Origin of the sequence: Bradyrhizobium sp. GCM10028915 (assembly GCF_042666195.1) — a bacterium.
Lineage (GTDB): Bacteria > Pseudomonadota > Alphaproteobacteria > Rhizobiales > Xanthobacteraceae > Bradyrhizobium > Bradyrhizobium canariense_D.
The window spans coordinates 42,009-95,516 of record NZ_JBHTFN010000008.1 but is presented as its reverse complement, the minus strand read 5'-3'; the positions used below and the strand labels follow the sequence as shown (position 1 = coordinate 95,516).

Annotated in this window: 59 protein-coding genes; 33 read left to right on the top strand and 26 right to left on the bottom strand. The window is 64.2% G+C overall.

Annotated elements, in window-relative coordinates; all coding sequences use genetic code 11:
• Window positions 1-47: 47 nt before the first annotated feature.
• Entirely contained in the window at window positions 48-377 is a 330-nt protein-coding gene (locus ACFQX9_RS06325; protein WP_007611368.1) for a four-helix bundle copper-binding protein, read from the top strand.
• A 10-nt stretch (window positions 378-387) separates the two neighbouring features.
• Window positions 388-576 carry a hypothetical protein gene (locus ACFQX9_RS06320; protein ID WP_018455203.1) on the top strand — a complete coding sequence of 63 codons (189 nt, stop codon included), beginning with the start codon at window positions 388-390 and terminating at the stop codon, window positions 574-576.
• A 21-nt stretch (window positions 577-597) separates the two neighbouring features.
• Here the strand turns inward: ACFQX9_RS06320 and ACFQX9_RS06315 are convergent, their stop codons facing one another.
• Window positions 598-855 carry a hypothetical protein gene (locus ACFQX9_RS06315; protein WP_240543306.1) on the bottom strand — a complete coding sequence of 86 codons (258 nt, stop codon included), beginning with the start codon at window positions 853-855 and terminating at the stop codon, window positions 598-600.
• 282 nt (window positions 856-1,137) lie between these two features.
• Between ACFQX9_RS06315 and ACFQX9_RS06310 the strand changes: the two genes are divergently transcribed.
• On the top strand, window positions 1,138-1,512 hold the full coding sequence (locus tag ACFQX9_RS06310; protein ID WP_018455201.1) for a hypothetical protein: 375 nt from the start codon (window positions 1,138-1,140) through the stop codon (window positions 1,510-1,512).
• A gap of 3 nt (window positions 1,513-1,515) precedes the next feature.
• Here ACFQX9_RS06310 and ACFQX9_RS06305 read toward each other — a convergent pair whose 3' ends face one another.
• Window positions 1,516-2,835 carry a polysaccharide deacetylase family protein gene (locus ACFQX9_RS06305; RefSeq protein WP_377787244.1) on the bottom strand — a complete coding sequence of 440 codons (1,320 nt, stop codon included), beginning with the start codon at window positions 2,833-2,835 and terminating at the stop codon, window positions 1,516-1,518.
• 190 nt (window positions 2,836-3,025) lie between these two features.
• Window positions 3,026-3,799: a polysaccharide deacetylase family protein gene (locus ACFQX9_RS06300; protein WP_162496377.1), complete on the bottom strand. Its 774-nt coding sequence runs from the start codon at window positions 3,797-3,799 to the stop codon at window positions 3,026-3,028.
• Between the two features lie 116 nt (window positions 3,800-3,915).
• Between ACFQX9_RS06300 and mgtE the strand changes: the two genes are divergently transcribed.
• The 4 genes from mgtE (at window position 3,916) to ACFQX9_RS06280 (ending at window position 7,914) form a co-directional block, all read left to right on the top strand.
• The gene (mgtE, locus tag ACFQX9_RS06295) at window positions 3,916-5,337 is read left to right on the top strand and encodes a magnesium transporter (protein ID WP_018455198.1); all 1,422 of its coding nucleotides are present in this window, start codon (window positions 3,916-3,918) and stop codon (window positions 5,335-5,337) included.
• A 222-nt stretch (window positions 5,338-5,559) separates the two neighbouring features.
• On the top strand, window positions 5,560-5,877 hold the full coding sequence (locus ACFQX9_RS06290) for a DNA-binding transcriptional regulator (protein WP_085351361.1): 318 nt from the start codon (window positions 5,560-5,562) through the stop codon (window positions 5,875-5,877).
• A 185-nt stretch (window positions 5,878-6,062) separates the two neighbouring features.
• A complete protein-coding gene (locus ACFQX9_RS06285) occupies window positions 6,063-6,881 on the top strand; it encodes an aldo/keto reductase (RefSeq protein ID WP_018455196.1) in 819 nt (272 codons plus the stop codon).
• A gap of 49 nt (window positions 6,882-6,930) precedes the next feature.
• Window positions 6,931-7,914 carry a hypothetical protein gene (locus tag ACFQX9_RS06280; RefSeq protein ID WP_085384444.1) on the top strand — a complete coding sequence of 328 codons (984 nt, stop codon included), beginning with the start codon at window positions 6,931-6,933 and terminating at the stop codon, window positions 7,912-7,914.
• Window positions 7,915-8,455: 541 nt separating this feature from the next.
• On the opposite strand, the gene ACFQX9_RS06275 is transcribed toward ACFQX9_RS06280, so the two are convergent.
• The 4 genes from ACFQX9_RS06275 to ACFQX9_RS06260 all read right to left on the bottom strand — a co-directional run bounded on the left by ACFQX9_RS06275 (window position 8,456) and on the right by ACFQX9_RS06260 (window position 13,241).
• Complete coding sequence (locus ACFQX9_RS06275) at window positions 8,456-8,620, bottom strand: hypothetical protein (RefSeq protein WP_247336178.1); 165 nt, start codon at window positions 8,618-8,620, stop codon at window positions 8,456-8,458.
• Window positions 8,621-9,101: 481 nt separating this feature from the next.
• A complete protein-coding gene (locus ACFQX9_RS06270) occupies window positions 9,102-10,154 on the bottom strand; it encodes an HlyD family secretion protein (RefSeq protein ID WP_377787238.1) in 1,053 nt (350 codons plus the stop codon).
• On the bottom strand, window positions 10,151-11,416 hold the full coding sequence (locus ACFQX9_RS06265; RefSeq protein ID WP_247371897.1) for a glycosyltransferase: 1,266 nt from the start codon (window positions 11,414-11,416) through the stop codon (window positions 10,151-10,153). The genes ACFQX9_RS06270 and ACFQX9_RS06265 overlap by 4 nt, the downstream gene beginning before the upstream one ends.
• A gap of 1,111 nt (window positions 11,417-12,527) precedes the next feature.
• Complete coding sequence (locus ACFQX9_RS06260) at window positions 12,528-13,241, bottom strand: DUF599 domain-containing protein (RefSeq protein ID WP_018455192.1); 714 nt, start codon at window positions 13,239-13,241, stop codon at window positions 12,528-12,530.
• A 124-nt stretch (window positions 13,242-13,365) separates the two neighbouring features.
• Between ACFQX9_RS06260 and ACFQX9_RS06255 the strand changes: the two genes are divergently transcribed.
• The 4 genes from ACFQX9_RS06255 to ACFQX9_RS06240 all read left to right on the top strand — a co-directional run bounded on the left by ACFQX9_RS06255 (window position 13,366) and on the right by ACFQX9_RS06240 (window position 16,164).
• Window positions 13,366-14,028: a glutathione S-transferase family protein gene (locus tag ACFQX9_RS06255; RefSeq protein WP_018455191.1), complete on the top strand. Its 663-nt coding sequence runs from the start codon at window positions 13,366-13,368 to the stop codon at window positions 14,026-14,028.
• A 324-nt stretch (window positions 14,029-14,352) separates the two neighbouring features.
• Window positions 14,353-14,556 carry a hypothetical protein gene (locus ACFQX9_RS06250; protein WP_007611353.1) on the top strand — a complete coding sequence of 68 codons (204 nt, stop codon included), beginning with the start codon at window positions 14,353-14,355 and terminating at the stop codon, window positions 14,554-14,556.
• Between the two features lie 159 nt (window positions 14,557-14,715).
• Complete coding sequence (locus ACFQX9_RS06245) at window positions 14,716-15,681, top strand: hypothetical protein (RefSeq protein ID WP_377787233.1); 966 nt, start codon at window positions 14,716-14,718, stop codon at window positions 15,679-15,681.
• A 42-nt stretch (window positions 15,682-15,723) separates the two neighbouring features.
• Complete coding sequence (locus ACFQX9_RS06240; protein WP_007603229.1) at window positions 15,724-16,164, top strand: DUF1489 family protein; 441 nt, start codon at window positions 15,724-15,726, stop codon at window positions 16,162-16,164.
• Here ACFQX9_RS06240 and panC read toward each other — a convergent pair.
• A complete protein-coding gene (panC, locus tag ACFQX9_RS06235; RefSeq protein WP_247399096.1) occupies window positions 16,161-17,012 on the bottom strand; it encodes a pantoate--beta-alanine ligase in 852 nt (283 codons plus the stop codon). The two genes, ACFQX9_RS06240 and panC, sit on opposite strands and share 4 nt — an antisense overlap.
• Before the next feature lie 281 nt (window positions 17,013-17,293).
• On the opposite strand from panC, the gene ACFQX9_RS06230 reads away from it, so the two are divergent.
• From ACFQX9_RS06230 to ACFQX9_RS06215, 4 genes are all read left to right on the top strand, one after another.
• Window positions 17,294-18,217, top strand: coding sequence for a division plane positioning ATPase MipZ (locus ACFQX9_RS06230; RefSeq protein WP_247399092.1), 924 nt, complete (start codon window positions 17,294-17,296; stop codon window positions 18,215-18,217).
• Window positions 18,218-18,560: 343 nt separating this feature from the next.
• On the top strand, window positions 18,561-19,421 hold the full coding sequence (locus ACFQX9_RS06225; protein WP_007603233.1) for an alpha/beta fold hydrolase: 861 nt from the start codon (window positions 18,561-18,563) through the stop codon (window positions 19,419-19,421).
• Between the two features lie 121 nt (window positions 19,422-19,542).
• A complete protein-coding gene (locus ACFQX9_RS06220; RefSeq protein ID WP_377787228.1) occupies window positions 19,543-20,292 on the top strand; it encodes a VWA domain-containing protein in 750 nt (249 codons plus the stop codon).
• A 70-nt stretch (window positions 20,293-20,362) separates the two neighbouring features.
• Complete coding sequence (locus tag ACFQX9_RS06215; protein ID WP_018455184.1) at window positions 20,363-21,088, top strand: DnaJ domain-containing protein; 726 nt, start codon at window positions 20,363-20,365, stop codon at window positions 21,086-21,088.
• A 224-nt stretch (window positions 21,089-21,312) separates the two neighbouring features.
• Here ACFQX9_RS06215 and ACFQX9_RS06210 read toward each other — a convergent pair whose 3' ends face one another.
• Window positions 21,313-23,160, bottom strand: a complete 1,848-nt coding sequence (locus ACFQX9_RS06210) for a serine hydrolase (RefSeq protein WP_377787225.1) — start codon at window positions 23,158-23,160, stop codon at window positions 21,313-21,315.
• Between the two features lie 384 nt (window positions 23,161-23,544).
• On the opposite strand from ACFQX9_RS06210, the gene ACFQX9_RS06205 reads away from it, so the two are divergent.
• The 4 genes from ACFQX9_RS06205 (at window position 23,545) to ACFQX9_RS06190 (ending at window position 28,333) form a co-directional block, all read left to right on the top strand.
• Window positions 23,545-23,883, top strand: a complete 339-nt coding sequence (locus ACFQX9_RS06205; protein WP_007603238.1) for a phasin family protein — start codon at window positions 23,545-23,547, stop codon at window positions 23,881-23,883.
• An 800-nt stretch (window positions 23,884-24,683) separates the two neighbouring features.
• Window positions 24,684-25,016, top strand: a complete 333-nt coding sequence (gene clpS / locus ACFQX9_RS06200; protein WP_018455182.1) for an ATP-dependent Clp protease adapter ClpS — start codon at window positions 24,684-24,686, stop codon at window positions 25,014-25,016.
• Window positions 25,017-25,306: 290 nt separating this feature from the next.
• The gene (gene clpA, locus ACFQX9_RS06195; RefSeq protein WP_018455181.1) at window positions 25,307-27,712 is read left to right on the top strand and encodes an ATP-dependent Clp protease ATP-binding subunit ClpA; all 2,406 of its coding nucleotides are present in this window, start codon (window positions 25,307-25,309) and stop codon (window positions 27,710-27,712) included.
• An 81-nt stretch (window positions 27,713-27,793) separates the two neighbouring features.
• Window positions 27,794-28,333 carry a cupin domain-containing protein gene (locus ACFQX9_RS06190; RefSeq protein ID WP_247371903.1) on the top strand — a complete coding sequence of 180 codons (540 nt, stop codon included), beginning with the start codon at window positions 27,794-27,796 and terminating at the stop codon, window positions 28,331-28,333.
• Window positions 28,334-28,379: 46 nt separating this feature from the next.
• Here the strand turns inward: ACFQX9_RS06190 and ACFQX9_RS06185 are convergent, their stop codons facing one another.
• The 5 genes from ACFQX9_RS06185 to ACFQX9_RS06165 form a co-directional block, all read right to left on the bottom strand.
• Window positions 28,380-29,801 (bottom strand): MFS transporter, encoded by a 1,422-nt coding sequence (locus tag ACFQX9_RS06185; protein ID WP_051112982.1) that lies wholly within the window; start codon window positions 29,799-29,801, stop codon window positions 28,380-28,382.
• A 146-nt stretch (window positions 29,802-29,947) separates the two neighbouring features.
• On the bottom strand, window positions 29,948-30,169 hold the full coding sequence (locus ACFQX9_RS06180; RefSeq protein WP_162496372.1) for a hypothetical protein: 222 nt from the start codon (window positions 30,167-30,169) through the stop codon (window positions 29,948-29,950).
• A gap of 26 nt (window positions 30,170-30,195) precedes the next feature.
• Entirely contained in the window at window positions 30,196-31,221 is a 1,026-nt protein-coding gene (locus tag ACFQX9_RS06175) for an aldo/keto reductase (protein ID WP_085351373.1), read from the bottom strand.
• Window positions 31,222-31,335: 114 nt separating this feature from the next.
• Window positions 31,336-31,572, bottom strand: coding sequence for a hypothetical protein (locus ACFQX9_RS06170; RefSeq protein WP_377787219.1), 237 nt, complete (start codon window positions 31,570-31,572; stop codon window positions 31,336-31,338).
• Between the two features lie 98 nt (window positions 31,573-31,670).
• A complete protein-coding gene (locus ACFQX9_RS06165; RefSeq protein WP_085351374.1) occupies window positions 31,671-32,627 on the bottom strand; it encodes a helix-turn-helix domain-containing protein in 957 nt (318 codons plus the stop codon).
• A gap of 196 nt (window positions 32,628-32,823) precedes the next feature.
• Here ACFQX9_RS06165 and ACFQX9_RS06160 point away from each other — a divergent pair, with 196 nt between their 5' ends.
• Window positions 32,824-33,840: a carbon-nitrogen hydrolase family protein gene (locus ACFQX9_RS06160; RefSeq protein ID WP_377787215.1), complete on the top strand. Its 1,017-nt coding sequence runs from the start codon at window positions 32,824-32,826 to the stop codon at window positions 33,838-33,840.
• Between the two features lie 26 nt (window positions 33,841-33,866).
• Window positions 33,867-34,907: a phenylacetaldoxime dehydratase family protein gene (locus ACFQX9_RS06155; RefSeq protein WP_377787213.1), complete on the top strand. Its 1,041-nt coding sequence runs from the start codon at window positions 33,867-33,869 to the stop codon at window positions 34,905-34,907.
• 5 nt (window positions 34,908-34,912) lie between these two features.
• Here the strand turns inward: ACFQX9_RS06155 and ACFQX9_RS06150 are convergent, their stop codons facing one another.
• On the bottom strand, window positions 34,913-35,551 hold the full coding sequence (locus ACFQX9_RS06150) for an HAD family hydrolase (protein ID WP_085351376.1): 639 nt from the start codon (window positions 35,549-35,551) through the stop codon (window positions 34,913-34,915).
• A gap of 233 nt (window positions 35,552-35,784) precedes the next feature.
• Here ACFQX9_RS06150 and ACFQX9_RS06145 point away from each other — a divergent pair, with 233 nt between their 5' ends.
• Together ACFQX9_RS06145 and ACFQX9_RS06140 are read left to right on the top strand one after the other, a co-directional pair.
• The gene (locus ACFQX9_RS06145) at window positions 35,785-36,081 is read left to right on the top strand and encodes a hypothetical protein (protein WP_085351377.1); all 297 of its coding nucleotides are present in this window, start codon (window positions 35,785-35,787) and stop codon (window positions 36,079-36,081) included.
• Between the two features lie 76 nt (window positions 36,082-36,157).
• Window positions 36,158-36,358, top strand: coding sequence for a hypothetical protein (locus ACFQX9_RS06140; protein WP_018455171.1), 201 nt, complete (start codon window positions 36,158-36,160; stop codon window positions 36,356-36,358).
• 42 nt (window positions 36,359-36,400) lie between these two features.
• On the opposite strand, the gene ACFQX9_RS06135 is transcribed toward ACFQX9_RS06140, so the two are convergent.
• The gene (locus ACFQX9_RS06135) at window positions 36,401-37,441 is read right to left on the bottom strand and encodes a TRAP transporter substrate-binding protein (RefSeq protein ID WP_085351442.1); all 1,041 of its coding nucleotides are present in this window, start codon (window positions 37,439-37,441) and stop codon (window positions 36,401-36,403) included.
• A 115-nt stretch (window positions 37,442-37,556) separates the two neighbouring features.
• On the opposite strand from ACFQX9_RS06135, the gene ACFQX9_RS06130 reads away from it, so the two are divergent.
• The 4 genes from ACFQX9_RS06130 (at window position 37,557) to tsaA (ending at window position 40,218) form a co-directional block, all read left to right on the top strand.
• Window positions 37,557-38,501: a lytic transglycosylase domain-containing protein gene (locus ACFQX9_RS06130; protein ID WP_162496378.1), complete on the top strand. Its 945-nt coding sequence runs from the start codon at window positions 37,557-37,559 to the stop codon at window positions 38,499-38,501.
• Between the two features lie 106 nt (window positions 38,502-38,607).
• Window positions 38,608-39,348 carry an AzlC family ABC transporter permease gene (locus ACFQX9_RS06125; RefSeq protein ID WP_085395616.1) on the top strand — a complete coding sequence of 247 codons (741 nt, stop codon included), beginning with the start codon at window positions 38,608-38,610 and terminating at the stop codon, window positions 39,346-39,348.
• A complete protein-coding gene (locus ACFQX9_RS06120; protein WP_085395617.1) occupies window positions 39,345-39,695 on the top strand; it encodes an AzlD domain-containing protein in 351 nt (116 codons plus the stop codon). Before ACFQX9_RS06125 ends, ACFQX9_RS06120 begins: the two co-directional genes overlap by 4 nt.
• Before the next feature lie 31 nt (window positions 39,696-39,726).
• Window positions 39,727-40,218, top strand: a complete 492-nt coding sequence (gene tsaA, locus ACFQX9_RS06115) for a tRNA (N6-threonylcarbamoyladenosine(37)-N6)-methyltransferase TrmO (protein ID WP_018455166.1) — start codon at window positions 39,727-39,729, stop codon at window positions 40,216-40,218.
• A 109-nt stretch (window positions 40,219-40,327) separates the two neighbouring features.
• Here the strand turns inward: tsaA and ACFQX9_RS06110 are convergent, their stop codons facing one another.
• From ACFQX9_RS06110 to ACFQX9_RS06095, 4 genes are read right to left on the bottom strand one after another with little or no spacing between them, the layout of a single operon-like run.
• On the bottom strand, window positions 40,328-40,756 hold the full coding sequence (locus ACFQX9_RS06110) for an HIT family protein (RefSeq protein ID WP_018455165.1): 429 nt from the start codon (window positions 40,754-40,756) through the stop codon (window positions 40,328-40,330).
• A 52-nt stretch (window positions 40,757-40,808) separates the two neighbouring features.
• Window positions 40,809-42,053, bottom strand: a complete 1,245-nt coding sequence (locus ACFQX9_RS06105; RefSeq protein ID WP_085351443.1) for a GNAT family N-acetyltransferase — start codon at window positions 42,051-42,053, stop codon at window positions 40,809-40,811.
• A gap of 54 nt (window positions 42,054-42,107) precedes the next feature.
• Window positions 42,108-42,854, bottom strand: coding sequence for a glycerophosphodiester phosphodiesterase (locus ACFQX9_RS06100; RefSeq protein ID WP_018455163.1), 747 nt, complete (start codon window positions 42,852-42,854; stop codon window positions 42,108-42,110).
• A gap of 5 nt (window positions 42,855-42,859) precedes the next feature.
• Entirely contained in the window at window positions 42,860-43,327 is a 468-nt protein-coding gene (locus tag ACFQX9_RS06095) for a RidA family protein (protein ID WP_007611287.1), read from the bottom strand.
• 234 nt (window positions 43,328-43,561) lie between these two features.
• Between ACFQX9_RS06095 and ACFQX9_RS06090 the strand changes: the two genes are divergently transcribed.
• Both ACFQX9_RS06090 and ACFQX9_RS06085 read left to right on the top strand, forming a co-directional pair.
• The gene (locus ACFQX9_RS06090; protein WP_007611285.1) at window positions 43,562-44,407 is read left to right on the top strand and encodes a cell envelope integrity EipB family protein; all 846 of its coding nucleotides are present in this window, start codon (window positions 43,562-43,564) and stop codon (window positions 44,405-44,407) included.
• Window positions 44,408-44,472: 65 nt separating this feature from the next.
• Window positions 44,473-44,874: a RidA family protein gene (locus ACFQX9_RS06085; RefSeq protein ID WP_085395619.1), complete on the top strand. Its 402-nt coding sequence runs from the start codon at window positions 44,473-44,475 to the stop codon at window positions 44,872-44,874.
• A 9-nt stretch (window positions 44,875-44,883) separates the two neighbouring features.
• Here ACFQX9_RS06085 and ACFQX9_RS06080 read toward each other — a convergent pair whose 3' ends face one another.
• Genes ACFQX9_RS06080 through ACFQX9_RS06070 form a run of 3 tightly spaced genes read right to left on the bottom strand, consistent with a single transcriptional unit; the run spans window position 44,884 to window position 46,888 of the window.
• A complete protein-coding gene (locus ACFQX9_RS06080; protein ID WP_085351383.1) occupies window positions 44,884-45,291 on the bottom strand; it encodes an ACT domain-containing protein in 408 nt (135 codons plus the stop codon).
• Complete coding sequence (locus ACFQX9_RS06075) at window positions 45,291-46,580, bottom strand: DNA polymerase IV (RefSeq protein WP_377787204.1); 1,290 nt, start codon at window positions 46,578-46,580, stop codon at window positions 45,291-45,293. The genes ACFQX9_RS06080 and ACFQX9_RS06075 overlap by 1 nt, the downstream gene beginning before the upstream one ends.
• On the bottom strand, window positions 46,577-46,888 hold the full coding sequence (locus tag ACFQX9_RS06070) for a DUF3572 domain-containing protein (protein WP_027518410.1): 312 nt from the start codon (window positions 46,886-46,888) through the stop codon (window positions 46,577-46,579). Before ACFQX9_RS06070 ends, ACFQX9_RS06075 begins: the two co-directional genes overlap by 4 nt.
• A 266-nt stretch (window positions 46,889-47,154) precedes the next feature.
• On the opposite strand from ACFQX9_RS06070, the gene ACFQX9_RS06065 reads away from it, so the two are divergent.
• Window positions 47,155-47,520, top strand: coding sequence for a response regulator (locus tag ACFQX9_RS06065; protein ID WP_007603272.1), 366 nt, complete (start codon window positions 47,155-47,157; stop codon window positions 47,518-47,520).
• Between the two features lie 14 nt (window positions 47,521-47,534).
• Entirely contained in the window at window positions 47,535-48,908 is a 1,374-nt protein-coding gene (locus ACFQX9_RS06060) for a PleD family two-component system response regulator (RefSeq protein WP_018455158.1), read from the top strand.
• Between the two features lie 241 nt (window positions 48,909-49,149).
• Here the strand turns inward: ACFQX9_RS06060 and ACFQX9_RS06055 are convergent, their stop codons facing one another.
• Window positions 49,150-49,521 (bottom strand): hypothetical protein, encoded by a 372-nt coding sequence (locus ACFQX9_RS06055; RefSeq protein ID WP_085384430.1) that lies wholly within the window; start codon window positions 49,519-49,521, stop codon window positions 49,150-49,152.
• Window positions 49,522-49,803: 282 nt separating this feature from the next.
• Here ACFQX9_RS06055 and ACFQX9_RS06050 point away from each other — a divergent pair, with 282 nt between their 5' ends.
• A complete protein-coding gene (locus ACFQX9_RS06050; RefSeq protein ID WP_085386298.1) occupies window positions 49,804-49,995 on the top strand; it encodes a hypothetical protein in 192 nt (63 codons plus the stop codon).
• 438 nt (window positions 49,996-50,433) lie between these two features.
• Here ACFQX9_RS06050 and ACFQX9_RS06045 read toward each other — a convergent pair whose 3' ends face one another.
• The gene (locus tag ACFQX9_RS06045; protein WP_085384428.1) at window positions 50,434-51,042 is read right to left on the bottom strand and encodes a TetR/AcrR family transcriptional regulator; all 609 of its coding nucleotides are present in this window, start codon (window positions 51,040-51,042) and stop codon (window positions 50,434-50,436) included.
• A 129-nt stretch (window positions 51,043-51,171) separates the two neighbouring features.
• Between ACFQX9_RS06045 and ACFQX9_RS06040 the strand changes: the two genes are divergently transcribed.
• The gene (locus tag ACFQX9_RS06040) at window positions 51,172-52,410 is read left to right on the top strand and encodes an MFS transporter (RefSeq protein WP_377787198.1); all 1,239 of its coding nucleotides are present in this window, start codon (window positions 51,172-51,174) and stop codon (window positions 52,408-52,410) included.
• Between the two features lie 547 nt (window positions 52,411-52,957).
• Here the strand turns inward: ACFQX9_RS06040 and ACFQX9_RS06035 are convergent.
• Window positions 52,958-53,335 (bottom strand): PRC-barrel domain-containing protein, encoded by a 378-nt coding sequence (locus ACFQX9_RS06035; RefSeq protein WP_085395624.1) that lies wholly within the window; start codon window positions 53,333-53,335, stop codon window positions 52,958-52,960.
• Between the last annotated feature and the right edge of the window lie 173 nt (window positions 53,336-53,508).

Genomic DNA, 53,508 nt, shown 5'->3' with positions numbered 1-53,508 from the left:
CATCCCTCTGGTTGACCGGTGCAGGGGGCGAGCAATGGAGACACCGGATGGCTCAATCCGAAGACATGACGCGCTGCATCGCGCTCTGCATGAGCTGCTATCAGACCTGCCTCGGCACCGCGATGAACCATTGCCTCGAGACCGGCGGCAAGCACGTCGAGCCCAAGCATTTCCGCCTGATGATGGCGTGCGCCGAAATGTGCCGGACGGCGGCGCATTTCATGCTGATCAATACGCCGCATCACCGGCACACATGCGGCGAATGCGCCGAAATTTGCAGCGAATGCGCCGAGGATTGCGAGCGGGTCGGCGGCATGGACGAGTGCGTCGCCATGTGCCGCTCCTGCGCGCAATCCTGCCGTGCGATGGCGGCCTGAGGACAAGCCCATGCTGGAAGAGAAACTCACGGAAGCCATCGTCGAGGAGCTGAAGCGGCAGGCGGCGAACCGGCCGCAATCGCTGAAGGTCGAACGGGCGCACGACGCGAAAGCCTCGGAGGAGCTGATCGTCAACGGCAAGATCGACTTGGCCGCGCTGGTCATGGTGATCGCCGGATCGGTCGCCGGCGGGCCTTAGGTCCGGCCGTCAACGGCGCCCTCAGCCATATTCCTCGCCGATGCCGTATTCCCGGTAGATCTCCAGCGGATCGAGGTCGGGAAAAAGCCGGCATTTGGCCTGGGCGAGATGCAGGGTCACCGCCGCCGGCTCCTTGCCGTTCGCGAGCATCTTGCGGATGTCGTCCATATGCGCGCTCGGCTGGTGCTTGGTATCGAGCTGCTCCAGTGCGACCAGCGCAGTCGCCAGCGCCTCGGTCAGTACCCAGTCGTCGTGGCCGGTGATTCCCTTCTTCGGCATCGGCAGACCCCACATGTGGCGGTCCCAGTCTATCGGGACTTCGGCCGAATCTCCAAGGAGCCGTTGCAGCCAGCAGGCCCGCGGACCGGCGGCCGTGCTCCGGCTTGCATTATGGCCGGGCGTGGCTAAAAGGCGGCATTGCCGGGGCAATAGTATCTTTGTTGAAACAAAGTTGGCGTAGACGGGGCTGCATGGCATTCAGGCCGGCTGTTCCGGTCTGGGCTCCTGATCCCCGCATTTGCAACACGGTCGGTTGCGCCACCCTTCAAGGCTTAAGCCCGCATGGTCTTTTTAAGCTTCGTCTATCGCTTCGTGACCAACTTCGCATTCATGGCGATGGTCTATTTCAGCCTGAATTTCATGGAGAAGTACCAGAACCGGGCGATTATCGCGATCCTGGTGCTGGTCTATACCGGCATGCGCGCAGCTTCGACGCTGCGGGCGTTCTACTTTTACCAGAAGATCGAGAAGCTGGAAGCCGAGACCAAGCGCCTTCAGGCTCCGCTCAATGACGGCACTGGCGGAACGAGTGTGCGCAAGCAGGTCGTGGTTGACGTCGCCCGGCTGCGGCGCGACGGCGAGGTCAAGTCCTATATGGACCTGTTCTTCCTGGCGCTGATCGTATTGCTCTGCGTCGCCAACATCATGCGACAGTAAGCTCTACTGCGCGCGCTTCTTCAGGCTTGCCACCCGGGTCGGGCGCGGCGCTGTGCTCTTGGGCGCGGCGCTCTTGGGGGCAGTGCTCTTGGCTGCAGTGCCCTCGGTCTCTGCGGCGTGGTTCGGTGTGCCATGAGCAGCGTGCGCGGTGCGGGGAGCGTGCCACTTGCCGGCTTTGACCTTGGCCGCAGGAGGCGTCTCGGCCGCCATTGCCAGGCGCGTCGCGGCGCGCCGCGACAAGGTCGTCGACAGCAGCACCTCGACCGAGCCTTCCGGGATCGCAAAGAGATCGCGGCCAGGCACGGGCAGGGTGGCCGCGACATTGGCGAGCGCCATGGTCTTGCGCGGCAGCAGCGGTTGGTGCGCGGCCTGTGCGTTGAGGTCGGCCAGCGAGGGTGCCGGAAGCGTCTTGGTCTGCGCGAACACGAAGTTCGGCACGGCCGGCCAGCGCGCGATCGGTGTGGTCTCGGTCGGCGGATGCAGCAGCCATTCCACCGGCGTTGTCGGCGTCGCCAGCTGCTCGGCGGTCGCGGGCACCACGTGCACGATGCGATAGCCGCGCGCCTTGAGGTCGCGGATGATCTTCGGCAGCGCCGCCACCGTGCGGGCCTGGATGTCGTGCAGCAGCAGGATGCCCTTGCCCTTGGCCTCAAGCCGCTGGATTGCGAGCTGATAGACGCGATCGGGCGACACATGGCGCCAGTCGTCCGCCGGGAAATCGGCGCTCCAGACCTGGATGCCGCGCGAGATCAGAACGTTCTCGACGCCGTCGGCGCGCATCAGGCCGGGAATGCGGAAGAACGGCGCGAGCTTGGACGGATCGGTCATTGCGGCCGATGTCCACTCGATGCCGCCATTGATCTGCGCCTCGGCCTTGTCGAGCGGCATCCGGTCCATTGTGAGCGGATGCGTCATGCTGTGGGTGCCGACGGTATGGCCCGCTGCGACCAGCTTGCGCACGCCTTCCGGGTTCGCCTTGGCCTGTTCGCCAATGATGAAGAAGGTCGCCTTGATGCACTCGTCGGCGAGGATCTGCAGCACCTGGTTGGAATATTTCGGCAACGGACCGTCGTCGAAGGTCAGGACGACTTCATGGTCCTTCAGCGGCAGCGTCTCGCGGTACTGCATGGTGCCGATGCGGGGATGCTCGTGCGGATCGACCACGAGCGTGCGGGAGGTCCCGAGCGCGTCCGGATGGCCGGGGCAGTCGGCCGCAATGGCCGGCGAGCCGATGGTCAGGACACCAAGGAATCCGCCAAGAAAGCTGCCAAGGCAAAGGACGATCCACGATCGCGTCCGAGCAACAACGCTACTTCCGATCATGAACCCGGTCTGCCCTCTTACGCGATTGCCGCCATAGTAGGTCGGAGACATCAGCAAACGGTTCAGGCGCAAGAACCCCGACCCAGAACCCTGCCGCGACAAGTCCCCTTGATACTTGCATGGCGTAGCATGAACGGACTGTTAATAGGGCCCAAATCACCCCATTTTGCACCGGCGTGACATTCCGGCATCAATGCGCGTCGGCACTCTTCTGTGATGCACCCGCCGGCACGACGTGAACCACCCGATAGCGGTTCTCCCTCAGATACCGCAGGAAGGCCGGCATGATCGCAGCCGTACGCGCCTTGGGATCGTGGAACAGGATGATACCCTTGCCGGCGGCGGCGAGCCGCTCGGTGACGAGCTTCATTTCCTGCTCCGGCGTCATCTCGTTCCAGTCGCTGGCCCACAGGTCGGCCCCGAACACCACGATGCCGCGGGACTGGAGCAGGTCAAGCTCGGCTGGCGTCGCCTCGAAATAGGGGAAGCGGAAGAACGGGGTCGCGGGCGTCGTTGTCGAGGTGCCGTGCAGAGCCAGCTCGACGGCCGCGATGCCGCGGTCGATTTCGCTCTTCGCTTTGTCGAACGGAATGCGCGCCATGAACGGGTGCGAGAAGGTGTGGTGACCGATGCTGTGGCCCTCGCGCGCGATGCGCTTGACCATGTCAGGGTGTTCGGAGGCGTGCAGGCCGATCAGGAAGAAGGTCGCGCGCACGCATTCCTGCGCCAGTGCCACCAATACCTTCGACGTCGTCGGCGGATGCGGCCCGTCGTCGAAGGTCAGCACGACCTCGTGATCGGCAAGCTCCAGCGTCTGCGGAAAGCTCTTCAGGCCCACGCGCGGCGCGGTCTTGGCGTCGACGCTCAGAATGCGGGAGGTGCCGAGCGCGTCCTTGCGCGGGCACTCGGCGGCTTCACTCGAGGCGATGCCGGTGAGGGCGGCGAGGGCTGCGCCTGCCGACATCGAGGTCCACCTCAGTCGAAGCATCTTTGTCATTGCGCTCAGAGTTGCCTTGTGGGTATTGCCTGAACCGTCAGCTCAGACCATTCGTTCCAACCTGTCGAACGGCGAGGCGCGCCATGGATGAACATCTGGACGGTGCCGCATCTGCCGCGGAATCGGTACTCGACCACGTGCCGATGCGCAATGAAGACGGCGAAATTCGTCACGAATTCGTCGCGGAAATTACCCATGCGATCGAGGCCGGCGACAGCGCCGCGCTGCGCGCTTGCGTTGCCGAGCTGCACGAGGCCGATCTCGGCGATCTCATTGGGGCTCTCGAGCCCGACGATCGGGTCCGCCTGGTTGAGCTGACGGGGCGCGATTTCGACTTCTCCGCGCTGAACGAGCTCGACGAGGGCGTGCGCGAGGAGATCCTCGAGGAACTGCCGCCGCAGACGGTCGCGGAAGGTGTGCGCGAGCTCGAATCCGACGACGCGGTCGAGCTGCTGGAAACGCTCGATCAGGCCGATCAGGAGGAGATCCTCGAGAAGCTGCCGCTCAAGGAGCGCGTCGTGCTCGAGCGCAGCCTGCTTTATCCGGAGAACTCCGCCGGCCGCCGGATGCAGACCGAGTTCATCGCCGTGCCGCAGGATTTCACCGTGGGGCAGGCGATCGACTACATGCGCGAGACGCCGGATCTGCCAGACCGCTTCTACGAGATCTACGTCGTCGACAAGGAGCAGCACTGGCAGGGCGCGGTCTCGCTCGACGTGCTGCTGCGCGCCCGCCGCCCGGTGGCGCTTGCCGAACTGACCGACGAGGATCGCCGCCGCGTCTCCGTCCTGGAGGACCAGGAGGAGGTGGCGCGCATGTTCGGCAAGTACAATCTCGTCGCAGCCCCGGTGCTCGACACCCAGGACCGCCTCGTCGGCGTCATCACCGTCGACGACGTCGTCGACGTCATCGAGGAAGAGGCGGACGAGGACCTCAAGGCGCTCGGCGGCGTCAACAGCGACGAAGAGCTGTCCGACACCGTGTTCACCATTGCACGCGCGCGGTTCAACTGGCTGCTGGTCAATCTCGCCACCGCCTTTCTGGCGTCGTCCGTGCTCGGCCTGTTCGAGGGGCAGCTCGAGAAGATGGTGGCGCTCGCCGTGCTGGCGCCGATCGTCGCAAGCCAGGGCGGCAATGCCGCGACCCAGACCATGACGGTCGCGGTGCGGGCGCTGGCGACGCGCGAGCTCGGCTCCTCCAATGCCTGGCGCGTGGTGGTGCGCGAGGGCCTGGTCGGCCTCGTCAACGGTCTCGCCTTTGCCGTGATCACGGGCGTCGCTGCGGTGGCCTGGTTCAGGATCCCGGGCCTCGGCCTGGTCATCGGGCTCGCCATCATCGTGAACCTCTTCGCCGGCGCACTCGGAGGCATCCTGATCCCGATGGCGCTCGAACGTGTCAGGGCCGATCCGGCCGTGGCCTCCGGCACGTTCGTGACAACGGTCACTGACGTCGTCGGCTTCTTCTCCTTCCTCGGCATCGCGACGTTGTGGTTCGGGTTGAGGTAGGGCTACACGCACTCTCGTCTCCCCGGCGCGCTGCAACGCCCTTGGCGTTGCTGCGCAACCGGGACCCAGAAGCGGCACAGTATTGCAGCGACATGGGCCCCGGCTCTGCAGCGCACCGCTGAAGAAGCGCTGCGCTGCGTCCGGGGCACGAGACCGTATACGCAGCCATCATCTTTAATCCGAACTTAAGCGAGCTGCCGCATCATCGCCTTGCTTGGGGGAATGAGCATGCGTGTGCGGTTGAAGGCGGACGGACGGATTGTCGAGTTGCGGGATGGGCGGGAGTTTCCGGTCCAGCCGTTTCCAATCCAGCCCGTACCTAACGCAGCGCCGCCCGACACCAGCTCGCTCGCCGTGCGCGATTTGCGCCGCCGTGCCTGCCTGACCCAGATGGAGTTCGCGGCCAAGCTCGGCGTTCCCGTCGAGACCATCCGCAATTGGGAGCAGGGCAAGCGGGCCCCGCGGGGACCCGCCCGCGCGCTGCTCGCTGTGATCGCGCATGCGCCTGACACCGTATTCCAGGCGCTTGCCAAAGCCTGAGCTCGAGGCCTGACCTCAAGGCCTGACGTCAAGGCCTGACGTCAAGGCCTGGCACGAACCTCCCGTTAGCATTGCGCGCAAGATCCGACCCGGCGGCCGGTGTCGCCCGTTGGCAGTGTTGCCAGCCGGGTTCATAATGACGCCTGGATCATGATTTGGGGCGACCGCGACAGAGAGGATTCCTCATGCTGTTCGTCGAGACCAATGGCGCAAGGATACCGGCGATCGGGCTGGGGACCTGGGAGCTGAGCGGGCGCATGTGCACCCGTGTGGTCGAGCAGGCGCTGCGGCTCGGCTATCGCCACATCGATACCGCACAGGTCTACGAGAATGAGCGCGAGGTCGGCGACGGCTTGCGCGCCTCCGGCGTGCGCCGCGACGACATCTTCCTGACGACAAAGGTCTGGACCAATCATTTCGCGCCCCACGATCTCGAGCGCTCGGTCAAGGAGAGCCTGGCGCGCATGCGACTTCCCTCCGTCGATCTCCTGCTGCTGCACTGGCCCAATTCGCACGTGCCGCTGGAGGAGACGCTGGGCGCGCTGTCGCATGCCAAGCGCATGGGCCTGACCCGCCACATCGGCGTTTCCAATTTCACCGTGGCGCTGATCGAGCAGGCGGTGGCGTTGTCGCCGGAGCCGCTGGCCTGCAACCAGGTCGAATACCACCCTTATCTCGACCAGGCGAAGGTGAGGGCGGCCTGCGATCAGCACGGGCTCGCGCTGGTCGCCTACAGCCCGATCGCCAAGGGGCGGATCAAGACCGACCGGACGCTCGCCGAGATCGGGCGTCTGCATCACAAGACGCCGGCGCAGGTCTGCCTGCGCTGGCTGGTGCAACAGAATGTCGCTGCGATCCCGCGCACCTCGCGCGTCGAACGCCTGTCGGAAAACATCGAGATCTTCGATTTCGAGCTTTCGGACGACGAGATGGCCCAGATCGCCGCGCTGGCCAGTCCCAGGGGCCGCCTGACCGATTTCGCCTTCGCGCCAAAATGGGATTGAGAGGGGCCTGCCGTATGCTAGGACCAGCTTGGCAACCTGAAGTCAGGCGATGGAACTGCGGAAGATCATACGGACGGACATTGCAGCGTCGGCGATCGCCCATCTGACGCTGGTCGCGCTGATCATCGTGATCAGCGAAGTCCATCCGTTTCACGCCAGCCCGCCCGAATCGGTTTCCGTCAGCATCGTGACGCCGGAGCAGGTGAAGCAGGAGGAGGCCAAAGCCGAGGAGAAGACCGGGGAAAAACTCAAGGCGAAGCCGCCGGAGCCGACCCCTGACCTGAAACTGCCGAAGTTCGATTTGAACGATAAGGACAAGGCGGCGGCCGCGCCGAAGCCCGAGGCGAAGCAGCAGGCTGCGGCACAGTCCTCGAAGCAGCAGGCCTCGCCTGAACCGCCGCAGCAGAAACAGCCGCAGCCACAGCCTTCACAGACGCCGCAGCAGCGCGAGGCAAATGCGCAGCCGCAACCGCAGCCTCCACAGCCACAGCCTCAGCCATCGCAGTCGCCGCCGCCTCAGGCGACGCCGCAGCCCCCGGCGCCACAGCTACTGCCACAAGCGATGCAGCACCCGGAGGCCGCGCCGCCGCCGTCCTATCAGGCGCCGGAGCCCGACGTCACTGTCAAATACGGCGTCATGCTGGGCCTGCCGCCGGAATTGCCGACGGAGCTGCCGAAAGACGCCCCCAAAGACGATGGCGGCGATGCCAAGGATTCAATCGCGGCGAAGCTGCCGGTCGAAATCATCGCCGAGCTGCGTCGTCATTTGCGAAGCTGCGCCAAGCTGCCGGCTGGGGTCGCGCCGACCGACAACGTCAACATCAAGCTGCGCACCGTGCTCGCGACCGACGGCACGCTGGCGCGCGAGCCGATCCTGATCGAAGCCCCGCCGTCCGCAAAGGGCGTCGCGCTCGTGAAGTCCGCCATGAGCGCGCTTCAGGCCTGCCAGCCCTACAAGATGTTGCCGGCCGACAAATACGGGGAATGGAAGGTGATGGACCTGCCGTTCAGCCCGCGGGATTTCGGCGGCTAAACTCTCGCTTGGGCTACGGCCTTGCTTTGTCGCTCTGCTGTCAATCCATCTTCGCAAATATATTCCACTTTGCCGAAATTCGGACACGGCGTATGTGTTGGCCATCCCGGCTCATCCTTGAGGGGCGATCTTGTGGTCGTCATGTTCGCGAGCCGGCTTGCGGTGGACGCGGCAGCGTTCGGGTGCGAGAGGCCAAGGGCAGGGCGGATTGCTCTCTGTGAGCCCAAAGCTTCGTGCCGACGAGCGGCGCTGCAAAGCTTCGTCACGGCGCCGCCTGTCAAACCGCCACAGACGAGACGCCGGCAGCGAATACAACCTCAGCCTGAGTCGGGCGGCGAAATTGAAGCGCAGCCGCCGCGCGTGCACGGCGATTGCCGCGTCGGCGGGAGCATCAAAATGCAAAGATAATCAATGCCACCAGCAAGACGTTGAACATGCCCAACGTGAGTACGGCGATATCGAAAACGCGGATCAAGCTGATCATGGTGTCCTCCGATACACGCCAACCGGGTGCTATGATGCCTCCGCTACGACCGGGTGTCTATGCAGTTTGTGCCTGCTCGGCGACCATCGCCACAATGTCGGCCAACCGCGTTGGGTCCAGAACGCCGTGTGTGGGAGCGCGGGCGCGCTTGGGAAAAGTGGTGAAAATTCCGCCTTCGTCAACTCGCGCGGCATTGTTGACCGATGCGCTGTTGAGTTGCAACCATTTGTCTCAAACTTCACTCGCCCTGTGGAGACAGGCGAGACCGTTGAAACTATCGTAGTTACAGTCGGGCATCGTGCTACCGACCAAGGCAGCTCTACCTGGCTGCTGAAGCTACCCTATGCTTATTCTCTGTCCAACTCTGCTCGCCGCAGTCGCACTTGAGCGACGGATAAGCCGAGATCGCCGCTAATCCTTACAAGCCAGCCGGAGCACACGCTGGGGACACCACCATCTCGACCCAACACCTTGTGCACCGCGCGCTAGTGCCCACGATCTCGCAAGCTGGGTCGGCCGACACAATGTCGCGGCAGCACTTCGGGCACGTATATCCCGCGATGTTTGGCGTGAAGTCATACTCCGGACCAACATAGGCGCAGATCATGTGGTGGAATACTGGAAACAACATCAGCGCGGAGGAGCCGCAAGCCGGGCAACCCGTTTGGTTCGCTTCGATCTGCATGCTGCACCTCGCTCCCTCTCACAGCTCGTCGAGCCCGAATAGTTTCACCAGCATGGAAGCGATGCGCGCGCTGAGTTGTGTGTAGTGCATGTGAACGTCGACGGCCGAGTTCAGCGCCGGGGGATGCGCGCCTGGGCTGAACTGAATTCGCGCGATTTGCGAGGCGGTACGCTCGCGCGCCGCCGATGAGCCCGCTCCGGGGTACACGTCTGACACCGGCAGAATTTCCACGATCTCGCCCAGAATTCGCCGGTTGCCGAACAGGACAAAGACTTCGTTGCCGACTTTCGGGTCGGACAGGCGTTCGTTGGGAACGTACCAGTCGACGAAGACATCGGTGGGGTCGAGAATTTCTGCGATCGGAGTGCCCGCCACCAGTGACTGGCCGGCACGCGCTGGATTGTTCGCGACGATGCCAGCTATGGGTGAAAAGATTCTTCCGTCGGCAAAGCTGCTTTCAACCTTTTCGAGGCGATCAGAAAGTTGCCGGCTGAATTCGTCGAGAGCGGCCAATTGAGTGCTGGCCTCGGCGGCTTCCGCCTCCTGCGAGACCACGGCTTTGTTCGCCAGGGCGCGCTCCCGCGACATGTCAATGCGGTAATTCAGGCTCGCGGCCGATGAGGTTGCGATAAGTTGGACAGCTTCCTCAGCAAGCTGCAGATGTGAGCGCGCCGCGTCGAGAGATTCGCGCGCAACCCGGGCTTTGACACGCAGTTCCGCTTTGCGGCCGGCGATGCCCGCGAGCGAGCGCATATAAGTAGCGACGATTTCATCGTGCTGCGGAGACCGCACCCTTCCGATTTCTTCGCCTGCCTTGACCGATCCACCTCTCACCACGGTGATGCTGTTGATCTGCACGATGTAGGGCAGTGAAACCAAATATCTTGGCGAGGACACGCTGCCCGGGCCGCCGAGATAGAGAATTGGCCTCCCGAAATAGACGACAAAGAATGCGAGTATGCCGAATACGATTGTCGCATAGGCGGCGCGGACGGTCCGTCCGGCCGCGCGCCGACGGCTCTCGATAGGATCGGGAATATGCGGATCGAGTCGCGTCAGGGCCACCGTCATTTGGCCACCTCTTTTGTCCGATCTCCGAATAGTGCACGGCGAACGCGCGGTGGCACGAAATCATCGTTCCGCGACGAGGCAAAGATGATTTCCGAAGAGTAGGAAAAAAACCGCGCGCACTTCAGATAGACGCCCTGGTACAAGGGAAAGATCAGCGCCATCTTCCAGCCAAAGTTTCCGACGGATCGTTGGAATAGGGCGAACACAAGTGCCATAGTGAATACCGAGATCCAGAGCAGCAGCAGGTAGATCGCCGAGAGAAACAACACGGCATCCGGGCCGAACAACAGCACAATGTAGGCCAAGTAGAACGGCAGGCTGAGCGTCGGAACGAGATCGAAGACGATGAAGTCCAGCCTTTGGATCGTGTCCGGTAAACGCTCTAGCGGATGGCGAAAACTCAGCTCGCCATACATCATGAAACGGATGCGCAGAGCATCGCGATCCCAGCGCGCGCGCTGGCGCAACAGACTGATGCCGCTTGCGGGGCCGGCTGTTTCCGCCCAGGCGTCGGACACGAACCGAATGACATAGCCGAGCCTGCGGAGCCGTAAGGTGTACTCCATATCTTCGCCAGGGCCGACGTCGAGCCCGCCCTGCTGCGTGAAGATATCCCGCCGATACATGGAACAGGCGCCGGACAGACACGCGATCGCATCCACCACGTCGAGGATCGACCGCCCCGCAGTGATCGACATCAGGTATTCGACGCTTTGAAGTCCTGTCCATATCGAATCGCGCTCATTGCTGATCGCGATGTTGCAACTTGCGCCGGCGACGAGCGGATCGCCGAACGCAGCCGCGAGGCGCTCAACCGCGTTCGGTTCGAAGACAGTGTCGGCATCTACGGTCAGAAGAAGATCGCCGCGGGCAAACCGTGCTGCAGCGTTGATGGCAGCGCTGCGGCCGCAGCGGGTCCCATGGCAGATGACCATATCAACTAGCCCCTGCGCTCTCGCCCGCTCCGCGACCGCGCGTGTTTGGTCGGTGGAGCCGTCGTCGACGACGATGATTTCGACAGGTCGCAGGGTTTGCCGGCGCAGCGAGCTGATCGAAGGAGCAAGCCCGGAGCCGCCGTTGAAGGTCGGGATAATCACGCTTACCGTCGCCTCGCAAACCGTCCCACTGGCGCTTCGCCGCTTCGAGCTGAACAGAGCAAGAGACACCAGCGATAAGGTGTAGCGGGGTATGTCGAATATCAGCAGCGAGAAGGCGAGCAGAAACAAACTCGTTCCGGCGAGCACTTCTACCATTTCGGACATGCCGGCCACCTCCGCTGCGAAAGGACCATTCCGAGCATCCGACCAAACAAGGCGTGCAAGGCAATTATCAGATGGGAAAATGAAGACCATCGCGTTGATGGTCGAGTGGTAAATTGCGTAAACATTTGCTTTGTGTGTCTGCGCTATTCACCTCCAGCATCGGCTTGGCCAATTGACGATGGAAGCGTGCTCTCGAGTTTTGATTTTGTTGGCCTGCTGGCATCAGCATTGCGGTTTCATGCTGTTGCCGGGTCGATAAATCCGACAAGGTGACCGGTCCGGCCAACCTTTCAGGCGCAAGACGGCCTCAGTCTGGAGGGCTGAGGCCGGGGGCCGTTGATGTACCGTTGGGGTCGGTACTCTTCTATTTTAATCATGGCGAGACCACTTTGCGGTATTGTCCTGAAGGACAAGCAATCAGCACGTAGTTCCTCTCACACATCTGCGGACCGCCCGACGGGTATGACGGACCGTCGTCCGTGCTACGCACACGCCGTTGATACGTGTCCTACCGACGCCGCAGGCAGCAGCAACTTCCGTAACGAGGCTTTCGGGCTGTGCAATCGGGGCAGGTGTCATCGCCTGAGCCGATACTGCGAAGCAGAAGGCGAATGTGGCAATTCCGAGCGACTTGATCATATCGAGCTCCCTGGAAGCGCCCAACCGCCCGGCCGGCGCGGCGGAGCGATGACGCGACTCTCTCAAGTTGATGCCCGCGTCTGTAAGAGAATTGAGATAGATCAAAGCGACTTTAGGGAGTTCCACGCGGCAATCGCTGCACATAGCAGATCGAGACGCCGGCTTAGGACTATGACCGCAGACTTCCCTGTGCCTCTTGGGACAAGAGGGTGAAGTGGCCAGACTCGGGCAAAATGCGCCGCGAAGGTGCGAAGCTATAGTCGCAATTCAAGATGCGAGCTGGAAAAGTGGCGCTGCCGCCTCATGCTCCGTCATTGCGAGCGCAGCGAAGCAATCCAGTCTGCCGCCGCGGGGGGATTCTGGATTGCTTCGCTGCGCTCGCAATGACGATGTGGAGAGAGGGTGCGCCACATTCGCTCTTGTGGACGCACCGCTACTCAGCGGTGCACTGCAGAGCCGCAACACGAGCGCGTCAGGGACCGCGCCGCGTCTCCTCGCCATTCACCACCTCCGGCGCCATCGCTTCCCACGCGCTCGAGGCGAACTGCCGCCGCCAAGTCACGATCACCACGGTTGCCGTGGTCACGAACAACACCCAGGGGCTGACGAACCAGCCGAGATAGCCGAGTGCGAAGAAGAAGGCGCGCTGGCCGCGGTTGAAATGGCGGCCGGCGGATTCGAACAGGCGCGAGGTGCGGATCACATGAGCTTCGGCCTCCGGCGTGTCACGCTGCGCGGCTGCCGGCATGCCGCCGAACAGGATCGCGACATAGTTGAACAGGCGGTACGACCAGGCGAATTTGAAGAAGGCATAGACGCAGATCAGGACGAGGCCGACGCATTTCAGCTCCCACATCGCCGGCGAGGTACTGAGATCGATCGGCAGCTTGCTCAAGATCGTGATCGCGTCGTTGGTCGCGTGCAGCAGCGCCAGCGCGCCGCCGAGCGCGATCAGGCTGGTGGAGGCGAAGAAGGCGGTGCCGTTCTGCAATGAGGCCATGATCTGCATGTCGACCATGCGCGCGTCGCGGTCGAGTAGCCGGCGCACCCACACCTCGCGGTAGCGGTTCATGCGCGCCGACAGGCTGTCGCGGCCATAGGCCGATTGCTCCAGCGTCAGGGCGTAGACCAGCCATTCGATGATGAAGAAGCCGACGGCTGTGATGTCGACCCAATGCCTGCTCATGTCAGTCTCCCGGAGAGGATCGCAACGCTTGCCACGCATGGCGAGGTGCAGCAACGATTGATTGGCGGCAGGCGATGGCGTTAAAAGCGGCTCGCTTCAAGGCGTATCGAGAAGGACTGATGACATGGCTGCGCTGAAACTCGCAATCGGCAACAAGAATTACTCGTCATGGTCGATGCGGCCCTGGCTCGCGCTCCGCGCCAACGACATTCCGTTCGTGGAGACCCTCATCCCGCTCTACACCGACAATCCCGCGGACAAGGAGCAGATCATCTCGTTCAGCCGCGCCGGCAAGGTGCCGGTGCTGGTCGATGGCGACATCACGGTGTGGGATTCGCTCAGCATCATCGAATACATCGCCGAGCGCTATCCGGAAGTGAAGTTGTGGCCGGACGAGGCCGCCGCGCGCGCCCATGCCCGTTCGGTGTGCGCCGAGATGCATTCCGGCTTCATGGCCCTTCGCAACGAATGCGGCATGAACCTGCACCGCCCGGTGCGCCCCGTGACGCTGTCGGCGGACGCCGAGGCCAATATCGCGCGCGTGCAGGAGATCTGGCGCGAATGCCGGGCCCGGTATGGCGCCAATGGACCGTTCCTGTTCGGGCGCTTCGGCGCGGCGGATGCGATGTATGCTCCGGTCGTGCACCGCTTCCGCACCTACGCGATCGAGGTCACGCCGGAGACCAAGGCCTACATGGACACGATGCTGGCGCTTCCGGCGTTCCAGGAATGGACCCGGGACGCGCTCGCCGAAACGCTTGTCATCGAAAAGTTCGAGAACGTGTAATCTGCGGTGATCGGCCTCGCTCGACGCCGAGCAAGCCGGCGGCGCTCAATCGCCAGAGTCGTCGGCAGAGGGACCTCACGGCCCAGGAACCTCCCAAGGTGGTGGATCACGCCAGCCCCGACGACCGTTTGCCCCATACCCCCGAAAGAACCGGTTCCAGCGGTATCGTCGGCTGACGGCATCACTCTGAAATAACTGCAAAATTCGCACGTTTGCCATGTCGCATACTGCTGGCCAAAAACGCTCGTCGCATGCTATACAGCGGCCGGGTTTTCGGCCGGCCGACGCAGTGGGACCATGGGCGTGGCAGGCGTTGTTTGAGTGATGGAGAGGGTGTTGAAGCACAAATTCCCTATTGGCGCGCGCGTATTGTTCACCGCCAGCAATGTCGCACGCCCCGCTGCCAGCGGTTCGTATGAGGTCATCCGCCTCCTGCCGACCGATGGTGACGACTGTCAGTACCGGATCAAGAGCTCGACCGAAGCCTTCGAACGTGTCGCCAAGGAAAGCCAGCTCGCGCTGTCCTGAAGGCCGACGCTATCCGCGCATTGGCGCGTCCCCGGGAATTTGTATTCTGCCGCCGTCAAAAGGCCCGCTTCACCTTCAAAAGGTGGGCCGGGGGCAGTTGCCGACTCTCGGTACTCGCTTTGACCATTCGCTCTCTGCTCGCGTGAGGGGACGTCGCGCATGAACTGGGCATGGGCCTCGTCGCTCGACCAAATTTGGCGCTCGCCGGCCTTTCCAATGTGGATGATGTTGGCGGCTGCCGGCTTCTTCGGGCTGATCCTCCTGGTCACGCTGCTGCGCGCCGAACGATCGGTCGCCAACGGCGCGCTGACCGTCCTTGCGCTGCTCGCCATTGCCATCGCGCTGGCTGCTGTTGTGCGCGTCGATGGACCGGCGGGGCAGACCACGCCGACGGAGGCGCGCGCACAGGCGGCGATGACCGCGAGCCTGCCGGCGCTGTCCTGTCTCGACGATCTCGCCGGCGATGCCGTGGCCATGGGCTGCGAGAAGGCGCTGTTCGGCGCGCCGGACGTGGCCGCTGCGGCCGTCTCCACGACCGCGGCCAGGATCGACCGTCTGACGGCGCTCGGCGATGCCGCGACCGCCGAGAAGAGCCTGACGCCCGACATCAAGGTGCTGCGCAAATCGCTGGAGCGTGATCGCTATGGCTTGGTCGCGCAGGTACTGGTCGTGCGCGACGGCTGCACGCAGTTCGACTGTGCGGCCTTCCGCTCGCTGACCGACCAGCAGCAGGTCGCCGCCAACATGGATTCCCATCTCTACGACACGCTGGTCGCGCGCTACGCCCCGACCTGGAATGCGCCTGCAGCAGCGCAATCGTTGCCGGCCACTGCCGCACTTGCGGGACTGCCGCCGTCGATGCCGACGGGCAAGCCGACCAATGCCGAGTTCCCGAGTGCCTCGTCGACGCCGCCGGTCAGCATCATGAATCCCGAGCCGCCGACGCGTCAGTCGGCGCCCACCGCAAACGCGGCGGCTCCGCGCGCCCCCGCAGCGGCCTCGGCGCAGGCCGCAGCTCCCGCCGCGAAGAAGCCGCCTGCGCCGAAGGCTGCGCGGGCGCCGGCGGCAGCACCGGTTCCGCTCACGCCGCCGGCCGCGGCTGCCCCGGCTGCGGATAACAAGTAGATCGGCATTCCAAATGCGTGGCTGTCCGGCTAATGCTGGGGCATGCCACTACATCTGATCAAGCTCGCCGTCGGCTGCGAATCCGTCAAGGAATTGAAGGAGTGGACCGCCGAACGGATGCAGACCGCCAAGAAGAAGGGTCTGCCGCAACATCACATCCACATCACCCGCATGGTGCCCAAGCGCGACGCCGAGATCCTGTCGGGTGGGTCGCTCTATTGGGTGATCAAGGGCGAGGTCGCCGCGCGCGAAAAGATCATCGGCATCGAGCCGTTCCGCGACAAGGACGGCATCGGGCGCTGCCGGATCGTGATGCAGCCGAAGGTGATTCCGGTGTCGCCGCGGCCGATGCGCCCGTTCCAGGGCTGGCGCTATCTCGCCGACGATTCGGTGCCGCCCGATCTCGGCAAGTCCGCCGCCGGCTCGATCGCGGCGATGCCGGAGCCGATGCGGCGCGAACTGCGCGATCTCGGGCTGCTCTAAACCGCGATATTGTCGATCAGCCGGGTGGTGCCGAGCTTGGCCGCGACCAGGATGCGCAACGGTCCGTCGTTGCGCGAGCTGACCTGTGCCAGGGTCGCTGCATGGCGCACTTCGAAATAGTCGAGCTCAAAGCCGGCCGCCGTGATCATCGCGGCACCGCGCGCCATTGCGGGCGCGACCGCTTCGCCGGCGCGAATGCGCCCGGCGCTTACCTTCATGGCGCGGTATAGCGTGGTTGCGGTCTGCCGCTCCTGTGGCGACAAATAGACGTTGCGCGAGGACATCGCGAGCCCGTCGCGCTCGCGCACGGTGCGGGAGCCGATCACCTTGACGCCGAGCTCGAGGTCGCGGGCCATCTGCGCCACCACCCGCAACTGCTGAAAATCCTTCTCGCCGAAGATCGCGACATCCGGCCGGCACTGGGTGAACAGCTTGCCGACGACGGTGGCGACGCCGCCGAAGAAATGCGGGCGGAAGCGGTCCTCGAGGCCAGCCAGCGCCGGTCCCTCCGGCACGATGCGGGTGGCAAAGCCCTCCGGGTACATGGCCTCGGCGCCGGGATGCCAGACGATATCGACGTCCTCGGCGGCGAGCTTGGCGAGATCGGCCTTCCAGGTTCGCGGATAGGCGCCAAAATCCTCGGTCGGAGCGAACTGGGTCGGGTTGACGAAGATCGACACCACGACGCGGCTCGCGCGCCGCTTGGCCAGGCGCACCAGCGACATATGGCCGTCATGGAGCGCTCCCATGGTCGGGACCAGCGCGATCGTCGCCTTTCGCTTGCGAAGATTGTCGACGGCGCGTCGCAAGGTGGGGACCGTGCGGGCGATCAAGGGGCTGCGTGACATCAGAACTCGACGGGATTGGGAATCGACGGGCGCGTTCCGGCGCCCGGCAGGCTAACCTTAACAAGCGGCGACCATGGACGCCATGCATCCGGATGCGGCACAGCATCCCGCGCAAAGCCGCGCAAGCGTCGCGGCATTGTGGGCTGGATCACAGACGCGAAGCGGCGCCGCGATTCATGATGAAGGTCAGCGCGCCGCGATTTGTCTTGCCTGTCACGCATTTCACTTGACCGCAGACGCGGCCAACTCGAAGATATTCGTTAGGGGTGTTGAGGATCGCGATGCTTGTGCAAGCTAGCCAAGGCCAGTCCGGCTCGGCGCATGTGGTCGTGCTCGGCAACGAGAAAGGCGGCTCCGGCAAGTCGACTACCGCCCTGCACATTGCAGTCGCGCTTCTCAAAGCCGGCCAGCGCGTCGCCACCATCGACCTCGACTGCCGTCAGCAGAGCTTTACTCACTACATCGACAACCGTTCCGCCTGGGCGCGCCGAACCAAGCTCGACCTCGAACTGCCGTTGCATCGCTGCATCAAGCTTGGCGAAACGATGCAGGTTGCCGAGAACGAGAATTCGGAGTTCCTTCAGTTCATGGAGGCGGTCTCGGCGGTCGAGAGCAGCTTCGACTTCATCGTCATCGATACGCCCGGCACCGACAGCTACCTGATGCGGCTTGCGCACTCGATGGCCGACACGCTGGTGACCCCGATCAATGACAGCTTCCTCGATTTCGATGTGCTCGGCACTGTCGATCCCGCCAATTACGCGGTGACAGGCGAGAGCCACTACGCGGAGATGGTGCGGGATGTCAGGCGCAAGCGCCGCCAGCTCGACGGTGCGACCACCGACTGGATCGTGGTGCGCAACCGCCTGTCGATGCTCGGCTCCCGCAACAAGCAGCTCGTTGCCGATGGGTTGAAGGATTTGTCGCTGCGGCTCGGCTTCCGCTACGTCGACGGCTTCGCCGAACGGGTCGTCTATCGCGAGTTCTTCCCGCGCGGTCTGACCGCGCTGGACGAGATCGACGAGGCCACGCTCGGCATGCGGCCAAATCTCGGCCATCTCACCGCACGGGAGGAGGTGACGAGCCTGCTCCGCCAGCTCAAGCTTCCGCTCGACGAGCGCGGACGTCGCCGCGCGGCCAATCGCGCCGAGTGGTTCAACCAGGTCGACAAGCCGCTCGAGGTCCACGACATCCTCGGCGCTTGAGGCGGCGGTACATCGCTACTTCCAGTCGATCAAGAGGCCGGTCTCCCCGGGGAACCGAGCCCGCGCTCAACCGTTTTCACCCCGTGTTTACTGCAAAACGGAACCGATCGAGACAGGTTGCGTCGGATGGTGACGTGCACCCTGACGTAGCCGTGTGAGAGCGAGATGCCCAAGAAACGTGTGCGCCGCACAATGAAAGGGCTGCCGGTTCACAATATTTGGCCTTCCTGTCACGCGGCTGTGACATATATTAGGGAATAGGCGACCAGGGGCCGAAGAGCTCCGGAAGAACACGATTTTCAACAGGGATTCAGGCCGCAAGAGCCTGAGGCTGAGGACGAAAATGAAGCGTGGAATTGCCGTTCTGGTTTCGGTCAGTGCCCTCTGTGGCGTCGCCTATTTCACGGCGAGCAAGTGGGCAATCAGGCACGAGACCATCACCTTCTACGATGCCTCGCGCGACAACCGTGCGGTGCCCGTCGATATCGCGATCCGTCGTGACAAGGAAATGCAGGCCAATGCCGGCATGATCACGATGCCGGTCGCCGTGATCAACCACGGCAACACCGTCAAGAACACCGAGTACGGCTTCCTCGCCAACATTTTCGCCGCGCGCGGCTACCTCGTCGTCAGCCCGCAGCATGATTTGCCGACCGATCCACCGATGGTGACCAAGCCCGGCGAGATCTATGTCGGCCGGCTGCCGCAGATCCTGCGCGGCGTCGCCAACATCCATCTCGCCATGCAGGAGATGAAGAAGGTTCAGCCCAACGCCGACTACGAAAAGGTGACGATGGTCGGCCACTCCATGGGCGGCGACATCACGATGTATTTCGCCAAGCAGTATCCGGATGAGGTCAAGAAGGTCGTCACACTCGACAATCTTCGCGTGCCCTTCGTCACCGCCGGGAAGTTCAAGATCCTGTCGTTCCGCTCCACCGATCCGCAGTTCAAGGCCGATGCGGGTGTGATCCCGACCGACGAAGAATGCGAGAAGGCCGGCATCCAGGTCGTGAAGACCGAATTCCAGCACAACGACATGCGCGACACCGGTCCGGATGCTGCCAAGAACTCGATCCAGGGCATGCTCGACAAGTTCCTGAGCGCGACCGACAGTGAAGTGGCGCCGGTCGACACGCAATCGTCCCCGCCCAAGATTCTAGAGCCCGGGCCGGTCGCTTTGATGGCGCCCGCCAAGAGCTGACGCCTTCCTCGTCGTCGATACCGATTTCAAAGCCTCCGCCGGCTGCCGCCTGCGGGGGCTTTGCGCATTGACCGGGCTGCATGTGCTGACCACATTAGCCGCTCACGCAAGGGTCAAGGAAATGTCCGGCGAACCCATCAAACCGCGCGGCCGCGATGCCGTCTCGGCGCAACCAGGCGACGCTGTGCCGCAGGCGGGGACCTCGACCTCGGAGGACATCGCCGCCTTCGTCGCCAACGCGCGCGCGCTGTCACCGCATGCGCCCCGTGCAAAAGGGCGGCTGATCTTCGCGCTGGATGCGACGATGAGCCGGCAGCCGACCTGGGACATGGCTTGCGCGCTTCAGGCCGACATGTTCCGTGAGACCGCCGCGCTCGGCAGTCTCGACATCCGGCTCGTCTACTATCGCGGCTTCAACGAGTGCCGCGCCACGGGATGGATCTCCGACAGCGCCAGGCTGGCGGCGCTGATGAGCAAGATCGATTGCCGTGGCGGCGACACCCAGATCGGCAAGGTGCTGAGCGAGGCGCGGCGCGAGGCCGTCGCAACCGGCGTGCGCGCCGTCGTCTTCGTCGGCGACGCCATGGAGGAGAACGTCGACCAGCTCTGCGCCAAGGCAGGCGAGCTCGGCATGCTCAAAGTGCCTGTGTTCGTCTTTCAGGAAGGCCATGACGCGGTGGCCGAGAAGGCCTTTCGCGAGATCGCGCGCCTGACCGGCGGCGCTTGGTGCCGGTTCGATCCGGGCGCGGCGGCGCAGTTGCGCGAGCTGTTGCGCGCAGCCGCCGCCTACGCGGCCGGCGGACGCGAGGCGCTGTTGCAATTGGCGAAGACCGCCAGTGGCGCGGCCAGGCTGATCGGCCAGATGAAGTAGCGCTGGCGCGCGGTCGGCGGGGGCGCAAGGACTCGATGCTTTTTGGCGGTAGGCCGACTATATTCCGGCCATGACCCTGATCGCCGGCGCTATCGCCATTATCACCCTTTATTTGCTGCTCCAGATGTTCCGTTCGGCCAATCCGGCCGTGCTGGCACGCGCGATCAGGTTCGGTGGCGGCGTGGTGGCGCTGGCTGTCGCAGCGTTCACGGGCTTGAAGGGCGAACTGGTGGTGGCGATCCCGCTCGGGATATTCGGCGCCGGGCTCTTGGGCTGGACACCGATGGCAAACGCCGGCTTCGGCAATATCGGCGGGCTGTTCGGCGGGGGCGCGACGCGCCCGGCCGGTCAGGCCTCGCGCGTGCGCTCGCAATTCCTGGATATGCGGCTCGATCACGATTCCGGCCAGCTCGGAGGCCAGATCGTCGCCGGGCCTCACGCCGGGCGCGATCTCGATGAGTTTGATCTCGCGGCCCTGCTGGCAATGGTCCCGGCGTTCGACGCCGAGAGCGTGGCCCTACTTGAAAGCTATCTGGACCGCCGGTTTCCCGCTTGGCGTCAGAACGCGCAGGGCGACGCGGCAGGGGGGCAGCGCCGCACGGTGGCGAGCGGTAAAATGACGACGGAGGAGGCCTATCAGATCCTTGGCCTGCAGCCGGGGGCGGGGCGTGACGACATCAGCCGGGCTCACAAGTCCCTGATGAAGAAACTGCATCCCGACCAGGGGGGCTCGACGTATCTCGCTGCCCGTGTAAACGAGGCCAAGGATACTCTGCTTCGCACGCATAACGGCTAACTCCGGCACCACGCTACAAACGCTCGTCCCGTGTGAGCTCTGCTTGCTCTGTTTGCCGTCGCCCCGATGCCCGCCATTGTCGGCGTGGTCGATCCCTTGCGTAAAGTTTTAACCGTAAATCCTTGACGAGAGGTTGTCGTGGAACAGCCTCGTCGGTCACCGCATCCCGAAAATGAAAATGCCCGCGCAAGGCGCGGGCATTTTCATTGGAGCGGTGCGAAAGTTCAGTTGCGGACGGTCATGCAGGAGATATCGGCGCGCTTCAGGGTGCGGCAGACGGCTTCGGCCTGGTCGCGGTCGAGCCCGGCGAAGCGGGCGCGGTAGAGCTTGCGATTATCTTTCGCGACGACCGGCTCGGTGAACGGGTCGGCCTTGCTGAGCAGGCCGCGAGCCGAGCTGCGCGCCGCGCCGATGCGCTGCTGGGCTTCGTTCTCGCTCTCGAGCGCGCCGACCTGAACGATCCAGCCGCTGTGGGTAGCGACCGGCTTCGTGGTGGCGCTCATCTGGATCGGCTGCAGCGCCGGGTCGGCTGATGCGAGCTTCGCAGCAGCCGGGGCGGGTGCGGCGGCGGTGGCGGCCGGCAAGACGCCGAGGATGCCGTTGCCGGTGCCGAAGCCCGCCGGCTGCCGCGGCAGCTCGGCACGGGTGATCTCGGCCCTCGGAGCTTCCGGTTGGCTGGCCTCGGGCTTGTTGATGAGGTCTGCGCGGGCGACGACGGCACCGGAGGTTTCGGCGACGTCGGAGCGGGATGCGATCGTGCTCGTGACCTGCGGTGCGATCTGAGCCGGGGCGGCGGAGGCGACCTTCACCGCGCCGGCCTTGACCTGGACGGTCTTGACCCGGACCGGCTTCATCGGTTCGGACGAACCGGGGATGATCGAGAGCGGCTGGCTCGAGATCACGCCATTGGTGAGCGGCGCAGGCTCGATCTTGGATTCTGTCGGCCGAACTTCAGGCCTATTGGCTTCAGATCTGGGCTGAGCCGGCGGCACCGCGGCAGTCGCAGCCGCAAGCGTCGAGAGGCGCGCGGCGAGACGCGACGGGGCTGCTTCGGGAGCAGGGGCAGCCGCAGCCTGAACCTGCGGAGCGGAGCGGGCCGGGATATCCGACGCATCCGCAACCTCGGCAGCGGCGTCGGAACCGTTGCGTTCGGTGACCGCGGCGACGGTGTGGGTGGTCGCGGCCTTATCGAGGTTCTCCGCGAGCAGGTTGCGCATGATGGCGTCGCGCGAGCCGCCGCTGCGGCCGCCCAGCACCACGCCGATCAGGTGGCGGTTGCCACGGCGCATCGAGGTCACGAGATTGAAGCCGGAGGCGCGAGTATAGCCGGTCTTGATGCCGTCCACGCCCTCGACATTCCCGAGCAGATGATTGTGGTTCCGGATCGACTGTCCGCGCCAGTTGAACGTCGAGGTCGCGAAATAGCGATAGTAGCGCGGGAAGCGCTCCTGGATGGCGCGGCCGAGCGTGGCCTGGTCGCGCGCGGTCGTGACCTGCTCGTCGTTGGGAAGACCGTTGGCGTTGCGGTAAACCGTCCTGGACATGCCGAGCGAACGCGCCTTGCGCGTCATCATCTGGGCGAAGTCGTCCTCGTCGCCGCCAATCGCTTCCGCGATCACAACGGCTGCGTCGTTGGCGGAGCGGGTGACGAGACCTTTGATCGCGTCCTCGACGCGGATCGTCTGGCCGGCACGCAGGTTCAGCTTGGTGGGATCCTGATCGGCGGCGTGCTGCGACACCGGCATCTCGGTGTCGAGCTTCATCTTCCCGGACTCGAGGCGCTCGAACAGGAGATAGAGCGTCATGATCTTGGTCAGCGAGGCCGGATGGCGGATCCCGTCGGGACTCGTGGCCTGAAGCACGGAGCCGGAGTTGCCGTCGACGATGATCGACGCGAATTTCGGGCTGGAACTCTCGGACACATCGCGCTGCACGCGGTGTTGCGCGTAGTGACGCCGGTGGCGCCGCGCCTCGGCAGCATCGGTGGTGAAGATGACTGCACTCGTGACCGCAAGAAGCCCAAAAACGCCAACCCGCGCCAAGCGCGAGGAAGACAAGTTTTTACGAAGCATGAAACCCCGTCCCCGTTTCTGACTTGATCACCGGCTCGTGAGGCGAAATTGTGCCCAAGGGACCCGGGATCATTACCTGCTCAGGCTGTCCTCCGCAGATGTTCGCCGCGGGGGACGTTGGACCTGAGCCGCTGTTCTGGCTAAGGTGATGTTCTCCAACGGCTTTTGGCCGCTTGTGGAAGTTGAACACGTCCAGGGAATCAAGGTAGGGGGCCGCGGTTTCCAAAAGCTTAAGGAACCATTGCGGGAAACCCCGGGAATCTTGGCAAATTTGCCCGCAATTTTGTGCGGCGCACAAAATTCTTGACTTTTTTGTGCGTTGCACTAATCGTGAGCAGAGTCAGGGAGCCGGGGCTTCCGACAGGCTAGGGAAAAGGATTCCGAATGTTCAAGGTTGAAGACTTTCAGGGCTACGGGAAAGAGCACTTCGAGCAGTACGTCGCCTCCGCGACGTCGATGCAGCACGGCCTTCAGGCGATCGCCAGCGCTTATGGCGACTACACCAAGAAGTCGTTCGAAGACACCAAGTCCTTCGTCGAGAAGCTTTCCGGCGTGAAGTCGCTGGACAAGGCCGTCGAAGCGCAGACCGAATTCGCCCGTTCCGCCTACGAGTCCTTCGTCGCGGAATCGCAGAAGATCGCCGGCCTTTACAGCGACCTCGCCAAGCAGGCGTTCAAGCCGGTCGAGACCATCGTGTCGAAGTTCACCCCGGCCGCCAGCTAACGTTTCCTGACGTCCTGGAATCAAAGGCCCGGCTGCAGTAGCCGGGCTTTTTTTGTTTGTCTCGAAGTGTAGGTCTCAGCGCGCCATCGCAGCTTCCACACCGTGCCGGTTTCCTTGAACATCGAGACGTCTGATCTGCCTTCGTCATCAGATAGAACTTGTCGGTGCGGCTCGCGCAATACTGCAGCACGCGGGAGGTCGGGTCGCTCCGGTGTTCACCTGCACCGTATGGATCCTGATGTTCGCCGCCTTGGCGTTATCGCACAGCTTCTTCTGCCGCGCGTCGATCTGCGAGGCGTGACGATCCCCGGAAATCTGTGCCTTTGCCCGTTTTCGCGTCACGCCATTGTTTTCGCGTCACGCCATTGAGGGTAAATTGGTCCGTAGATAACCGGAGATAGCCCGCGCGAAACCGCCGCAGCCGCGTTGCTGGCCGGGTTCCTGGTGAACATCTTCTAAACCGGCGGGGCGGAAGCTTTTGTCAAATCAGTCCGGATTGATTAACCTTGGTGAGGATCGCCCGGACCGGGAATCGGGACCGCCATGGCCGCATCGGCCGAGCTGCCGCACGCTTGCGGCGAGCCGGGGGCAGGCCCATATTCGGTGAGGCCGATCCGGTTTGGACCGGACCGGCTGGAAGCGGCGATCCAAAAAGGCGGTGCGCCTGTGCGAAGCTCCGAAGGCCGGGGCTGCGCGGCGAACCGTCATACGCTTCCGTGGGGAATTTGAACGCCTGAGCCATGCCGCAACTGTCTTCCAGACCAGATCCCTCCGCGGCCGCCGCCGCCCACGCTGCCCTGATGAGCAACGACGAGAACCGTTCCGGCGGTCCTTCCGCGCCAAACACGTCCGTCATCACCAAGGTCAAGCCGAAGACCAAACGGCCGAACCTGTACCGTGTGCTGATCCTGAACGACGATTACACGCCGATGGAATTCGTCGTTCATGTGCTGGAGAAATTCTTCCAGAAGGACGCCGAGGCCGCAACCAAGATCATGCTGCACGTTCATCATCACGGGATCGGGGAGTGCGGCGTGTTCACCTACGAGATCGCCGAGACCAAGGTAACGCAGGTGATGGATTTCGCTCGCAAGCACCAGCATCCGCTGCAATGCGTGATGGAAAAGAAGTAAGACACGTCACGGCGCATTCGAAGCCGGTTCTTGTGCATGTCGCAGTGTGATTGCCGCGTGATGTCTGCGCGCGATGTTCGTTGCAGAGGGCAAAACTACGGAATTTCGGACCGGTGCTGATCGTGCCCAAACCGGAACGGGTTTTGCATCAAAAAATACCGTAGCTGTGCAGCCGCCTGAGTCGCGGAACCGGTCTTTCGCCGCGATCTTGTATAACTATATGTGACAAAGGTTGTTGTTGCCTGACCGGGCGATGGCGATCATGATGGTGGGGGCCATAGAGGACGCGAATGCCGACTTTTTCCCAAAGCCTTGAACAATCCCTGCATCGTGCACTGGCGATCGCAAACGAGCGTCATCACCAATACGCGACGCTCGAGCATCTTTTGCTCTCCCTGATCGACGACTCCGATGCAGCCGCCGTCATGCGCGCCTGTAGCGTCGACCTCGACAAGCTCCGTACGAGCCTCGTCAATTATCTTGAGACCGAATTCGAGAACCTGGTGACGGACGGCGCCGATGACGCCAAGCCGACCGCAGGCTTCCAGCGCGTGATCCAGCGCGCGGTGATCCACGTGCAGTCGTCCGGTCGCGAAGAGGTGACCGGCGCCAACGTGCTGATCGCGATCTTTGCCGAGCGCGAGAGTCATGCCGCGTATTTCCTGCAGGAGCAGGACATGACGCGCTACGACGCCGTCAATTATATCAGCCACGGTATTGCCAAGCGGCCAGGCGTCTCCGAGGCGCGGCCGGTGCGCGGTGTCGACGAGGAGACCGAGACCAAGGGCAGCGAGGACGCCAAGAAGAAGGGCGAGGCGCTCGAGACCTATTGCGTCAACCTCAACAAGAAGGCGCGCGACGGCAAGATCGATCCGGTGATCGGACGCAATTCCGAGATCAACCGCGCGATCCAGGTGCTGTGTCGCCGGCAGAAGAACAATCCGCTGTTCGTGGGCGAGGCCGGCGTCGGCAAGACCGCGATCGCGGAGGGCCTGGCCAAGCGCATCGTCGACAGCGAGGTGCCGGAGGTGCTGGCGGCTGCGACCGTGTTCTCGCTCGACATGGGCACGCTGCTCGCCGGTACGCGCTATCGCGGCGACTTCGAGGAACGCCTGAAGCAGGTGCTGAAGGAGCTCGAGGCGCATCCCAACGCCATCCTGTTCATCGACGAGATCCACACCGTGATCGGTGCGGGCGCGACGTCGGGCGGGGCGATGGATGCCTCGAACCTGCTCAAGCCCGCGCTCGCTTCCGGCACCATTCGCTGCATGGGCTCGACCACCTACAAGGAATACCGGCAGCACTTCGAGAAGGACCGCGCGCTGGTGCGGCGCTTCCAGAAGATCGACGTCAACGAGCCGACGGTCGAGGACGCGATCGCAATCCTCAAGGGCCTCAAGCCGTACTTCGAAGACTACCACCGGCTGAAATACACCAACGAGGCGATCGAGGCTGCGGTACAGCTCTCTTCGCGCTACATCCACGACCGCAAGCTGCCGGATAAGGCGATCGACGTGATCGACGAATCCGGCGCGGCGCAGATGCTGGTCGCCGAGAACAAGCGCAAGAAGACCATCGGCATCAAGGAGATCGAGACCACGATCGCCTCGATGGCGCGGATCCCGCCGAAGAGCGTGTCAAAGGACGATGCCGAGGTGCTCAAGCATCTCGAGCAGACCCTGAAGCGCACGGTGTTCGGTCAGGACAAGGCGATCGAATCGCTCGCCGCTTCGATCAAGCTGGCGCGTGCCGGCCTGCGCGAGCCGGAGAAGCCGATCGGCTGCTACCTGTTTTCGGGTCCGACCGGCGTCGGCAAGACCGAGGTCGCAAAACAGCTGGCGGCGTCGCTCGGCGTCGAGCTGTTGCGCTTCGACATGTCCGAATACATGGAGCGGCACACCGTGTCGCGCCTGATCGGCGCGCCTCCCGGCTATGTCGGTTTCGATCAGGGCGGCCTGCTCACCGACGGTGTCGACCAGCATCCGCATTGCGTGGTGCTGCTCGACGAGATCGAGAAGGCGCATCCCGATCTCTACAACGTCCTGCTCCAGATCATGGATCACGGCCGGCTCACCGACCACAACGGCAAGCAGGTCAACTTCCGCAACGTGATCCTGATCATGACCACGAACGCGGGCGCGTCCGATCTCGCCAAGCAGGCGTTCGGCTTTACGCGCTCGAAGCGCGAAGGCGACGACCACGAGGCGATCAACCGGCAGTTCGCGCCGGAATTCCGCAACCGTCTCGATGCCGTCGTGTCGTTCGGCCATCTCAGCGTCGAGGTGATCGGTACGGTGGTCGAGAAGTTCGTGCTTCAGCTCGAAGCGCAACTCGGCGATCGCGATGTCACCATCGAACTGTCCGACCCCGCCAAGACCTGGCTGGTGAAGCATGGTTACGACGAGCAGATGGGCGCACGTCCGATGGCTCGGGTGATCCAGGAGCACATCAAGAAGCCGCTGGCCGACGAGGTGCTGTTCGGCAAGCTCAAGGGTGGCGGCCATGTCCGCGTCGTTCTGGTCAAGGACGAGGCCGACGAGACCAAGGACAAGATCGGCTTCGAGTTCGTCGAGGGTCCGGTCACGCCGAAGCAGGAGAAGCTCCCGGGTGCCCGCAAGCGCCCGCCGGGCAAGTCCAAGCCCGGTGGCCCCGGCGGCTCGAAGGGGCCGACCAAGAGCCCGCTGGTCAAGGCTTGATCTGCGCGCGATGAATTGAAAAGGCCGGCTGAGAAGCCGGCCTTTCTCGTTGGCAGCCAAATATAAGCAAGAAGATCCGATATGACCAACACGCCTTCTGCAAACTCGTCGTCAGCTTCCTCGATCCCCGCCGACGATCCCGGCCGCGCCCTGACGGTCGCCGATCCCGACGGCGCTGACGTGCCGCATATCTCTGTGGCCGGCGGCACCTACACGGTTCTGGTGTCGGGCGCGCAGACCGCAGGACGCTATTGCCTGGTCGACATGCTGGTGCCCGCCGGCGGCGGGCCCCCGCCGCACCGCCACGACTTCGAGGAGATGTTCACGCTGCTCGAAGGCGAACTTGAATTCACCTTTCGCGGTAATACCGTAAGTGCGGGGTCGACCGTCAACGTCCCGGCCAACGCGCCGCACGCGTTCAAGAACGTGTCCGGCAAGACGGCCCGTATGCTCTGCATGTGCGCGCCAGCGGGACAGGACGAATTCTTCCTGGCGGTTGGCTTTCCCGTCGAAGGCCGCACATCGCCACCGCCGAAGCCGACCCCGGAAGAGATGGCCGAGAAAGGCAAGCTGATCGCAGCACTGCTGCCGAAATATCGCACCGAGATGGTGAAGATGTGAGGCGCGGCGGACGCAGCCGAAATCGGCCTTCCCAAATGGTCGCGCGCTATTCGCCGCGCAGGCGCTGGTCGTCCTGCACGCGAACATGCTCGGCGCCGCGCGCACCCGCGGACGACAGCCGCAACATGCTCAGCGCTGCGCCGCAGAGCGCGAAGCCGACGCCGGTCAGCAACGCGATCCTGGTTCCCTCGATCGGATAGCGGCCGAGGAAGAGTGCCACCAGCGCTGCGCCGGTGGTCTGCCCAAGCAGCCGCGCCGTCCCCAGCATGCCGCTGGCGCCGCCGGCACGCTCGCGCGGGGCGGCCGCGATCATGGTGCGGTTATTGGGGGTCTGGAACAGGCCGAAGCCGGCGCCGGCCAGCGCCATCCGCCAGACCACGTCGAGCGGCGTGGGCGCAGCCGGCAGCAAGGCGAGCGCAGCGAGGCCGCAGGCGAACAGCGTAAGGCCGATGCCGCCGAGCAGGCCGGCCGGATAATGCTCCACCAGGCGGCCGGCGAGGGGGGCTGCGAACGCCACCGCGATCGGCCACGGCGTGATCAAGAGGCCCATATGCACCGCCGAATAGCCGAAGCGGCTCTGGAGATAGAAGGGGATCGCGACGAAGGCCAGCATCTGCCCGCAGAACGAGGCGATCGAAGTCGCAATCGACAATGCGAACACGGGGATGCGCAACAGGTCGATCGGCAGCAGCGGCGAGGCCATGTGGGTCTCGCGGTAGATCAGCAGCGCGCCGGCGACGAGCGCGATGGCGAACTGCACGAGGCAGGTGATCGCGGCTTCGCCATGACCGACGCTATCGACGGCCGCGATGCCGACGCCGAAGGTGATCGCGGACAGCCCCGCGCTCTGCCAGTCGAAGGAATGGCTCGCAGGCCTGGTGTGCGGCAGGCTGCGCAGGCCCAGCACCAATGTCACCACGCCGAGCGGAACGTTGATGGCGAACAGCCAGGGCCAGCTGCCGAACGCCAGGATACCGGCGGCGAGCGTCGGGCCGACCGCGGCTGAGAAGGCGACGACGAGAGCGTTGAGCCCGATGCCGCGGCCGAGCTGGCTGCGTGGGTAAGTGAAACGCACCAGCGCTGCGTTGACGCTCATGATGCCGGCCGCGCCGAACCCCTGCACGATGCGTGCAATCGTGAGGAGCGGCAGCGTGTGCGCCAGCGCGCAGAGTGCGGAGGCAAATGTGAACAGCACCAGGCCGACCAGATAGACGCGGCGATAGCCGACGATCTCGCCGAGCGAAGCCAGCGGCAGCAGCGAGATCGTGATCGCGAGCTGGTAGCCGTTGACGATCCAGATCGAGAACGCCGGGCTGGCGTCGAGGTCGGCCGCGATCGTCGGCAGCGCGACGTTGGCGATGGCGCTGTCGACCACTGCCATGATAATGCCGAGCGCAATGGTCAGGACCGCCTGGCCACGCTGCGGCTGCGGCAGGCCGTCGGCGTGCTCCATGGAGGCTGGCAACATGATGGCGGCGTGCTTGATTCGAGCCGTGGTTCGTCTCCGGATTAGGAAATTGCGAGATGCATCGCAACCCGGCAGGATACGGGCGGTTCCTGCGCCGGGAGCAGGTCTCCCGGCACCGCGGGCATGGGTCGGCACGGCCTCGCGGCTCACCAGCGGGAGGTCGACTTCCCGAACACATAGAGCGCGCCGAGCCCAACCGTCACCGCGGTCGAGACGATCAGGATGGTGCGCTCCCAATCGATCCGCTCCGCTCGGCGCGGTTGAGATTGAGAGCGGTGAACAGGGCCTTCATGGCAAATCGGCGCATCGGCTGCCTCGCGTGAGCGCACGATGCCACTGTCGGCGCGGGCCGGCTTGATGCAGCTCAAGCCGGACTGCGCCGGCGTGCCGGTCTCTACACCGCCGGCGGATTGCGGTCGGTGAAAGTTGTGCGCTGGTGCCAGTAAGGATAGGGCAGCGTCACCTTGCTCGCCGCATCGAGCTTGGCGATCTGGTCCTTGGTCAATGACCAGCCGACCGCGCCGAGATTTTCGCGCAGCTGCGTCTCGTTGCGCGCGCCGATGATCAGCGTCGAGACGGTCGGACGCTGCAGCAGCCAGTTCAGCGCGATCTGCGAGACGCTCTTGCCCGTTTCCCTGGCGACCTCGTCGATCGCATCGACGACGCGATAGACGTGCTCGTCCGGCACGGGCGGGCCGAACTCGGCCGTCTTGGGCAAGCGGCTTACGTCAGGCTTTGGCTGGCCGCGGCGGATCTTTCCGGTGAGGCGTCCCCATCCGAGCGGCGACCAGACCACCGCGCCGAGGCCCTGGTCGAGGCCGAGCGGCATCAGCTCCCATTCGTAGTCGCGCCCGATCAGTGAATAATAGGTCTGGTTGGCGACGTAACGCGGGAAGCCATGCTTGTCGGCAACGCCAAGCGATTTCATCAGGTGCCAGCCCGAAAAGTTCGACACGCCCACGTAGCGGATCTTGCCGGCGCGCACGAGCACATCGAGAGTCGCGAGCACCTCTTCAGGCGGGGTGAAGGCGTCGAAGCCGTGAAGCTGGAACAGGTCGATGTAATCGGTGCCGAGCCGGCTCAGCGAAGCGTCGATGGCTGTAAGCAGATGCTGCCGCGACGACCCGATGTCGTTGGGGCCGTCGCCGAAGCGGAACGTCGCCTTGGTCGAAACCAAAACCTTGTCGCGGCGGCCCTTGATGGCTTCGCCGAGAACGCGCTCGGACTCGCCGAGCGAATAGACGTTCGCGGTGTCGAACATCGACACGCCGGCATCGAGGCAGATATCCAGAAGGCGCCGGGCTTCGGTCGCGTCGGTGGTGCCCCACGCAGCGAGGCGGCCCACGCCGCCGAAGGTGCCGGTCCCAAGACTCAAGGCGGGCACCATGAGGCCCGAGCGGCCCAAGCGTCGGTATTCCATCGATTTGCTCCTCGGCTGGCCGCTGATTGATCCCCGCGACCTCTGCCGGATCGTAATGCAAGGCTGCGCCGTGTCCTACCTCGCGCTCACATACCGGCCTTGCTTGGAAACGGCCTAGTCGTGCAGACGCATGTCATCGAATGCCGCGTCAGTCACGCGCGGGCTGGCCGTCGTCGCCGGAAGCCGAGCCGCGCCCCTCGTTACTGGTGATTGAAGGCAGGTGGCCTCGCTCTCGCGCGCCGGCCGCGGCAGGAGCGTCAGGCTCCAGCCCAACGCAACAAGCACCGCGAGCCGGATCGCGATCACGCCGAGCAAGACTTCCGATCCGCTTATCGTGGCGTTGGTTCTCATGTGCAGAGCCTGATCCCGGCTGCAGCACCTGACAATCTGGAATTCACGAGCACGGCCTTCGCCTGAAGCGAAGGCTCGGGCCATTGGCTGCCCGGACGTCAATGCCGCGACTGGCTCTGCCGGAAGTCGCGCGGTGACATCCCGAAATGCTCGCGGAAGACGCGGCCGAAATGCGAGAGGTCGTTGAAGCCCCAGGCGAAGGCGATCTCGCTGATGTGGCGGTGAGCGAGCACGGGGGAGGCGAGGTCGCGCCTGCATTGAGCGAGGCGCTCACCGAGGACGTAGCGCTGGAACGAGGTGTCCTCGTCAGCCAGGAGATCGTTGACATAGCGGGACGAGATGCCGAGCGCCGCTGCGGTCTCGGACAGCGAGAGGTCGGGATCGGCAAGATGAGCCCGGATATGCGCCTTCAATCGGTAGAGCAGGGCGGAGCGATGCGTCGAGGACGGCAGCGGCGTCTTGCCCAGCCGCTCGCCCAGCGCCATCGCCAGGACATCGACGGCCTGTTCCGACAGAGCGGCGGCGTGGTGCAGATCGATCTGATCCGCGCTCTGGCAGAGCCGGTAGATGAAATCGTAGGCGATCCTCTGCAGTGGCGAGTCCGGCCCGAAAGAGGTGGCAGTAAGAGTTTCGGTCGCGCCGAGCCGGCGCTGCAGCATCTCGCGCGGCACCTTGAAGATGGTCTGCGTGAAGATGCCGTCGAATTTCAGCTCGTAGGGACGGGTGGTGTCATAGAGCGCAAACTCTCCCGGACTGACCACGGCCTCGCGGCCGTCCTGCACCACGCCGCCGGCGCCGCGATTGCCGAGCGCGATCAGGATGAAGTCCTGATCCGAGCGCGCGATGCGCGACGGCGTGCGCAACACGTGTTGACGGTCGGAGCAGACCTCGGAGCATTCCGCCTTGCCCAGTGGCGCCCGGGTGACCGTGCCCCGAAAGGCGCTGCCAAGATCGGACCTGCAGTCGAGCCCGACGAAGACGTCGCAAACGATATCCTGCCAGAGCGCAAGCCGGCGGTGGCCTGGGCTGTCGTCCGTGGTGAACTGGATTGGCATCTGCAGAGCCTCCTTTCACATCCCGCAAAATCGCGTGTCGGCGCTGGTCCCGACTGACGAAGGCAAATCCCGTACCGGGTCGGTGAATCCCGTCCGGTCGAGTTTTTGTTCCGCCGCGGTCGAGCGCCCGCCGCCCGGCTTGGTCAAATAGACTGCATCGGACCTGGCTTCCGATCAACCGGCAAGGGAGGCGGGAATGGGCATCGAACATCCGAAATACAAGGTCGCGGTGGTGCAGGCGGCGCCCGCCTGGCTCGATCTCGACGCCTCGATCGACAAGTCAATCGCCCTGATCAGGGACGCCGCCGAGAAGGGCGCCAAGCTGATCGCTTTTCCGGAAGCCTTCATCCCCGGCTACCCCTGGCACATCTGGATGGATTCGCCGGCCTGGGCGATCGGTCGTGGCTTCGTGCAACGCTATTTCGACAATTCGCTGTCCTATGACAGTCTGCAGGCCGAGCGGCTGCGCGACACCGTGCGCAAGGCCAAGCTCACTGCCGTGCTCGGTCTGTCCGAGCGCGACGGCGGCAGTCTCTATCTGGCGCAATGGCTGATCGGGCCCGATGGCGAGACCATTGCAAAGCGCCGCAAGTTGCGGCCGACCCATGCCGAGCGCACGGTCTATGGCGAGGGCGACGGCAGCGATCTCGCCGTGCACGCGCGGTCCGACATCGGCCGCATCGGCGCCCTGTGCTGCTGGGAGCATCTCCAGCCGCTGTCGAAATACGCCATGTATGCCCAGAATGAGCAGGTCCATGTCGCGGCCTGGCCGAGCTTTTCGCTCTACGATCCTTTCGCGCCGGCGCTCGGCGCCGAGGTGAACAACGCCGCCTCGCGCGTCTATGCGGTCGAGGGCTCCTGCTTCGTGCTCGCGCCTTGCGCGACGGTCTCGCAAGCCATGATCGACGAGCTCTGTGATCGGCCGGACAAGCACGCGCTGCTGCATGCCGGCGGCGGCTTCGCTGCGATCTACGGCCCCGATGGCAGCCAGATCGGCGATAAGCTCGCGCCGGACCAGGAGGGCCTCTTGATCGCCGAGATCGATCTTGGCGCCATCGGCGTCGCCAAGAACGCCGCTGATCCAGCCGGGCACTATTCGCGCCCCGACGTGACCCGGCTCCTGCTCAACAAGAAGCGATACCAGCGCGTCGAGCAGTTTGCGCTGCCGGTCGACACCGTCGAGCCCACGGACATTGCCGCGGCGGCGAGCTGATCGCCGCAATCGAGGGAGGCACGATCATGGAATCCGCAATTCCTCTGCATCTCGAGACGCCGCGCACGCGCCACAAGCGCGTGCCGGACGATTACGAGCCGCCATACCCGTCCTTCGTGGCGCGCTATAAGCCTTCCGTGAACCGGGTCGTGATAGCCTATTTCGGCCTTCAGTATCGCGGCACGGCGGCAGCTGCCGCAACGGACGCTCTCGCCGAAATCGCGGCGCGGTTTGCCGCGGAAGGCGGTCCTTCGCATTGGGACCGGGCGCAATATGTTGATCAGGCAGGCTACGAGAACGTCGTCTCGGTGGCCTATTGGGACGACATTGCGCGGTTCGACAAATGGTTTGCATCGGCGCGCGAGGCCTGGACCGGAGCGCAGCCCGAGGGCATCGGCACGTTCATCGAGGTGCTGCGCCCCACGGTGGCGCGGCACGAGACGCTGTTTTCCTCGCTCGGCCGGCCCGAGGGCGTCGCCGCAATCTCCGGCGGCATGAGCGGCGAGGTGCAGGAGCACGCCTATTGGGGCGGCATGCGCGACCGCATCCCGCTGTCACAGACCGATCCGATGTCGCCGGGCGGCAATCCCGAGCTGATCCGCGACGGCGCGCGGCTGCGCGTGAAGGCGCACGACAATCTCTGTCTGATCCGATCAGGCCAGGATTGGAGCGATACCGAGACCTCGGAACGAAAGCTCTATCTCGACGACGTCGAACCGGTGTTGCGCGAGGGCATGGATTTCTTGCGCGATGACGGCCTTGGCATCGGCTGTTACGCCAACCGTTACATGCGCGTGCTTGCAGCCGGCGGGGACGCGAGTGAAAAGTCCTACGGTCAAAGCTGGTGGAAGAGCCTGGCGGCGCTGGAGCGGTGGGCGGAATCGCATCCGACCCACGTCAGGATATTCGGCGCCGCGATGAAGTACCTGTCGACGCTCGGCCCCTCGGCAAAACTGCGGCTCTACCACGAGGTCACCGTGGCTGCTGCCGACGAGCAGTTCTTCGAGTACCTGAACTGTCACGCCAAGACCGGCATGCTGGCGGCGGTGGAGACCGTCGCCGCTTGATAGAGTTAGATCACGCAATGGCCGAGCAGCTCGGGATGCGCGGCGCAGATGTGATGCGCGCCGGCGTCCCGCAGCTCGGTCTCGCTGCCGTAGCCATAGAGCACGCCGATCGCGGTCATGCCGTTGGTGCGGGCGCCGACCACGTCATGGCTGCGGTCGCCGATCATGATCGCGCTGGCGGGATCGACCCTGGCTTCGTCGAGCGCGTAGCGCAGCAGGTCGCGCTTGTCGACGCGCGTGCCGTCGAGTTCGGAGCCGAACACCCGCTCGAAATACGGTTTCAGGCCAAAATGCTCGACGATACGGGTGGCGTAGACCGCGGGCTTGCTGGTCGCCACGAACATGCGCGGTGTTGTCGCGGCAAGCGTTGTCAGCGTGTCCACGATACCGGCATAGGCTTCGTTCTCGAACAGGCCGACGTCGCTGAAGCGCTCGCGATAGAGCAGCAGCGCCCGGTCGGCGAGTTCCGCGCTGCCCGTGAGCTTTTGCAGGCTGGCATGCAGCGGCGGCCCGATGCACCAGGTCAGCTCGTCCTCGCTCGGAACCGCAACGTTGAGCCGCTCCAGGGCGTACTGGATCGAGCGCGTGATCCCGGGCTTCGGGTCGGTCAGCGTGCCGTCGAGATCGAAATAAATGGTCACCATATTGTCGCGCCTGTGTTGATACCGCCGCCTATTGCCAGACCTAAACGAGGCCGGGGGCCAAGGCAAACGCGCAACCATTGTCACGCCGAAAATCGCCTTCCCGATACCGCGTATCCCTTAAAGCTCGCTATTCGCGGGAGGGAAGCGTAGAGTCGCGCCATCACCGCCTTTCCATTGGCATCGACCGGTGACTGAGGGTCACCAGCGCTCCCGCCGACTGAGCAGGAGCGTGCATGACTCGATTTCGTCTGGTCGACTGGATCCGCCGGAGAGCGCTTCTCGTCGCATTGATGCTTGGCACATTGATACTTGGCACACTGTCGCAAGGCGCTGTCGCGGCAGGACCGGACTGCCGGGCGATCGAAAGCACGAGCGGACGTCTCGCCTGCTACGATGCTGCGTTTCCTCCGAAGGAAAAAAAGCCCGCTGCTGCGGAAGGCGATGGGTCCCGTGCTGCCTACAAGGACCCGTTCGTGGCGGAAGAGGCCAGAACCGCGGCGAAGCTGAAGAACATCTGCCGCGGCTGTTGAGGGTTGCTCGTTCGCCGCGCTCGTCGATCAACGAGTCCGGACGAGGGATCGAGACGATTTTTTCAGGAGAGGCCGGATGAGCGAGCGACTTGAAACCCTGAAGAAGGCCCGTGAGCGCATGATCGAGGACAGGGACGCGCATGCGAAAGTGCTGGCCGCCCCCTTTGTGCGCGACACGGCCGAGCGAGCGCGCAACAAGTTTATCGAGATCCAGGCGCTGATTGATGCCCTCGACCGCGCCATCCGGGGCGAAATCCCGGTTGCGGTCAAAAACTAAGGCGGTAGGCAGCGAGACCAGCGGAGCGCCGCTACCGCTCCCTCATTGCTGTCTCGTCCATTCAACGATGGCGGTCGCCTCCGCGCCTGCCCGGGTTTCCCAGGCGGTGATCGCGCCCGTTGCTGCCTTCCGCAGCTCCGTGACAAGGGACGCAGGCGCCGGCTCGGCGATATGGACGCCATTGTCGCGCATGCGCGCATAGTTCTCGATGGTGCGGTGGCTCAATAGCGCCAGCTGGCTCTGCTCAGTCTCGGCCGCCGCCGCCAGCACCTCGCGCTGCATCGGTTCGGACAGTTCGGCAAAGGCGTCGCTGCGGACGAAGGCGATCGAGATTGGCATCGCGTAGTTGATGGCCGTGAAATGCGGCAGGAAGTCCCACAATTTGCGTCCCGCGCCGCCGTCGCCGGAGGTGAGGAAGGCATTCAGCCGGTGTTCCCTCAGTCCGGCGAGCGCCGCATCCATCGGCAGGAATTGCGCGTTCGCGCCGGCTGCGCGCATGACCTCGGTGGAATTGGCATCGTAGGTTCGCAGATTCAGTTTCGGCAGGTCGTCAGCACCGTCGAGCGACTGCTCCGACCAGAGGCCCGTGGCCGGCCAGATCGTCACATAGAGCAGCTTGAGGCCGCGCGCAGCCAGCGCCTTCTCATAGAGCGGTCGCGCCCGCAGATTGGTGGCCCGGGCGAGATCCACCGATTGCACGAGAAAAGGCAGGGTGGACAATCCGAGCACAGGGTCGAGGCTCGAGAGCGCGCCCGCGAAGGCATCGCCGCCCGCGATCCGGCCGTCCAGCGCCGCGCGCGGCATCTCGCCCGAGTTGATCTTGAGCTGGTTGTCGAAGGCGTTAGTCACGGTCACGAAGCCGTGGGTACGGTCGGAGACGCGGCTGGCGAAAGTCGCCAGCCCAATCCCGGAGATGTTATTCTCAGGGTATTCCGTGGTCATCCGCCAATTGACTTGAGACGCGACTTGAGACGTCACCTGCGCGGCGGCTGGCGCGACGCTCAGGATGAGCGCTGCGAGGACAAGGATCGCGCGGATCCGTTTGGCGGGGTAACGCATTGGGAGAAGCAGGTCAGGCAGCATGATATTGGCGACCCGTCGAACCATGGCACGATGCCACAACATTGTTGATCACACTGTCGCATGCCGCGCCGAGGCGCGCCACCGCCGTGCCTGCGCGCGATGGGTGCAGATTGCGATGTGCATCATCTCCGCGCTGCTTGTCTCGTCGACCCAGGCCGCGGCATGGGACAGTTCGCCCGCCAAGACCGACGTTGCCATCCCCAGCGTCGAAGAACTCGCTGTGCAGCCGGAGAAGCCCGGTGCGCGGGAGAGCGACACGCGGGAGTCGATCTGCCTGATCATCGAGGCCGCGGCGCGCGATGCCAATCTTCCGCTGGAGTTCTTCGCCCGCGTGATCTGGCAGGAAAGCCGCTTCCAGACCGATGCGGTCGGGCCGGTGACGCGCAGCGGCGAGCGGGCGCAGGGGATCGCGCAATTCATGCCGGGCACCGCGAGCGAGCGCGGGCTGCTCAATCCCTTCAATCCGGTGCAGGCGCTGCCGAAGTCGGCGGAATTCCTGAACGAGCTGCGCAACCAGTTCGGCAATCTCGGGCTGGCGGCGGCCGCCTACAATGCCGGGCCGCGCCGGGTGCAGGAATGGCTCGCCGGCACCGGCGGCATGCCCGAGCAGACCCGCAATTACGTTCTTGCGATCACCGGCACGAGCGTCGATGCGTGGGCCAAGGCAGGCGCGACCGGCAAGGGGCCGCCCAGCGTGCCGCCGACGAGCTGCCGCGATCTGATGGCGCTTTTGAAGCGCGCGCCGAATGCCTTCGTCGCCGAGCTCGAGCAGCATGTGGAGCTTGCGGCTGCAAAGGTCTGGGGCGTGCAGCTCGCCGCGGGCTTTGACCGCAACCGCGCGCTGGCGATGTACTCCCGCGCGGTCACGCGGCTGAGCGCCGTGATCGGCGAACGTGATCCGAGCCTGCTCAGCTCGGTGATGCGCAGCCGCGGCACGCGCGCCTTCTACCAGGTGCGCATCGGCGCCGATACGCGGAGCGAGGCGGATGAACTCTGCGGTCGCATTCGCAAGGCCGGCGGGGCGTGCTTCGTGCTGAAGAATCGCGGTGTGAGCGGGTAGGGCATCTGTCCCAGCGTGCATGCCAGCCCCGCCGTGCGCTTTCTTGACGCGAGGCGCCGCATTGCCCGTTATGCGGGCACGATTCCTCATCCGGCCAAGACTCCCCGTGGCGCTTCCTCCGCTCGATTCACCTCAATGGCGAAGTCCCTGGCGCGCCTTTGCGTGGGGGCTGCGCTCGATCACGCAGACCATCCTCACGCTCGTGCTGTTCGTGACCTATCTCGGCATCGGCGCGCTCGCCCACGACACACATTTCAGCCTGCTCTGGGCGCTCTGCTCGACGCTGTTCGTCTGGGCAGGTCCGGCGCAGATCATCCTGATCACCACGCTTGGCTCCGGCGCGACGATCGTCCAGTCCGCGATCGCGGTCACCGTCAGTGCGATCCGGCTGTTTCCGATGGTGGTCTCGGTGCTGCCGTTGATGCGCACGCCGACGACGAAACGGCGCGAGCTGTTTTTCGCGGCGCATCTCACCGCGGTGACACTGTGGGTCGAATGCCATCGCTTCCTGCCGCAGGTACCGCGTGAACGCCGGATCGCCTTCGTCAACGGACTTGGCTTCGGTCTTGTCTCGGTTTGTCTCACCGCCAACACGGTCGGCTATTTCCTTGCCGCGAATCTGACCCAGACGCTTGGCGCGGCGATCCTTTTGCTGACGCCGCTGTCCTTCCTGTTCTCGACCGCACGCAACAGCCGCGAGGTCGCCGATGTCGTCGCCCTCGCGCTGGGCATATTGCTGTATCCGCTGGCCGCGAAGATGAACTCCGGCCTCGACATCCTCGTCAGCGGCCTCGCGGCTGGCACGATTGCCTATGGCGTGCATTGGTGGCGGGAGGTGCGCGCATGAGCTTTGCGCAGCTCATCGGCGACTGGCACGCGCTGGCGGTGCTGTTCGTCGCCGGCGTTGTTCCCAACCAGATATGGCGCATGCTGGGCCTGTGGTTCGGCGGCGGCATCGACGAGGGCTCCGAGCTTCTGGTCTGGGTACGGGCGGTCGCCACGGCGATCCTGGCCGGCGTCATCGCCCAGATCGTGGTCGAGCCCCCCGGGGCGCTTGCGAGCGTGCCGGACGCCCTGCGCTACGGTGCGGTCGGCGCCGGCCTCGTCGTCTTCCTGCTGGCCCGCCGCTCGATCTTCGCGGGCGTGGTCGCGGGCGAAGTCTTCATGCTGGCCGGCAAGTGGTGGTTGGGCTAAAACCGCCGGCGAACAGCAGGGAATTGGACATATGGTTCGCGAAAACCAGCTCCGCGAGGGTGAAGTCTCCATCGAGCTGCCGCCGACGCAAGATGCCGGCCTCGTCTTCATCGGCCGCATCCGCACGCCCTGGAGCTCGCGGATGGAGACCCCGCGGCAGGGCCGGACAGACGGCCCGATATGTCGGCTCGAGATCTTCGAGCCGTTCGTGCCGGCGATCAAGGGCGTCGATTTCTACAGCAATCTCGAAGTGCTTTACTGGCTCGACAAGTCGCGCCGCGACATCGTCCTGCAAAGCCCTAAGAACAACGAGAAGACCCGCGGCACGTTTTCGCTGCGCTCGCCGGTGCGCCCTAATCCGATCGGCACGTCGATCGTGAAGCTGGTCGGCATCGAAGGCAACGCGATTCTGGTGCGCGGGCTCGATTGCCTCGACAACACGCCGCTGATCGACATCAAACCAGATCGTTGCGAGTTCACGCCGCTGGCCGCCCCGCAGCCGGGAGATTTTCAGACGGAGTGAAGTGTCTCCTCCGTCATTTCGAGGAGCTCTTGCGACGAAGCAATCCAGACTGTAGCCGCGGAGGCAGTCTGGATTGCTTCGCTGCGCTCGGAATGACGAGTGGAGAGCGTCAGCCCGCCTTCAACGCCGCGATCAGCTTGGTCGCGTTCTCTTCCAGCACCTTGACGTCTTCCTTGCGGCTGGCGGGCGGAAGCATCGCCACGCCGTCGTGGCGCGGCATCACGTGCATGTGGAGATGAAACACCACCTGTCCGCCGGCCGCCTCGTTGAACTGCTGCACGGTGATGCCGTCGGCCTTGAACGCCGTCATCGCTGCGGCAGCGATTTTGTGTGCGCCGCGGGCGACGTGGGCGTAGTCGTCCGGCTTGATGTCGAGGATGTTGCGGGCAGGAGCTTTTGGAATCACCAGCGTGTGGCCCGGTACCCGCGGCATGATGTCGAGAAAGGCGAGCACGTGCTCATCCTCGTAAACCTTGTGGCAGGGGAATTCACCGCGGAGGATCTTCGCGAAGATGTTGTCGGGGTCGTAGGCGGTCATGGCGGCGGCTCCCTGGAATTTTGCGCTTACTGTCACCAGCCGCAACGAACCGTCAAGGCGCCTCGTCGGCGCCTTTGCGGAACGGGCCGAGCTCGGCCAGCTCCCGTCCGGCTTCTGCAACATAGGCGCGCTCGCGCTTGAGGTAATCGTCGATGGCGCGGCGCAAGCCCGGATCAGCGATGAAGTGAGCGGAGTGGGTGGTCCGCGGCAGGTAGCCGCGTGCGATCTTGTGCTCGCCCTGCGCGCCGGCTTCGACATTCGCCAAACCGCGTTTGATGGCGAAGTCGATCGCCTGGTAATAGCAGACCTCGAAATGCAGGAAGGGATGATGCTCGACCGCACCCCAGTTGCGGCCGAACAGCGTGTCCGAGCCGATGAAGTTGATCGCGCCCGCGATCCAGCGATCGTTGCGGCGTGCCATGACCAGCAGCACGTCCTGGCTCATGGTTTCGCCGATCAGCGAGAAGAATTCCCGCGTCAGATAAGGGCGGCCCCATTTGCGCGAGCCGGTCTCCATGTAGAACATGAAAAACGCATCCCAGGCATCCTCGGTGATCTCCTTGCCCGTGAGGCAGTGGATGGTGACCCCGGCAGCCAGCGCATCGCGCCGTTCGCGCTTGATCGATTTGCGGTGGCGGGAGTTCAGCGTCGCCAGGAAATCGTCGAAACTCGCAAAGCCTTCGTTGTGCCAATGGAACTGCTGGTCGGTGCGCTGGAGGAAGCCGTGCTCGGCGAGCAGCTTCCACTCCGCCTCGCGGGCGAAAGTGACGTGCACCGAGGAAGCCTTGCTGACACCGCACAGCGCCACCAACCCGCTCGCCAGCGCTTCCATGATGTGCTCGCGGTCAACGCCGTCGCGGACCAGCAGCCGCGGTCCCGTCGCCGGCGTGAACGGAACCGATACCTGCAGCTTCGGATAGTACCGCCCGCCGGCGCGCTCATAGGCATCGGCCCAGCCGCGGTCGAAGACATATTCGCCTTGCGAGTGCGATTTCAGATAGCAGGGCACGACGCCGGCGACGCGACCGTCGACCTTGGCCACGAGATGCCGCGGTCCCCAGCCGGTGCGGATCGTGGCCGAACCCGATTTCTCAACGGCCGATAAAAACGCGTGGGAGACGAAGGGGTTATAGCCGGACTTTGAGAGGCCGAGGGAATCCCCTGGAAGTCCGGATGAGGTTCCCTTGCCATGCCCATTACAAGACCTGCCGCCGGGATTGGCGCAGGCGTCCCAGTCGTCCGGCGATACTTCGCCAATGGAAGGTACGGCCTCAAGGGTGATTTCGGATGGTGCCATCGTGCCCAAGATCGTGCATTGCAGCAGCGACTTCAAGAGTGGGAAACATCAAGCCTAGGGTACGAAGCCCTCGAAGATCATCTGATCCGCATATTGCGCGACCCGCGTCCGCTGCTCGGTCGTACGCACGGTCCAGCCCAGTAGAGCGCAGCCGAACACATTGCGGGCGATCCAGAGGGCGGGGGCGGGCAGGTCGTCGACCCTAAAGGCGACGAACTGCGGCTGGGTCTGAAAACCATGGCGCAGGTACAGCATGCTGTCGCGCTGCTGCTGCGTCAGGTGAGCCCAGTAGTCGTCCTGATAGCTCCGTTGCGCGACGATGCCGCGGGGGCGGGATGGCAGCAGCTCGCGCAGCGCCAGCACCTGGTCCGGGTCGAACGACATGCCGACCGCTGGGCCATCATAGGACGCGAGCACCTCGGCCATCCGCTTCACCAGCTTGCGGTCGCGGTCAAAACGGCTCTTAACCTCGATCACCAGCGGCACGCGGCCGCCAACAAGGGCGCAGAGGTCGCTGAGCGACATCATCCGCTCGGCCGTGTCCTTGAACGTGAGCGCCTTCAGTTCAGTGGCGGTTTTCTCGACCAGCGGGCCGGTGGCCTCGGTCAGGCGGCCGAGCGCATGGTCGTGATGCACCATGGCCTCGCCGTCGGCGGAGAGCTGGATGTCGACCTCGATGGAGAAATTGCCCGCAATTGCAGCCTGCACCGCGCCCGGCATGTTCTCGACGATGCCGCGGGAAATGTCGTGCAGGCCGCGATGGGCGACCGGGCGGGCTGTCAGCCAATCAGGAGCGCGCATTCGCCTCAGGCGACCTCAAACACGCCTTCGACCTCGACCGCCGCATCCGCGGGCAGGGAGGCGACGCCGACAGTGGTGCGGGCATGACGGCCCTTGTCACCGAAGGCGGCGACCATCAGGTCGGAGGCGCCGTTGAGGACCTTCGGCCCGTCCAGGAAGTCCGGCGCCGAGTTGATGAAGCCGCCGAGGCGCACCACGCGCACGACCTTGTCGAGGTCGCCCAGCGCCGCCTTGACCTGGGCCAGCAGATTGACGGCGCAGCCGCGGGCGGCCGCGGCGCCGTCTTCGATGGTCACGCCGGCGCCGAGCTTGCCCTTGGCGATCAGCTTGCCGGCGGGATCGAAGCAAACCTGGCCGGAGACGAACAGCAGATTACCGGTGCGCACGAACGGCACGTAGTTTGCCACGGGGGTGGGGGCCTCGTGCAGCTTGATGCCCTGTTCCGCCAGCTTCTGCTCGACCGTGCCCGCCATGTCCGACCTCGTTGTCCAAAAATCCATCCGCCCCGGCGCATCCCTTGCAGGCCGGGCGGGCCCTGTTTCGCCCATCGTGCCGCCACATGCAAGCAACCGTCGGGGGTGGCATTTTGTTGAGGCGGGGCAGGAGGTTCAACGCAAAGGCCGCAACTTTACGTGAAACGGCCTCAGTTGCGACGCAATGGAACGGTCATTAAAATGTCGAATCTGCGCTTTCCTCAGGAACCAGACATGCTGCACCTTTTCCGGACTTCGCTCGGTGTGACGGCGCTCGCGGCGGCCGCTCTCGGCCCCGGAGGCGGGGCGTTGGCCGCGAACGGTCCGTTTCTCGCGCATCAGGCGCTCTATGATCTGAGCCTGGTGAAATCGCGCTCGAATTCGATCAACAGCGCGCGCGGCCGCATCCTCTACAATTTCACCGGAAGTTCGTGCGAGGGCTACACCTCCGAATTCCGCCAGGTTTCCGAGCTCGACAGCGGCGAGGGCAAGGTCACGCTCAGCGACCTCCGCTCCAATTCCTGGGAGGACGCCGGCGGCAAAAGCTACCGCTTCAAGATCGAGACGCGGATGAACGAGGCGGATGCCGGCCGGGTCGACGGCTCGGCTGAGCGCGACGGCGACCACATCAACGTCAAGCTGAAGCTGCCGGCCCCGAAGAGCTTTACGCTCGACGGCAAGATCGTATTCCCGACCGAACAGATCCAGCGCATCATTGCCGCCGCCAAGGACGGCAAGTCGCTGCTCGAACTCTCCGTCTATGACGGCTCCGACGATGGCCAAAAGGTCTACAACACGCTGACCGTGATCGGCCAGCCGATCCCCGCCGAACGCGAAGGCTCGCCCGATCCCTCGACGTCCGACGAGCACATGAAGTCGCTCAAGCGCTGGCCCGTCACCGTCAGCTATTTCGACCGCGAGGCCCAGCAGAAAGAAGGCGAGCAGACGCCGGTCTATGCGATGGCGTTCGAGCTCTACGAGAACGGCGTCTCGCGCCAGCTCGTGTTGGACTACAACGATTTTGTGATTTCGGGCGCGATGGGCAAGTTCGACGCGAAGGACAGCAAGCCCTGCAATTGAGGGCTGGCCTGCAACGCGGTCTCTGGCTACGCTCCTCCCAACCACAAACATCCGGGAGGCTCGTCATGCCCAAGCTCGATCATCTCCGTCCCAGCGGCCTGCATCACAATCCCGCCTATTCGCATGTCGTCACCGCCACGGGGGCGCGGACGATCTACATCTCCGGCCAGGTGTCGGTGGACGAGGAGGGGCGGATTGTCGGCGAGGGCGAACTCGCGGCGCAGACCACGCAGGTGATGCAGAATCTCGGGCATGCGCTGAAGGCGGCCGGCGCGAGCTACGCCAACATCGTGAAGATCACGACCTTCGTCGTGAACTACAAGCCGGAGCTGCGCCCGATCATCGGCAAGGCCCGCTCGGCCTTCTTCGAAGGTATGGAGCCGCCGGCGAGCACGCTGGTCGGCGTCTCGGCGCTCGCCGCGCCGGAATGGATGATCGAGATCGAAGCGGTGGCTGTCGCGGATTGAGATCTTTCGCTACAAGTGTGTTGCGTTGGACATCTCTCGCAGAAGAACCATCGCGTCGTCGGCCCTGTCTGCCGGCACAAACAAATGATCGTGGTGAAACGCCGACACGGCGTTCACGCTGATGCCGGCTGCGGCGAGACGTGCCGTGATCGCCGCCAGGAAGCCGACCGCATCGAGTGCGGAGTGAACCGTCAGGGTGATCAGGCACGATGCAAATGCGTGGCGTAGTCCTGCCGCTTCGGCCTCTTCGCGCAGGAGCACCAGCGTCGTTCCTTCCTGCTCGCAAAACGTCAGCAGTGGACTGAGCGCTGCGGGAACTGGCTCGTTCGTCGGGATCGTGCAGAACACGAAGATGCCCGGCCGCATCTCCGGCTTCATGTGTCTCAGCAGTGCGTGGAGGTCGCGTTCGCCTGTCATCACTCCTGCGCCTTTTCCGGCCCCTCATACGCGATGCCGCGGATCACTGCGGCGCTGCCGAATTTCTTGCGCAAGCTGTCCACCGCGCGCTCGGCATGGGCGGCGCGGCGGTCGAGCATGTCGGTGTCGTCGGCGACTGAACCCTCGCGCAGGGCGCTGACGCCGGCGCCCATCAGGCGGAAGGCGGTGCCGTCGATCTCTTTCGCCAGCATCTCGCGGCAGATCGAGAAGATCTTCGCGGCAAGCTGCGTCGGGGCCGTGATCGACTGCGAGCGGGTGCGCTGGCGGAAATCGGCGGTCTTCAGCTTCAACGTGACGGTCAGGCCGGCGAGCTCGCTGCTCTTAAGGCGAGACGACGTCTTTTCGCACAGCCGCCACAAAATCTTCTCCAGCGTCGCGAAGTCTCGGATGTCGGTCTCGAACGTCGTCTCGCTCGAAATCGTCTTGGCGCCCCGATCGGGCTCGACGCGGCGGTCGTCGATGCCGCGCGCGAGTCGCCACAGCCTGCGGCCGTCACTCGGAAACTGCCGCATCACCTCGATCTCGTCGGCCTTCTGCAGGTCCGCGATGATGCGGAAGCCGCGTTGCACCAGACGCTCCTGCGTCGCGGGTCCAACGCCGAAAATGAAACCGACCGGCTTCCTCGCCAGCATCAGGCGCGCTTCGTCCTGGTCGAGCGCAGCAAACCCGCGCGGCTTGTCCAGGTCGGAGGCGATCTTCGCCAGGAACTTGTTGCAGGAGAGGCCGACCGAGACGCTGATGCCGATGTCGCGCTCGATGTTGCGTGCGAACCGCGCCAGCACCTTGGCCGGGATCATGCCGTGCACCCGCTCGGTGCCGGAGAGATCGAGGAACGCCTCGTCGATCGAAAGCGGCTCGACCAGCGGCGTCAGCGCTTGCATGGCCTGGCGCACCTCGCGCCCGACCCGGACATATTTCGCCATGTTCGGCGGGATCACGGCTGCATGCGGGCAGGCTTCCAACGCCTTGTACATCGGCATGGCCGACCGCACGCCGTAGGTGCGGGCGATGTAGCAGGCGGCCGACACCACGCCGCGCTTGCCCCCGCCGATGATCACGGGCTTGTCGGCGATGTCGGGATTGTCGCGCTTCTCGACGGTCGCGTAGAAGGCGTCGCAGTCGATATGGGCGATGGTCAGGCTTGCGAGCGCGCGGTGGCGGGCGAGGCGGGGGGAACCGCAGGCGGAACAGCGCCGCACGCCCATATCCAGATCGGCCGAACAATCCCGGCAGAAGCAGCGGGGCCCGGCCGTCTCCAAGGAGGTCACGGCACGTCGCGCTCCCAATTGGGGTCGCCGAGCGCGTCGCCGAGAACCTGCCGCGCTGCGGCAACGTTGGTCGGATGCAGTTCCGCCGTGCTGGCAAAAGCCTTCACGGTGGCGTCGTCGCGCATCACGAAATCCAGCACGCTCAGCAGGAAATTGGGGTCCGAGGCGGCATTGCGCAGCATCTCCGGGCCGACCCCTGTCTCGGCCAGGAACAGGCCCAGCCGCTCGGGTTCGCCCGCAACGAAAGACAGCGCCTGAAGCGCAACGATTTCAGCGACTTCGCGCGGGTTGTGAACAGGCTTTTTCACGTGGCCGGTTTGCCTTTCCGTTAACTTTCGGTGTCTACTTTGGGGCCACCATGCCCGAGTCTCGTTTCCAAGTCTCTTGCCCAGTCTCTTACCCAAGTCTTGCGACCCCCGACAAGCAACTGGAAACCACATCGCAGAAAGTCGGCCCTCGGGTTTAACGAAACTCAAGCGAATTCGAGGCTAGTTTGAATCCAGTTTTCGAAGCGCCGGCGACCGGCGCCTGAGGCGTCACATGCATCGGTCTGCGGACCAATCAGGAGGGCGGGATGGCTAAGACCGTCCTGATCGTGGAAGACAACGAGCTCAACATGAAGCTCTTCCGCGACCTGTTGGAGGCGCACGGCTACCAGACCACCGGCACCAGCAACGGCTACGAGGCGCTCGACCTCGTTCGCAAGATGCGGCCCGACCTCGTGCTGATGGATATCCAATTGCCGCAGGTCTCGGGCCTGGAGGTGACGCGCTGGATCAAGGACGATCCGGAGCTGCGCAGCATTCCCGTCGTCGCCGTCACGGCGTTCGCGATGAAGGGCGACGAAGAGCGCATCCGCGAGGGCGGCTGCGAGGCCTATTTGTCCAAGCCGATCTCGGTCGGCAAATTCATTGAGACGGTCCGACGTTTCATCGGATAGGAAGTGAGTTCACAGTGTCCGCGCGTATTCTCGTCGTCGATGACGTCCCTGCCAACGTCAAGCTGCTCGAAGCCCGCCTGTCCGCCGAATATTTCGACGTGATGACCGCCGCGAACGGCACCGAGGCGCTGGCGATCTGCGCCCGCGCCGAATGCGACATCATCCTGCTCGACGTCATGATGCCGGACATGGACGGTTTCGAGGTCTGCCGCCGGCTCAAGACCGATCCGGCCACGCATCACATTCCCGTCGTGATGGTCACCGCGCTCGACAGCCCGTCCGACCGCAACCGCGGGCTGGAAGCCGGCGCCGACGATTTCCTGACAAAACCCGTCTCCGATGTCGTGCTGATCGCGCGCGTGCGCTCGCTGACGCGGCTGAAGATGATGACCGACGAGCTGCGCATGCGCGCCATCACCTCGCTCGAAATCGGCATGCAGGCGCCCGAGCGCAGTGCGATCTCCGACACCGGCAAGGGCGGCCGTATCCTGCTGGTCGACGACCGCCAGTCCTCCTATGAGCGGCTGGCGACGATCCTCGCCGCCGAGCACACCATCGACGTCGAGCCGAACCCGACGGAGGCGCTGTTCCACGCCGCCGAGGGCAATTACGATCTGCTGATCGTCTCGCTCGACCTCAACAATTTCGACGGCCTGCGGCTGTGCAGCCAGGCGCGCTCGCTGGAGCGCACGCGGCATGTGCCGATCCTGGCGATCGCCGACCCCGAGAACGCGACGCGGCTGCTGCGCGGGCTCGAGATCGGCGTCAACGACTATCTGCTGCGTCCGATCGACAAGATCGAGCTGCTGGCGCGTGCCCGCACCCAGATCCGCCGTCGCCGCTACACCGACCATTTGCGCGACAACGTGCAGAATTCGATCGAGATGGCGATCACCGACGCGCTCACGGGGCTGCACAATCGGCGCTACATGGAGAGCCATCTCGCGACGCTGGCCGAGCAGGCCGCAACGCGCGGCAAGCCGCTGGCGCTGATGATTCTGGACATCGACTACTTCAAGTCGATCAACGACAATTACGGCCACGACGCCGGCGACGACGTGCTGCGCGAATTCGCCGTGCGGGTGCGCAAGTCGATCCGCGGCATCGACCTTGCCTGTCGCTACGGCGGCGAGGAATTCGTCATCGTGATGCCGGAGACCGATCTCCACGTCGCGGGCATGGTCGCCGAGCGCCTGCGCCGCTCGATCGCCGGCGAGCCCTTTGCGATCCACAAGGGCACCAAGCGCATCGAGGTCACGATCTCGATCGGCCTGACCACGCTGGAGCAGAAGGGCGAGGCGGTTGGCGACGTGCTCAAGCGCGCCGATACCGCCCTGTACCGCGCCAAGCACGACGGCCGCAATCGCGTGGTGTCGCACGCGGCGTGAGGCCGCTGGCACACGCCCGCGTAAAAAAACGCGAAAACAACCCCATGCACAGTAGCCGACACTAGTCGGATCAATGGCTTACGTCGGCTGCAAAACGGCTGATGCGCACAGCATTGCCGTTTGACTCGTCGGGCAAAACAGGAGCATCCTGCTAGCATCCAACATCCACAAACTCTGCTGTCATCCCGCTAGCGAGGAATCCGGCACGCCACGGCGAACAAGCGGGCGTCCACCCTTCAGGTCAGGGAGGATAGGGCTCCGACCATTCTGCCTTGGCCAGGGCCGCGCCCGTGCTGGACTTCGCGATGACCTCATAAGTGTACAGGCCGGAATTGCAGGGGCCCCAGGTTCGCAAGCTCTCCGGCTTCACGATGTTGTCTGAAGGAAATGGGATCTCCTGGCCCCCCATCTCGTAGTTCTTCTCTCTGCGAAACTTGACGACGATCGTGCGCGTGCCGGGCGGAACACTCTTCATCTTGATTTCGGGATTGGGAAAGACGGTGGTGCAGGGCCGCGGAGGTCCAAACGTGAATTGGATCTTCATCTCGTCGGCCCAGGCCGGGGTGCAGATGATCAGAAATGAAATTGGCAGCAACGACGAAAATCTAATCATGGGCACGCCCCAAAAAAAACCAGTGTATCGGCAGGGCCGCCTGATGCCAAGTTTACTCCATGTCTCGCCCTCGCAGCCCTAGGCCTCGTCCACTCCCTTCAGGACGTCACAGAAAGGGCCCGCCGTAGCGGGCCCTGTGGAGATGGAGAAAGTCCGGGTCACTTCTGATCGACGTTGCTGGTCCCTGAACCGGGCGTACCGATCGGCAAGCCGTTCGCCGCATGACCGACGCCAACACCCGGCGCACTGACGGCTCCTGGAGTTTGATCCTGTGGAAGCGTCTTGATCCCCGTTCTTGCCTGCTCCGCGGGGCTCATCTGGTTCTTGTTGTCGCTGTTGGCGCCGTTGGTGGACGTGATACCGGACCTGTCGGTCCCGTTTGGCGTGCCCGCCTGTGTCGATCCTGACGCGGTGTTGCCCGCGCCGGTGGTGGTCGGTGTGCTCGCGGTATTCCCGTTCGGCGTCGGGGGCTGAACGTTCGGGTTGGTTGGAGAGTTGTTGGTGTGAGCGCCGGTTGAGGTTCCGTTTGTGCCCATGCCGGATGGCGCCGAGTGGCCTCCATTGGCGGCGCCAGACGTGCCAGTGCCTGCGCCTGAGCTGGCGGATGATCCGGACGCGCCGCCGCTCGCAGCTGCGCCACCCGCGCCTCCGCCGCCACCACCTCCGCCGCCGCCTTGTGCGAAGACGGGAGCGGCAACAGCGAAGGACAGTGCGGCTGTAAGAAGAAGCGATTTTCGATTCATGACCTTCTCCGGTGTAAAGAAGGTCAACTACGCCGAAATGACGATGGTTCCTCTCAGTCCACTCGCTTCAAGAGATCGAAGGGTGAAGCACGGCAAACGGACCTTGCGGTGCGTGCTTTCCGATCCGGACTTCTTGCGGCGAGCGGCGGGTTCTGATGTTGCAGCTGCTTCAGGGATGCCGGGCCGGCCGCTTGCCTCGCTTCACCGTAGTCTGATCTCCCACCGTCACCCCCGCATTCCGCAGCAGCACCGTCGCCGCTTCCTTCGCGGCGCGGGCCATTGCGGGGTCGTCGCGGACGAGGTCCTGCGCGATCGAGCCGTCGACCAGCAGCACAAGCTGCGTTGCGAGTGCCTCCGCGTTCGCAACGCCGAGCTCATTGAGGCGATCGCGAAACCAGGTGCGGCGGCTTTCCTTGAAGGCGATGGCAATCTTCTTTACGGCGCGGTCCGCCGGGCCAAGTTCGGCGACGGCATTCACGAACGGGCAGCCGCGAAAATCTTTTGCGGCGAAGCGGCGCTCCAGCGAATCGAAGGTGGCGAGGATCTGCTCGGCCGGGGGCTTGTCGGAGGGGCGGGGCTGCACGAAGCGGCGCTCCAGATAGGCGGCGATCAGCGCGTCCTTGGAGGGGAAGTGGTTGTAGAGCGTGCGCTTGGAGATACCGATCTCGGCCGCGATGGTGTCGACGCCGATGGCGCGAATGCCCTGCAGATAGAACAGCTTGTCGGCGGTCTCGAGGATCCGCTCTTTCATCGTCTGTGGGGCGGGCGGGGGAGCCATGCGGCGGTGAATGTCCTGTTCGCTTGACAGTGCACCCTATTCATAGCCTAAGTACACAGGTCTGTGTAACCAAAATCAATTGATATTGCAGACGACGGCGCGCGCGCCGCGCCCACGAGGGAGACAAAAATGCCCCTGTTGCAGGTCCTGCGCCCGACATTGCCCATCCTGATCGGCGCCTCGATCATGCTGACGCTGAGCATGGGGCTGCGGCAGAGCCTCGGCATCTTCATGCAGCCGCTGACCCACGACATCCATCTGTCGATCTCCGATTTCACGCTGGCGCTGGCCGTGCAGAACCTCGCCTGGGGCTTTCTCCAGCCGCTCGCCGGCGCGATGACCACACGCTACGGCTTCCGTCCCATCATGATCGCTGGCTCCTTCATGTCCATCGCGGGCTTGGTGCTGATGGCAACCGCGAACGGTCTCGTCGCCATCATGATCGGCGCCGGCGTGCTGATCGGCACCTCGCTGGCCTGCACCGCGGCGGCGATCGCGATGTCGGTGGCGGCGCGCGCGGTGCCCGCAACGGTGCGCTCCACCGTGCTCGGCATCGTCTCCGGTGCGGGCTCGCTCGGCGCGCTGCTGTCGGCGCCGATCGGGCAGATGCTCAACGAGGGCTTTGGCTGGCGCGTCGGGCTCGCCGGCTTCGTGGTGATGTCGGTGCTGATGATCCCGGCGGCCTGGTATGCCGGGCGCGTCGACGCGGTCCCGCTGCCGAAGCCCGCGACTGATGAGATCGTCGATGCCACGGCCCTGATCGCGGCGAAGACCGCGTTCGGCAACGCGTCGTTCGTGGTCATGACCTGCGCCTATCTCGTCTGCGGCATGCAGCTCGTGTTCCTCACGACGCATCTGCCGTCCTATCTCGCGATCTGCGGCCTCGATCCGATGCTGAGCGCGCAGACGCTCGGCATGATCGGCGGCTTCAACGTGCTCGGCTCGCTGTTCTTCGGCTGGGCCGGCCAGCGCTGGAACAAGCTCGCGCTGCTCGGCGGAATCTACATCTTCCGCTCACTCGCGCTGGCCTGGTACTTCATGCTGCCGGCCACACCGGCCTCGACCTTGCTGTTCGGCGCGATCATGGGCTTCCTGTGGATGGGTGTGGGACCGCTGGTCGCGGGCGCGGTCGCCGAGATGTTCGGCCTGCGCTGGCAGGCGATGATCCAGGGCCTCGCATTCATGAGCCACCAGATCGGCAGCTTCCTCGGCGCCTACGGAGGAGGGGTGCTCTACGACGCGCTCGGCTCCTACACCATGGCCTGGCGCATCGGCGTCGCGCTGGGGCTGGCCGGCGGCATCATCCAGGTTGCATTCGCGCTGATCCGGCCGTCGCAGCCGCCGGCGCCCGTGTTGCGGACGGCGTAGCGGGGCGTCCAGCGGGTTGAGCAACGTGCTGTGTCGCACGCGGAGCAAATGGGCCAACGGGAGGTCACCGGGGATAACATGATAGTTGTTATCTTTGCCGAGCGGCTAAGCCCCGCAGTGCGGCGACTCGATAGTCAGAACATGACTTCTGAGGATGCAGCGAACTTCGTGGAGCGCGGCATCATCAAACGGAGTGGTACCGCTGCGCCCTGATCAGTGCCCAGCGCCGCGCCCAATTTGGGGACTTCCGTAATTGGTCCGCAGCGGACCTTCACGGTAATGCCCGCTGGGGCCGCTTGGGCCCATTGCTGACTCTAGAGAGAAGCTGAGCAAAACCAATGAGCGGCATCCTCCGCCTCCGATGCGGGCGGCAGGCGTTGTTCGCTGCAAGGCTCATCAATCAAAACCGCCTGAACTTCGCTGGACAGTTTCCAGCGAAGCTCAATGCTAGTATTGGTCGGAAGATCGATCCGACAGCATCCAACGAGGGTGGCCGATCAATTCAGCTGACACTCACGATTGGAAAATTCCGGCGCGTCGTCTGGCGTTATAGGCCACCTCGCCCTTCCCAGTAAGTGGGTGTCCCATAATACCGGTGGGTTCGCGTTTCCCAATCTCGATCCTGCCAGGAGTCATCGCTGAACTCCGGCGCATCCCTGAGCTGTTGCTCTGTGATATTGGTTCGGAAGCCCTGGATCGACGCATCATATGTCAGAGCGCTCCATGGAATGGGGTAGTGGCTTTGACCCAAGCCAACAAATCCGCCGAAGCTCATGACTGCATAAGCTACGCGGCCTGACACCTTGTCGATGATGAGGTGATCAATCTCACCGATATTCTTTCCATCTGCTCCATACACCTCGGTTCCCTGAATGTCTTCGCTCGAGATGCAGTGATGATCCGGGTGGGCTGTTGCGCGGGCCATGACTTTGTCTCCCTCACAGGTGATTTTGGCGGCTTAACTTGGCAGCTACGAGGACGTTCCTGCGTTGAGCGCCGCAGCGCCAAATCGACGCGATTGGTCCGTAGCTGACCTACGGAGCGCGGCCAGTCGAGGACCGCTAGTGGCCCAAAGCGGACTCCAGCGCATCGCGCTGC

Bases quoted from the DNA above. Each gene is read 5' to 3' on its own strand.
- ACFQX9_RS06325 (WP_007611368.1), top strand. From the start codon at position 48: ATGGCTCAATCCGAAGACATGACGCGCTGCATCGCGCTCTGCATGAGC.
- ACFQX9_RS06320 (WP_018455203.1), top strand. From the start codon at position 388: ATGCTGGAAGAGAAACTCACGGAAGCCATCGTCGAGGAGCTGAAGCGG.
- ACFQX9_RS06315 (WP_240543306.1), bottom strand. From the start codon at position 855: ATGCCGAAGAAGGGAATCACCGGCCACGACGACTGGGTACTGACCGAG.
- ACFQX9_RS06310 (WP_018455201.1), top strand. From the start codon at position 1,138: ATGGTCTTTTTAAGCTTCGTCTATCGCTTCGTGACCAACTTCGCATTC.
- ACFQX9_RS06305 (WP_377787244.1), bottom strand. From the start codon at position 2,835: ATGATCGGAAGTAGCGTTGTTGCTCGGACGCGATCGTGGATCGTCCTT.
- ACFQX9_RS06300 (WP_162496377.1), bottom strand. From the start codon at position 3,799: ATGTCGGCAGGCGCAGCCCTCGCCGCCCTCACCGGCATCGCCTCGAGT.
- mgtE (WP_018455198.1), top strand. From the start codon at position 3,916: ATGGATGAACATCTGGACGGTGCCGCATCTGCCGCGGAATCGGTACTC.
- ACFQX9_RS06290 (WP_085351361.1), top strand. From the start codon at position 5,560: ATGAGCATGCGTGTGCGGTTGAAGGCGGACGGACGGATTGTCGAGTTG.
- ACFQX9_RS06285 (WP_018455196.1), top strand. From the start codon at position 6,063: ATGCTGTTCGTCGAGACCAATGGCGCAAGGATACCGGCGATCGGGCTG.
- ACFQX9_RS06280 (WP_085384444.1), top strand. From the start codon at position 6,931: ATGGAACTGCGGAAGATCATACGGACGGACATTGCAGCGTCGGCGATC.
- ACFQX9_RS06270 (WP_377787238.1), bottom strand. From the start codon at position 10,154: ATGACGGTGGCCCTGACGCGACTCGATCCGCATATTCCCGATCCTATC.
- ACFQX9_RS06265 (WP_247371897.1), bottom strand. From the start codon at position 11,416: ATGTCCGAAATGGTAGAAGTGCTCGCCGGAACGAGTTTGTTTCTGCTC.
- ACFQX9_RS06260 (WP_018455192.1), bottom strand. From the start codon at position 13,241: ATGAGCAGGCATTGGGTCGACATCACAGCCGTCGGCTTCTTCATCATC.
- ACFQX9_RS06255 (WP_018455191.1), top strand. From the start codon at position 13,366: ATGGCTGCGCTGAAACTCGCAATCGGCAACAAGAATTACTCGTCATGG.
- ACFQX9_RS06250 (WP_007611353.1), top strand. From the start codon at position 14,353: ATGGAGAGGGTGTTGAAGCACAAATTCCCTATTGGCGCGCGCGTATTG.
- ACFQX9_RS06245 (WP_377787233.1), top strand. From the start codon at position 14,716: ATGAACTGGGCATGGGCCTCGTCGCTCGACCAAATTTGGCGCTCGCCG.
- ACFQX9_RS06240 (WP_007603229.1), top strand. From the start codon at position 15,724: ATGCCACTACATCTGATCAAGCTCGCCGTCGGCTGCGAATCCGTCAAG.
- panC (WP_247399096.1), bottom strand. From the start codon at position 17,012: ATGTCACGCAGCCCCTTGATCGCCCGCACGGTCCCCACCTTGCGACGC.
- ACFQX9_RS06230 (WP_247399092.1), top strand. From the start codon at position 17,294: ATGCTTGTGCAAGCTAGCCAAGGCCAGTCCGGCTCGGCGCATGTGGTC.
- ACFQX9_RS06225 (WP_007603233.1), top strand. From the start codon at position 18,561: ATGAAGCGTGGAATTGCCGTTCTGGTTTCGGTCAGTGCCCTCTGTGGC.
- ACFQX9_RS06220 (WP_377787228.1), top strand. From the start codon at position 19,543: ATGTCCGGCGAACCCATCAAACCGCGCGGCCGCGATGCCGTCTCGGCG.
- ACFQX9_RS06215 (WP_018455184.1), top strand. From the start codon at position 20,363: ATGACCCTGATCGCCGGCGCTATCGCCATTATCACCCTTTATTTGCTG.
- ACFQX9_RS06210 (WP_377787225.1), bottom strand. From the start codon at position 23,160: ATGCTTCGTAAAAACTTGTCTTCCTCGCGCTTGGCGCGGGTTGGCGTT.
- ACFQX9_RS06205 (WP_007603238.1), top strand. From the start codon at position 23,545: ATGTTCAAGGTTGAAGACTTTCAGGGCTACGGGAAAGAGCACTTCGAG.
- clpS (WP_018455182.1), top strand. From the start codon at position 24,684: ATGAGCAACGACGAGAACCGTTCCGGCGGTCCTTCCGCGCCAAACACG.
- clpA (WP_018455181.1), top strand. From the start codon at position 25,307: ATGCCGACTTTTTCCCAAAGCCTTGAACAATCCCTGCATCGTGCACTG.
- ACFQX9_RS06190 (WP_247371903.1), top strand. From the start codon at position 27,794: ATGACCAACACGCCTTCTGCAAACTCGTCGTCAGCTTCCTCGATCCCC.
- ACFQX9_RS06185 (WP_051112982.1), bottom strand. From the start codon at position 29,801: ATGTTGCCAGCCTCCATGGAGCACGCCGACGGCCTGCCGCAGCCGCAG.
- ACFQX9_RS06175 (WP_085351373.1), bottom strand. From the start codon at position 31,221: ATGGAATACCGACGCTTGGGCCGCTCGGGCCTCATGGTGCCCGCCTTG.
- ACFQX9_RS06170 (WP_377787219.1), bottom strand. From the start codon at position 31,572: ATGAGAACCAACGCCACGATAAGCGGATCGGAAGTCTTGCTCGGCGTG.
- ACFQX9_RS06165 (WP_085351374.1), bottom strand. From the start codon at position 32,627: ATGCCAATCCAGTTCACCACGGACGACAGCCCAGGCCACCGCCGGCTT.
- ACFQX9_RS06160 (WP_377787215.1), top strand. From the start codon at position 32,824: ATGGGCATCGAACATCCGAAATACAAGGTCGCGGTGGTGCAGGCGGCG.
- ACFQX9_RS06155 (WP_377787213.1), top strand. From the start codon at position 33,867: ATGGAATCCGCAATTCCTCTGCATCTCGAGACGCCGCGCACGCGCCAC.
- ACFQX9_RS06150 (WP_085351376.1), bottom strand. From the start codon at position 35,551: ATGGTGACCATTTATTTCGATCTCGACGGCACGCTGACCGACCCGAAG.
- ACFQX9_RS06145 (WP_085351377.1), top strand. From the start codon at position 35,785: ATGACTCGATTTCGTCTGGTCGACTGGATCCGCCGGAGAGCGCTTCTC.
- ACFQX9_RS06140 (WP_018455171.1), top strand. From the start codon at position 36,158: ATGAGCGAGCGACTTGAAACCCTGAAGAAGGCCCGTGAGCGCATGATC.
- ACFQX9_RS06135 (WP_085351442.1), bottom strand. From the start codon at position 37,441: ATGCTGCCTGACCTGCTTCTCCCAATGCGTTACCCCGCCAAACGGATC.
- ACFQX9_RS06130 (WP_162496378.1), top strand. From the start codon at position 37,557: ATGTGCATCATCTCCGCGCTGCTTGTCTCGTCGACCCAGGCCGCGGCA.
- ACFQX9_RS06120 (WP_085395617.1), top strand. From the start codon at position 39,345: ATGAGCTTTGCGCAGCTCATCGGCGACTGGCACGCGCTGGCGGTGCTG.
- tsaA (WP_018455166.1), top strand. From the start codon at position 39,727: ATGGTTCGCGAAAACCAGCTCCGCGAGGGTGAAGTCTCCATCGAGCTG.
- ACFQX9_RS06110 (WP_018455165.1), bottom strand. From the start codon at position 40,756: ATGACCGCCTACGACCCCGACAACATCTTCGCGAAGATCCTCCGCGGT.
- ACFQX9_RS06105 (WP_085351443.1), bottom strand. From the start codon at position 42,053: ATGGCACCATCCGAAATCACCCTTGAGGCCGTACCTTCCATTGGCGAA.
- ACFQX9_RS06100 (WP_018455163.1), bottom strand. From the start codon at position 42,854: ATGCGCGCTCCTGATTGGCTGACAGCCCGCCCGGTCGCCCATCGCGGC.
- ACFQX9_RS06095 (WP_007611287.1), bottom strand. From the start codon at position 43,327: ATGGCGGGCACGGTCGAGCAGAAGCTGGCGGAACAGGGCATCAAGCTG.
- ACFQX9_RS06090 (WP_007611285.1), top strand. From the start codon at position 43,562: ATGCTGCACCTTTTCCGGACTTCGCTCGGTGTGACGGCGCTCGCGGCG.
- ACFQX9_RS06085 (WP_085395619.1), top strand. From the start codon at position 44,473: ATGCCCAAGCTCGATCATCTCCGTCCCAGCGGCCTGCATCACAATCCC.
- ACFQX9_RS06080 (WP_085351383.1), bottom strand. From the start codon at position 45,291: ATGACAGGCGAACGCGACCTCCACGCACTGCTGAGACACATGAAGCCG.
- ACFQX9_RS06065 (WP_007603272.1), top strand. From the start codon at position 47,155: ATGGCTAAGACCGTCCTGATCGTGGAAGACAACGAGCTCAACATGAAG.
- ACFQX9_RS06055 (WP_085384430.1), bottom strand. From the start codon at position 49,521: ATGATTAGATTTTCGTCGTTGCTGCCAATTTCATTTCTGATCATCTGC.
- ACFQX9_RS06045 (WP_085384428.1), bottom strand. From the start codon at position 51,042: ATGGCTCCCCCGCCCGCCCCACAGACGATGAAAGAGCGGATCCTCGAG.
- ACFQX9_RS06040 (WP_377787198.1), top strand. From the start codon at position 51,172: ATGCCCCTGTTGCAGGTCCTGCGCCCGACATTGCCCATCCTGATCGGC.
- ACFQX9_RS06035 (WP_085395624.1), bottom strand. From the start codon at position 53,335: ATGGCCCGCGCAACAGCCCACCCGGATCATCACTGCATCTCGAGCGAA.